At 55.7% G+C, this 57,671-nt stretch carries 43 protein-coding genes, 1 tRNA gene, 3 rRNA genes and 1 riboswitch (1 of these 48 running past the window's edge); of the genes, 33 read left to right on the forward strand and 14 right to left on the reverse strand.

Going from position 1 to position 57,671, the window contains the following annotated elements:
• Window positions 1-343: 343 nt before the first annotated feature.
• The 8 genes from ACXIZX_RS00690 to aceK all read left to right on the forward strand — a co-directional run bounded on the left by ACXIZX_RS00690 (window position 344) and on the right by aceK (window position 11,553).
• Window positions 344-1,883 (forward strand): 16S ribosomal RNA (locus tag ACXIZX_RS00690).
• Between the two features lie 89 nt (window positions 1,884-1,972).
• A tRNA-Glu gene (locus ACXIZX_RS00695) sits at window positions 1,973-2,047 on the forward strand.
• A 214-nt stretch (window positions 2,048-2,261) separates the two neighbouring features.
• A 23S ribosomal RNA gene (locus tag ACXIZX_RS00700) occupies window positions 2,262-5,168 on the forward strand.
• Between the two features lie 104 nt (window positions 5,169-5,272).
• Window positions 5,273-5,388 (forward strand): 5S ribosomal RNA (rrf, locus tag ACXIZX_RS00705).
• The 16S, 23S and 5S rRNA genes sit together here with 1 tRNA gene alongside, the layout of an rRNA operon.
• A gap of 265 nt (window positions 5,389-5,653) precedes the next feature.
• Window positions 5,654-6,583: a homoserine O-acetyltransferase MetA gene (gene metA / locus ACXIZX_RS00710; RefSeq protein ID WP_008109827.1), complete on the forward strand. Its 930-nt coding sequence runs from the start codon at window positions 5,654-5,656 to the stop codon at window positions 6,581-6,583.
• Between the two features lie 263 nt (window positions 6,584-6,846).
• Window positions 6,847-8,445, forward strand: a complete 1,599-nt coding sequence (aceB, locus tag ACXIZX_RS00715; protein ID WP_479403437.1) for a malate synthase A — start codon at window positions 6,847-6,849, stop codon at window positions 8,443-8,445.
• A gap of 16 nt (window positions 8,446-8,461) precedes the next feature.
• A complete protein-coding gene (gene aceA / locus ACXIZX_RS00720) occupies window positions 8,462-9,763 on the forward strand; it encodes an isocitrate lyase (protein WP_179451799.1) in 1,302 nt (433 codons plus the stop codon).
• Between the two features lie 56 nt (window positions 9,764-9,819).
• Window positions 9,820-11,553: a bifunctional isocitrate dehydrogenase kinase/phosphatase gene (gene aceK / locus ACXIZX_RS00725; protein WP_479403438.1), complete on the forward strand. Its 1,734-nt coding sequence runs from the start codon at window positions 9,820-9,822 to the stop codon at window positions 11,551-11,553.
• Here the strand turns inward: aceK and iclR are convergent.
• Window positions 11,550-12,383: a glyoxylate bypass operon transcriptional repressor IclR gene (gene iclR, locus ACXIZX_RS00730; protein ID WP_479403439.1), complete on the reverse strand. Its 834-nt coding sequence runs from the start codon at window positions 12,381-12,383 to the stop codon at window positions 11,550-11,552. The genes aceK and iclR overlap by 4 nt on opposite strands.
• A gap of 197 nt (window positions 12,384-12,580) precedes the next feature.
• On the opposite strand from iclR, the gene metH reads away from it, so the two are divergent.
• Window positions 12,581-16,264, forward strand: a complete 3,684-nt coding sequence (gene metH / locus ACXIZX_RS00735) for a methionine synthase (RefSeq protein ID WP_479403440.1) — start codon at window positions 12,581-12,583, stop codon at window positions 16,262-16,264.
• Window positions 16,265-16,409: 145 nt separating this feature from the next.
• Here metH and ACXIZX_RS00740 read toward each other — a convergent pair whose 3' ends face one another.
• From ACXIZX_RS00740 to pgi, 5 genes are all read right to left on the reverse strand, one after another.
• Window positions 16,410-18,506 (reverse strand): YjbH domain-containing protein, encoded by a 2,097-nt coding sequence (locus ACXIZX_RS00740; RefSeq protein ID WP_479403441.1) that lies wholly within the window; start codon window positions 18,504-18,506, stop codon window positions 16,410-16,412.
• Window positions 18,506-19,243: a capsule biosynthesis GfcC family protein gene (locus ACXIZX_RS00745; RefSeq protein ID WP_179451803.1), complete on the reverse strand. Its 738-nt coding sequence runs from the start codon at window positions 19,241-19,243 to the stop codon at window positions 18,506-18,508. Before ACXIZX_RS00745 ends, ACXIZX_RS00740 begins: the two co-directional genes overlap by 1 nt.
• Entirely contained in the window at window positions 19,240-19,887 is a 648-nt protein-coding gene (locus tag ACXIZX_RS00750) for a YjbF family lipoprotein (protein ID WP_008109845.1), read from the reverse strand. The genes ACXIZX_RS00745 and ACXIZX_RS00750 overlap by 4 nt, the downstream gene beginning before the upstream one ends.
• A 73-nt stretch (window positions 19,888-19,960) precedes the next feature.
• A complete protein-coding gene (yjbE, locus tag ACXIZX_RS00755; protein ID WP_008109848.1) occupies window positions 19,961-20,209 on the reverse strand; it encodes an exopolysaccharide production protein YjbE in 249 nt (82 codons plus the stop codon).
• Between the two features lie 523 nt (window positions 20,210-20,732).
• Complete coding sequence (gene pgi / locus ACXIZX_RS00760) at window positions 20,733-22,379, reverse strand: glucose-6-phosphate isomerase (protein ID WP_479403442.1); 1,647 nt, start codon at window positions 22,377-22,379, stop codon at window positions 20,733-20,735.
• An 89-nt stretch (window positions 22,380-22,468) separates the two neighbouring features.
• On the opposite strand from pgi, the gene ACXIZX_RS00765 reads away from it, so the two are divergent.
• From ACXIZX_RS00765 to panS, 4 genes are all read left to right on the forward strand, one after another.
• Window positions 22,469-22,603, forward strand: coding sequence for a hypothetical protein (locus ACXIZX_RS00765; protein WP_256698111.1), 135 nt, complete (start codon window positions 22,469-22,471; stop codon window positions 22,601-22,603).
• Between the two features lie 149 nt (window positions 22,604-22,752).
• Window positions 22,753-22,947: riboswitch (Lysine riboswitch) on the forward strand.
• A 112-nt stretch (window positions 22,948-23,059) separates the two neighbouring features.
• Complete coding sequence (lysC, locus tag ACXIZX_RS00770) at window positions 23,060-24,415, forward strand: lysine-sensitive aspartokinase 3 (RefSeq protein WP_008109853.1); 1,356 nt, start codon at window positions 23,060-23,062, stop codon at window positions 24,413-24,415.
• Between the two features lie 264 nt (window positions 24,416-24,679).
• Complete coding sequence (aqpZ, locus tag ACXIZX_RS00775; RefSeq protein ID WP_008109855.1) at window positions 24,680-25,372, forward strand: aquaporin Z; 693 nt, start codon at window positions 24,680-24,682, stop codon at window positions 25,370-25,372.
• Window positions 25,373-25,546: 174 nt separating this feature from the next.
• Complete coding sequence (panS, locus tag ACXIZX_RS00780; protein WP_008109856.1) at window positions 25,547-26,470, forward strand: ketopantoate/pantoate/pantothenate transporter PanS; 924 nt, start codon at window positions 25,547-25,549, stop codon at window positions 26,468-26,470.
• A 63-nt stretch (window positions 26,471-26,533) separates the two neighbouring features.
• Here the strand turns inward: panS and ACXIZX_RS00785 are convergent, their stop codons facing one another.
• Window positions 26,534-27,127, reverse strand: coding sequence for a YhgN family NAAT transporter (locus tag ACXIZX_RS00785; RefSeq protein ID WP_008109858.1), 594 nt, complete (start codon window positions 27,125-27,127; stop codon window positions 26,534-26,536).
• Window positions 27,128-27,323: 196 nt separating this feature from the next.
• On the opposite strand from ACXIZX_RS00785, the gene asd reads away from it, so the two are divergent.
• The 6 genes from asd to glgP all read left to right on the forward strand — a co-directional run bounded on the left by asd (window position 27,324) and on the right by glgP (window position 38,230).
• On the forward strand, window positions 27,324-28,433 hold the full coding sequence (gene asd, locus ACXIZX_RS00790) for an aspartate-semialdehyde dehydrogenase (RefSeq protein WP_008109860.1): 1,110 nt from the start codon (window positions 27,324-27,326) through the stop codon (window positions 28,431-28,433).
• Window positions 28,434-28,790: 357 nt separating this feature from the next.
• Complete coding sequence (glgB, locus tag ACXIZX_RS00795) at window positions 28,791-30,977, forward strand: 1,4-alpha-glucan branching enzyme (RefSeq protein WP_479403443.1); 2,187 nt, start codon at window positions 28,791-28,793, stop codon at window positions 30,975-30,977.
• Complete coding sequence (gene glgX / locus ACXIZX_RS00800) at window positions 30,977-32,956, forward strand: glycogen debranching protein GlgX (RefSeq protein WP_479403444.1); 1,980 nt, start codon at window positions 30,977-30,979, stop codon at window positions 32,954-32,956. Before glgB ends, glgX begins: the two co-directional genes overlap by 1 nt.
• Before the next feature lie 10 nt (window positions 32,957-32,966).
• Window positions 32,967-34,262: a glucose-1-phosphate adenylyltransferase gene (gene glgC, locus ACXIZX_RS00805; RefSeq protein WP_008109866.1), complete on the forward strand. Its 1,296-nt coding sequence runs from the start codon at window positions 32,967-32,969 to the stop codon at window positions 34,260-34,262.
• 65 nt (window positions 34,263-34,327) lie between these two features.
• A complete protein-coding gene (gene glgA, locus ACXIZX_RS00810) occupies window positions 34,328-35,761 on the forward strand; it encodes a glycogen synthase GlgA (protein WP_008109867.1) in 1,434 nt (477 codons plus the stop codon).
• 21 nt (window positions 35,762-35,782) lie between these two features.
• A complete protein-coding gene (gene glgP / locus ACXIZX_RS00815) occupies window positions 35,783-38,230 on the forward strand; it encodes a glycogen phosphorylase (protein WP_061718409.1) in 2,448 nt (815 codons plus the stop codon).
• Between the two features lie 49 nt (window positions 38,231-38,279).
• On the opposite strand, the gene ACXIZX_RS00820 is transcribed toward glgP, so the two are convergent.
• On the reverse strand, window positions 38,280-38,837 hold the full coding sequence (locus tag ACXIZX_RS00820) for a DcrB family lipoprotein (RefSeq protein WP_061718408.1): 558 nt from the start codon (window positions 38,835-38,837) through the stop codon (window positions 38,280-38,282).
• Window positions 38,838-38,953: 116 nt separating this feature from the next.
• Window positions 38,954-39,619 carry a 7-cyano-7-deazaguanine/7-aminomethyl-7-deazaguanine transporter gene (locus ACXIZX_RS00825; protein WP_008109874.1) on the reverse strand — a complete coding sequence of 222 codons (666 nt, stop codon included), beginning with the start codon at window positions 39,617-39,619 and terminating at the stop codon, window positions 38,954-38,956.
• A gap of 193 nt (window positions 39,620-39,812) precedes the next feature.
• Here ACXIZX_RS00825 and tusA point away from each other — a divergent pair, with 193 nt between their 5' ends.
• Window positions 39,813-40,058, forward strand: coding sequence for a sulfurtransferase TusA (tusA, locus tag ACXIZX_RS00830; protein ID WP_036649974.1), 246 nt, complete (start codon window positions 39,813-39,815; stop codon window positions 40,056-40,058).
• Here the strand turns inward: tusA and ACXIZX_RS00835 are convergent.
• Both ACXIZX_RS00835 and ACXIZX_RS00840 read right to left on the reverse strand, forming a co-directional pair.
• Complete coding sequence (locus tag ACXIZX_RS00835) at window positions 40,055-42,331, reverse strand: zinc/cadmium/mercury/lead-transporting ATPase (RefSeq protein ID WP_479403445.1); 2,277 nt, start codon at window positions 42,329-42,331, stop codon at window positions 40,055-40,057. The two genes, tusA and ACXIZX_RS00835, sit on opposite strands and share 4 nt — an antisense overlap.
• A 92-nt stretch (window positions 42,332-42,423) precedes the next feature.
• Complete coding sequence (locus ACXIZX_RS00840) at window positions 42,424-43,053, reverse strand: lysoplasmalogenase (RefSeq protein WP_008109879.1); 630 nt, start codon at window positions 43,051-43,053, stop codon at window positions 42,424-42,426.
• A 164-nt stretch (window positions 43,054-43,217) separates the two neighbouring features.
• On the opposite strand from ACXIZX_RS00840, the gene ACXIZX_RS00845 reads away from it, so the two are divergent.
• On the forward strand, window positions 43,218-43,574 hold the full coding sequence (locus tag ACXIZX_RS00845; protein WP_008109881.1) for a DUF2500 domain-containing protein: 357 nt from the start codon (window positions 43,218-43,220) through the stop codon (window positions 43,572-43,574).
• A gap of 69 nt (window positions 43,575-43,643) precedes the next feature.
• Here the strand turns inward: ACXIZX_RS00845 and ACXIZX_RS00850 are convergent, their stop codons facing one another.
• Together ACXIZX_RS00850 and rsmD are read right to left on the reverse strand one after the other, a co-directional pair.
• On the reverse strand, window positions 43,644-43,913 hold the full coding sequence (locus tag ACXIZX_RS00850) for a DUF1145 family protein (protein WP_008109883.1): 270 nt from the start codon (window positions 43,911-43,913) through the stop codon (window positions 43,644-43,646).
• On the reverse strand, window positions 43,903-44,499 hold the full coding sequence (gene rsmD, locus ACXIZX_RS00855) for a 16S rRNA (guanine(966)-N(2))-methyltransferase (protein WP_179451808.1): 597 nt from the start codon (window positions 44,497-44,499) through the stop codon (window positions 43,903-43,905). The genes ACXIZX_RS00850 and rsmD overlap by 11 nt, the downstream gene beginning before the upstream one ends.
• 232 nt (window positions 44,500-44,731) lie before the next feature.
• On the opposite strand from rsmD, the gene ftsY reads away from it, so the two are divergent.
• The 4 genes from ftsY (at window position 44,732) to rpoH (ending at window position 48,918) form a co-directional block, all read left to right on the forward strand.
• The gene (gene ftsY, locus ACXIZX_RS00860; RefSeq protein ID WP_179451809.1) at window positions 44,732-46,174 is read left to right on the forward strand and encodes a signal recognition particle-docking protein FtsY; all 1,443 of its coding nucleotides are present in this window, start codon (window positions 44,732-44,734) and stop codon (window positions 46,172-46,174) included.
• A 5-nt stretch (window positions 46,175-46,179) separates the two neighbouring features.
• Complete coding sequence (gene ftsE / locus ACXIZX_RS00865; protein ID WP_008109888.1) at window positions 46,180-46,848, forward strand: cell division ATP-binding protein FtsE; 669 nt, start codon at window positions 46,180-46,182, stop codon at window positions 46,846-46,848.
• Window positions 46,838-47,821, forward strand: coding sequence for a permease-like cell division protein FtsX (gene ftsX, locus ACXIZX_RS00870; protein ID WP_008109891.1), 984 nt, complete (start codon window positions 46,838-46,840; stop codon window positions 47,819-47,821). Before ftsE ends, ftsX begins: the two co-directional genes overlap by 11 nt.
• 239 nt (window positions 47,822-48,060) lie before the next feature.
• Window positions 48,061-48,918, forward strand: a complete 858-nt coding sequence (gene rpoH / locus ACXIZX_RS00875; RefSeq protein WP_008109892.1) for an RNA polymerase sigma factor RpoH — start codon at window positions 48,061-48,063, stop codon at window positions 48,916-48,918.
• 234 nt (window positions 48,919-49,152) lie between these two features.
• Here rpoH and panM read toward each other — a convergent pair whose 3' ends face one another.
• The gene (gene panM, locus ACXIZX_RS00880) at window positions 49,153-49,539 is read right to left on the reverse strand and encodes an aspartate 1-decarboxylase autocleavage activator PanM (RefSeq protein WP_479403446.1); all 387 of its coding nucleotides are present in this window, start codon (window positions 49,537-49,539) and stop codon (window positions 49,153-49,155) included.
• A gap of 402 nt (window positions 49,540-49,941) precedes the next feature.
• Here panM and ACXIZX_RS00885 point away from each other — a divergent pair, with 402 nt between their 5' ends.
• The 8 genes from ACXIZX_RS00885 to ugpE all read left to right on the forward strand — a co-directional run.
• Complete coding sequence (locus ACXIZX_RS00885) at window positions 49,942-51,069, forward strand: branched-chain amino acid ABC transporter substrate-binding protein (RefSeq protein WP_479403447.1); 1,128 nt, start codon at window positions 49,942-49,944, stop codon at window positions 51,067-51,069.
• A 66-nt stretch (window positions 51,070-51,135) separates the two neighbouring features.
• On the forward strand, window positions 51,136-52,062 hold the full coding sequence (gene livH, locus ACXIZX_RS00890; RefSeq protein ID WP_008109897.1) for a high-affinity branched-chain amino acid ABC transporter permease LivH: 927 nt from the start codon (window positions 51,136-51,138) through the stop codon (window positions 52,060-52,062).
• Entirely contained in the window at window positions 52,059-53,330 is a 1,272-nt protein-coding gene (locus ACXIZX_RS00895) for a high-affinity branched-chain amino acid ABC transporter permease LivM (protein ID WP_061718402.1), read from the forward strand. The genes livH and ACXIZX_RS00895 overlap by 4 nt, the downstream gene beginning before the upstream one ends.
• A complete protein-coding gene (gene livG, locus ACXIZX_RS00900) occupies window positions 53,327-54,094 on the forward strand; it encodes a high-affinity branched-chain amino acid ABC transporter ATP-binding protein LivG (RefSeq protein ID WP_008109900.1) in 768 nt (255 codons plus the stop codon). The genes ACXIZX_RS00895 and livG overlap by 4 nt, the downstream gene beginning before the upstream one ends.
• 1 nt (window position 54,095) lies before the next feature.
• Complete coding sequence (livF, locus tag ACXIZX_RS00905; RefSeq protein WP_008109901.1) at window positions 54,096-54,809, forward strand: high-affinity branched-chain amino acid ABC transporter ATP-binding protein LivF; 714 nt, start codon at window positions 54,096-54,098, stop codon at window positions 54,807-54,809.
• A gap of 230 nt (window positions 54,810-55,039) precedes the next feature.
• The gene (gene ugpB / locus ACXIZX_RS00910; RefSeq protein ID WP_154154769.1) at window positions 55,040-56,356 is read left to right on the forward strand and encodes a sn-glycerol-3-phosphate ABC transporter substrate-binding protein UgpB; all 1,317 of its coding nucleotides are present in this window, start codon (window positions 55,040-55,042) and stop codon (window positions 56,354-56,356) included.
• Window positions 56,357-56,419: 63 nt separating this feature from the next.
• Window positions 56,420-57,307: a sn-glycerol-3-phosphate ABC transporter permease UgpA gene (gene ugpA / locus ACXIZX_RS00915; RefSeq protein WP_008109906.1), complete on the forward strand. Its 888-nt coding sequence runs from the start codon at window positions 56,420-56,422 to the stop codon at window positions 57,305-57,307.
• Window positions 57,304-57,671, forward strand: partial view of a sn-glycerol-3-phosphate ABC transporter permease UgpE gene (gene ugpE, locus ACXIZX_RS00920; protein WP_008109907.1) — the beginning only. Its footprint extends 478 nt past the window's final position; only the first 368 of its 846 coding nucleotides appear in the window; the start codon lies at window positions 57,304-57,306; its stop codon lies off the right edge, out of view. Before ugpA ends, ugpE begins: the two co-directional genes overlap by 4 nt.

A 57,671-nucleotide genomic window follows, 5' to 3' on the forward strand; every position in this document is an offset into this window, starting at 1 on the left:
AACTCCCTATAATGCGCATCCATCAACACGGCACAACGGTTTACGAAATGTGGTGTTGGTGAGGAAGATTCGATAAGAACTTCCGCCGGATGAAAACGCTGAAAAAAGTGTTTGACTCCGAAAGAGGAAAGCGTAATATACGCCACCTCGCGACAGACGGTTCAGCCGCTGTTCGCAACGCTCTTTAACAATTTATCAGACAATCTGTGTGGGCACTCGCAGGATTGATATCAGCGTCTCCGGACGTAAAAAATATCAAAGCCTCACGAGTGAACACATAATGAAATTCATTATGACGTTTTACAGATGAGCACCGCTGAACTTGTTTCAGCAAATCAAACTTAAATTGAAGAGTTTGATCATGGCTCAGATTGAACGCTGGCGGCAGGCCTAACACATGCAAGTCGAACGGTAGCACAGAGAGCTTGCTCTCGGGTGACGAGTGGCGGACGGGTGAGTAATGTCTGGGAAACTGCCCGATGGAGGGGGATAACTACTGGAAACGGTAGCTAATACCGCATAACGTCGCAAGACCAAAGTGGGGGACCTTCGGGCCTCACACCATCGGATGTGCCCAGATGGGATTAGCTAGTAGGTGGGGTAATGGCTCACCTAGGCGACGATCCCTAGCTGGTCTGAGAGGATGACCAGCCACACTGGAACTGAGACACGGTCCAGACTCCTACGGGAGGCAGCAGTGGGGAATATTGCACAATGGGCGCAAGCCTGATGCAGCCATGCCGCGTGTATGAAGAAGGCCTTCGGGTTGTAAAGTACTTTCAGCGGGGAGGAAGGCGGTGGAGTTAATAGCTTCACCGATTGACGTTACCCGCAGAAGAAGCACCGGCTAACTCCGTGCCAGCAGCCGCGGTAATACGGAGGGTGCAAGCGTTAATCGGAATTACTGGGCGTAAAGCGCACGCAGGCGGTCTGTCAAGTCGGATGTGAAATCCCCGGGCTTAACCTGGGAACTGCATTCGAAACTGGCAGGCTAGAGTCTTGTAGAGGGGGGTAGAATTCCAGGTGTAGCGGTGAAATGCGTAGAGATCTGGAGGAATACCGGTGGCGAAGGCGGCCCCCTGGACAAAGACTGACGCTCAGGTGCGAAAGCGTGGGGAGCAAACAGGATTAGATACCCTGGTAGTCCACGCCGTAAACGATGTCGACTTGGAGGTTGTTCCCTTGAGGAGTGGCTTCCGGAGCTAACGCGTTAAGTCGACCGCCTGGGGAGTACGGCCGCAAGGTTAAAACTCAAATGAATTGACGGGGGCCCGCACAAGCGGTGGAGCATGTGGTTTAATTCGATGCAACGCGAAGAACCTTACCTACTCTTGACATCCAGAGAACTTAGCAGAGATGCTTTGGTGCCTTCGGGAACTCTGAGACAGGTGCTGCATGGCTGTCGTCAGCTCGTGTTGTGAAATGTTGGGTTAAGTCCCGCAACGAGCGCAACCCTTATCCTTTGTTGCCAGCGGTTCGGCCGGGAACTCAAAGGAGACTGCCAGTGATAAACTGGAGGAAGGTGGGGATGACGTCAAGTCATCATGGCCCTTACGAGTAGGGCTACACACGTGCTACAATGGCGCATACAAAGAGAAGCGACCTCGCGAGAGCAAGCGGACCTCATAAAGTGCGTCGTAGTCCGGATCGGAGTCTGCAACTCGACTCCGTGAAGTCGGAATCGCTAGTAATCGTAGATCAGAATGCTACGGTGAATACGTTCCCGGGCCTTGTACACACCGCCCGTCACACCATGGGAGTGGGTTGCAAAAGAAGTAGGTAGCTTAACCTTCGGGAGGGCGCTTACCACTTTGTGATTCATGACTGGGGTGAAGTCGTAACAAGGTAACCGTAGGGGAACCTGCGGTTGGATCACCTCCTTACCTGAAGATACCTTCCCGCGCAGTGCTCACACAGATTGTCTGATAAAAAGTAATGAGCAAGACGGCTGCGAAGTCGTGACACTACTCGTGTCCCCTTCGTCTAGCGGTTAGGACTCCGCCCTTTCACGGCGGCAACAGGGGTTCGAATCCCCTAGGGGACGCCACTTGCTTGGTGACAGGTGAAAGGTGTCTCCACGAAGTATCTCAAAACTGACTTAACCGTCATGTTTGAGATATTGCTCTTTAACAATCCGGAACAAGCTGAAAATTGAAACGACGTATCGTACTCATTCTCCGTAATAAGAATGAAGCTGCGATATGTTCGAGTCTCTCAAATGCTTGCAGTCTGCAGCGTTGCAAAACGCCTGTGGGTTGTGAGGTTAAGCGACTAAGCGTACACGGTGGATGCCCTGGCAGTCAGAGGCGATGAAGGACGTGCTAATCTGCGTAAAGCGTCGGTAAGGTGATATGAACCGCTACAGCCGACGATGTCCGAATGGGGAAACCCGGTGCACTCAGTGCATCATCGCAACATGAATACATAGTGTTGCGAGGCGAACCTGGGGAACTGAAACATCTAAGTACCCAGAGGAAAAGAAATCAACCGAGATTCCCCCAGTAGCGGCGAGCGAACGGGGAACAGCCCAGAACCTGAATCAGTTTGTGCGTTAGTGGAAGCGTCTGGAAAGTCGCGCGATACCGGGTGATAGCCCCGTACACGAAAGTGCACATACTGTGAGTTCGAAGAGTAGGGCGGGACACGTGGTATCCTGTCTGAATATGGGGGGACCATCCTCCAAGGCTAAATACTCCTGACTGACCGATAGTGAACCAGTACCGTGAGGGAAAGGCGAAAAGAACCCCGGCGAGGGGAGTGAAACAGAACCTGAAACCGTGTACGTACAAGCAGTGGGAGCCTCATTTATGGGGTGACTGCGTACCTTTTGTATAATGGGTCAGCGACTTATATTCTGTAGCAAGGTTAACCGTATAGGGGAGCCGCAGGGAAACCGAGTCTTAACTGGGCGTTAAGTTGCAGGGTATAGACCCGAAACCCGGTGATCTAGCCATGGGCAGGTTGAAGGTTGGGTAACACTAACTGGAGGACCGAACCGACTAATGTTGAAAAATTAGCGGATGACTTGTGGCTGGGGGTGAAAGGCCAATCAAACCGGGAGATAGCTGGTTCTCCCCGAAAGCTATTTAGGTAGCGCCTCGTGAACTCATCTTCGGGGGTAGAGCACTGTTTCGGCTAGGGGGCCATCCCGGCTTACCAACCCGATGCAAACTGCGAATACCGAAGAATGTTATCACGGGAGACACACGGCGGGTGCTAACGTCCGTCGTGAAGAGGGAAACAACCCAGACCGCCAGCTAAGGTCCCAAAGTCATGGTTAAGTGGGAAACGATGTGGGAAGGCACAGACAGCCAGGATGTTGGCTTAGAAGCAGCCATCATTTAAAGAAAGCGTAATAGCTCACTGGTCGAGTCGGCCTGCGCGGAAGATGTAACGGGGCTAAACCATGCACCGAAGCTGCGGCAGCGACGCTTAGGCGTTGTTGGGTAGGGGAGCGTTCTGTAAGCCGTTGAAGGTGTCCTGTGAGGGGTGCTGGAGGTATCAGAAGTGCGAATGCTGACATAAGTAACGATAAAGCGGGTGAAAAGCCCGCTCGCCGGAAGACCAAGGGTTCCTGTTCAACGTTAATCGGAGCAGGGTGAGTCGACCCCTAAGGCGAGGCTGAAAAGCGTAGTCGATGGGAAGCAGGTTAATATTCCTGCACTTGGTGTTACTGCGAAGGGGGGACGGAGAAGGCTAGGTTATCCGGGCGACGGTTGTCCCGGTTTAAGCGTGTAGGCTGATATCTTTGGTAAATCCGGGATATCTTAAGGCTGAGGCGTGATGACGAGCCACCACGGTGGTGAAGTAACTGATGCCCTGCTTCCAGGAAAAGCCTCTAAGCTCCAGGTAACACGAAATCGTACCCCAAACCGACACAGGTGGTCAGGTAGAGAATACCAAGGCGCTTGAGAGAACTCGGGTGAAGGAACTAGGCAAAATGGTGCCGTAACTTCGGGAGAAGGCACGCTGGCGCGTAGGTAGAGGGACTTGCTCCCCGAGCCGAAGCCAGTCGAAGATACCAGCTGGCTGCAACTGTTTATTAAAAACACAGCACTGTGCAAACACGAAAGTGGACGTATACGGTGTGACGCCTGCCCGGTGCCGGAAGGTTAATTGATGGGGTTATCCGCAAGGAGAAGCTCTTGATCGAAGCCCCGGTAAACGGCGGCCGTAACTATAACGGTCCTAAGGTAGCGAAATTCCTTGTCGGGTAAGTTCCGACCTGCACGAATGGCGTAATGATGGCCAGGCTGTCTCCACCCGAGACTCAGTGAAATTGAAATCGCTGTGAAGATGCAGTGTACCCGCGGCAAGACGGAAAGACCCCGTGAACCTTTACTATAGCTTGACACTGAACATTGAGCCTTGATGTGTAGGATAGGTGGGAGGCTTTGAAGCGTGGACGCCAGTCTGCGTGGAGCCAACCTTGAAATACCACCCTTTAATGTTTGATGTTCTAACGTAGGCCCGTAATCCGGGCTGCGGACAGTGTCTGGTGGGTAGTTTGACTGGGGCGGTCTCCTCCCAAAGAGTAACGGAGGAGCACGAAGGTTGGCTAATCCTGGTCGGACATCAGGAGGTTAGTGCAATGGCATAAGCCAGCTTGACTGCGAGAGTGACGGCTCGAGCAGGTGCGAAAGCAGGTCATAGTGATCCGGTGGTTCTGAATGGAAGGGCCATCGCTCAACGGATAAAAGGTACTCCGGGGATAACAGGCTGATACCGCCCAAGAGTTCATATCGACGGCGGTGTTTGGCACCTCGATGTCGGCTCATCACATCCTGGGGCTGAAGTAGGTCCCAAGGGTACGGCTGTTCGCCGTTTAAAGTGGTACGCGAGCTGGGTTTAGAACGTCGTGAGACAGTTCGGTCCCTATCTGCCGTGGGCGCTGGAGAATTGAGGGGGGTTGCTCCTAGTACGAGAGGACCGGAGTGAACGCACCACTGGTGTTCGGGTTGTCATGCCAATGGCATTGCCCGGTAGCTAAGTGCGGAAAAGATAAGTGCTGAAAGCATCTAAGCACGAAACTTGCCCCGAGATGAGTTCTCCCTGACTCCTTGAGAGTCCTGAAGGGACGTTGAAGACTACGACGTTGATAGGCCGGATGTGTAAGCGCAGCGATGCGTTGAGCTAACCGGTACTAATGACCCGTGAGGCTTAACCTTACAACGCCAGAGGCGTTTTGGTCTGAGAGACCGGATTTTCAGCTTGTTTACGGATTAAAGAATCAGCGGAAGCGAATGACATTCGTTTTTGCACAAAGAATTTGCCTGGCGGCTTTAGCGCGGTGGTCCCACCTGACCCCATGCCGAACTCAGAAGTGAAACGCCGTAGCGCCGATGGTAGTGTGGGGTCTCCCCATGCGAGAGTAGGGAACTGCCAGGCATTAAATAAGTGAAGAAGCCCCGAACGAAAGTTCGGGGCTTTTTTACGTCTGAAATTTAGAAAACTGCTTAAGGTTTAGTACCATCCTGAGGCTAAAATTCGCATATGAAATACTCATCTCCCTAACGATTTTCCCAAATCCCACCTAAAGCTGAAACATTTTCATAAACCGCATGAAGACTCGACATTCTCGACATAACACGCTAATGTCGGGCATCTGGATGTCTAAACGTTTATACGGTTATTAGTAAGAGGTGAGCAGGTTATGCCAATCAGGATTCCCGACGAATTACCGGCAGTGAATTTTTTGCGTGATGAAAACGTCTTTGTTATGACGTCGTCGCGCGCCAGTGTTCAGGAGATCCGTCCGCTAAAAGTGCTGATTCTTAACCTGATGCCAAAGAAGATTGAGACAGAAAACCAGTTCCTGCGCCTGCTCTCAAACTCACCGTTGCAGATTGATGTGCAGCTGCTGCGCATTGATAGCCGCGAGTCGCGCAACACGCCGACAGAGCATTTGAACAACTTCTACTGCAACTTTGAAGACATCCAAAACGATAATTTCGATGGATTGATTGTGACCGGCGCGCCGCTGGGATTGGTCGATTTCAATGATGTCGCGTATTGGCCACAGATCCAGCGCGTGCTGCACTGGGCGAATGAACACGTCACCTCCACGCTGTTTGTCTGTTGGGCGGTTCAGGCGGCACTCAACATTCTGTATGGCATTCCTAAGCAGACGCGGCAGAACAAATTGTCCGGGGTTTATGAACATCAAATCCTGCATCCGCACGCGTTACTTACGCGTGGCTTTGACGACAATTTCCTGGCCCCGCATTCACGCTATGCCGATTTTCCCAGCCAGCTGATCCGTGATTACACCGATCTCGAGCTATTTGCCGAATCGGAATCCACCGGCGCGTATCTGATGGCAAGCAAAGACAAGCGCCTGGCGTTTGTCACCGGCCACCCTGAGTATGACGCTTTGACGCTTTCAGGTGAATATCATCGCGATTACGATGCGGGCCTGCAGCCGGAAGTGCCATTCAACTACTTCCCACAAGACAACCCAGAACTGCCACCGCGCGCCACATGGCGCAGCCACGGCAACCTGCTGTTCTCCAACTGGCTGAACTACTACGTTTATCAGATCACGCCGTTCGATCTGCGTCGGATGAACCCAACGCTCGAATAACTCCACATCTCGTTTGATCCTGCCGCGCTAGCCGAAAGCTAACGCGGCTTTTTTTGCCTTCTATTCAGGGGTGGAAGTTATTGCCTTTAATTCGATAGATTAAATTACATAAATATCAATCTGATAAATAACTATAAACTTAAAAATGGAAATAGTTTTTGAAAATAAAATAAAAATCATTATGCTCTGATCTTGCAGGTTATAAAACACCCTACATCCGGATCCGATCGTTAAACGATGGATCAACCCAGGAGGCAGCCCGCATGACAGACTCGGTTATCAGCAATACGCTAACCTTCAGCCAGCCCTTTACCCACGCGGAAAAGCAGCTGCTTACCCCAGAAGCGATCGACTTTGTACACGCATTGGTAGTGCGTTTCGCACCAGAGCGCGAACGCCTGCTGAAAGCACGCCAGCAACGGCAGAAGCGTTACGATCAAGGTGAGTTACCGGCATTTGATTCGGAAACCACTTCCATTCGTGAAAATGCGTGGCAGGTTCGTCCTATTCCGCAACTGTTACAAGATCGCCGCGTGGAGATCACCGGGCCGCCGGATCGCAAAATGGTGATCAACGCGCTCAACGCCAACGTCAACGTCTTCATGGCTGATTTTGAAGATTCACTGGCGCCAACCTGGCAGAAGCTGGTCGATGGACAATTAACCTTGCGCGATGCGGTTAATGGCACACTGAGCTTCACCAGTGAAACCGGCAAGATCTACCAGCTGCGAGCCAATCCGGCGCTGCTGATGTGCCGGGTGCGCGGTCTGCATCTGAATGAAAAGCATGTGGAGTGGCGCGATCGGGCTATTCCCGGCGGATTGTTCGACTTTGCGCTCTACTTTTTCCATAACGTTGAAGCGCTGCTGGAGAAGGGGCATGCGCCGTGGTTCTACCTGCCGAAAACCGAGCATGCCGCTGAAGTGGCGTGGTGGCGTGAGATCTTCCGCTTCAGTGAAGATCGCTTCGATCTGCCGCGCGGCACCATCAAAGCCACGGTATTGATCGAAACGCTGCCAGCGGTGTTCCAGATGGATGAGATCCTGTGGGAACTGCGCGATCACGTGGTGGGCCTGAACTGTGGCCGCTGGGATTACATCTTCAGCTACATCAAAACGCTGGGCCAGCATCCCGATCGCATCCTGCCGGATCGCCAGCAGATCAGCATGGATCAGCCGTTTCTCGATGCCTATTCACGCCTGCTGATCAGAACCTGTCATCGCCGTGGCGCGCTGGCAATGGGCGGTATGTCGGCGCTGATTCCGAGCAAAGACGCGGAACGCAATATATGGGTTACGCAAAAGGTGCAGGAAGATAAAGCGCGCGAAGCGGGCAACGGTCACGACGGAACCTGGGTGGCGCATCCCGGCCTGGCGGACATCGCGATGGAGGAGTTTGACCGTCGACTGGGCGATCAACCTAATCAACTGCACATCACGCGTGAGCAGGATGCGCCAATCACCGCCGAGCGTCTGCTGGCACCGTGTCGCGGTAAGCGTACCGAAGCCGGCATGCGCGCCAACATCCGCGTAGCACTGCAATATCTGGAAGCCTGGATCAGCGGTAACGGCTGCGTACCGATTGACGGATTGATGGAAGACGCCGCCACCGCTGAAATCGCCCGCACCTCCATTTGGCAATGGATTCATCACAAGCAAATTCTCAGCGATGGCCAACCGGTGACGGTGGCGCTGTTTGAACGGCTACTGGCGGAAGAGCTAGCTGCCTTGCAGCAAACCGTTGGCGCAGAGCGTTTCCAGAATGGACGCTTCGACGATGCCGCCGCGCTGATGGCGCAAATCACCACCGATGACGAACTGGTTTCCTTCCTCACTCTGCCGGGCTACCGCCTGCTGCCTTGAACCTGGAGATATGACGATGAATCGTACGCAACAGATCAAACAACTGGAATCGAGCTGGAATGATGCGCGCTGGCAGGGAATTACTCGTCCGTACAGTGCGGAGGATGTGGTCAACTTGCGCGGTTCGGTCAATCCCGCCTGTACGCTGGCGGAGCGCGGTGCCACTAAACTCTGGTCGCTGCTGAATGGTGAATCAAGCAAAGGCTACATCAACAGCCTTGGCGCACTGACCGGCGGACAAGCGGTGCAGCAGGCGAAAGCCGGTATAGAAGCGATTTACCTCTCCGGCTGGCAGGTGGCGGCGGATGCCAACCTGGCCGGGCAGATGTATCCGGACCAATCGTTGTATCCGGTGAATTCAGTGCCGAATGTGGTAGAGCGGATTAACCAGAGCTTCCAGCGTGCCGATCAGATTCAGTGGGCCAGCGGCTTATCCCCAGAAGACAATGATTTTATTGATTACTTCCTGCCGATTGTCGCCGATGCGGAAGCGGGCTTTGGCGGCGTACTCAATGCGTTCGAGCTGATGAAATCGATGATTCAGGCCGGTGCAGGCGCGGTGCATTTTGAAGATCAGCTGGCGGCGGTGAAGAAGTGCGGTCACATGGGCGGCAAGGTATTAGTCCCGACGCAGGAAGCGATTCAGAAACTGGTGGCGGCACGTCTGGCCGCAGACGTAATGAACGTGCCGACGGTATTACTGGCGCGCACCGATGCGGATGCCGCCGACCTGATCACCTCAGATTGCGACCCGCGCGATGCGGCATTTATCACCGGCGAGCGCACCTCGGAAGGCTTCTTCCGCACGCATGCCGGGATTGAACAGGCGATCAGTCGCGGGCTGGCGTATGCACCTTATGCCGACGTGTTGTGGTGCGAAACCTCGACGCCGGATCTGGAGATGGCACAGCGTTTTGCCGACGCGATCCACGCGCAGTATCCCGGCAAACTGCTGGCCTATAACTGCTCGCCATCGTTCAACTGGAAGAAGAACCTCGACGATCGCACCATCGCGCGTTTCCAGCAGGCGCTGAGCGAAATGGGCTATCGCTTCCAGTTCATCACGCTGGCCGGAATTCACAGCATGTGGTTCAACATGTTCGACCTGGCGCACGCCTATGCGCAGGGCGAAGGCATGCGTCATTACGTGGAAAAAGTGCAGCAGCCAGAGTTTGCGGCGCGCGATAAGGGTTACACCTTCTCGTCGCATCAGCAGGAAGTCGGCACCGGCTATTTTGATCGCGTCACCAATGTCATTCAGGGCGGACAATCCTCAGTGACCGCGTTGACCGGTTCCACCGAAGCCGCGCAATTCTAAAGCCGTCGTAGGGTCGCCATTCATGGCGACCGCTTACCGCTAAAGGAGCGTTGCCGATGACATCGAGAGAATCGCTGATCGCCCACACCATCCTGCAAGGTTTTGACGCGCAGTATGGCCGCTTTCTGGATATCACTGCCGGCGCACAACAGCGCTTCGAGCACGCCGACTGGCACGCGGTGCAGCAGGCCATGAAAGCGCGTATCCATCTTTACGATCACCACGTTGGCCTCGTCACCAACCAGCTGCGCATTCTCAATGACACTTCGGATTGGGACGACGCGTTCTGGCTGCGAGTGAAAAGCCATTACGAAACCTTACTACCCGGCTATCCGCGCCATGAAATCGCCGAAAGCTTCTTCAACTCGGTCTATTGCCGTTTGCAGGGCCACAGCCATCTGTCGCCCGAACGTCTGTTTATCTTGCCGTCACAGCCGTATGCGCCTGCGCCGGTTGCCCAGCGCCCGTTGTCGCGTCTTTATCGCCCGCAACACAATTGGCAGGAAACGCTGCGTCAGGTGCTGAATGACATTCCGCTGCGCTTAACGTGGCAGGATCAAACGCGCGATATCGGCTGGATTGTGCGCCATCTGCACGAGCAGTTTGGTGCCGCTCAACTGGCAACGGCGACGCTGGATGTCGCCAGCGAACTGTTTTACCGCAACAAAACCGCGTGGATCGTGGCGCGCCTGCAGCTAAGCAATGGCATGGTGCCCTGTTTGCTGCCGATTCAGCGCGATGATGCAGGACGATTGTGGATCGATACCTGTCTCACCGATAGCGATGATGCGAGCATCGTGTTTGGCTTCGCCCGCGCCTATTTTATGGTCTACGCGCCGGTGCCCGCCGCGCTGGTGGCGTGGCTGCAACCGATACTGCCGGGCAAAACCGTGGCTGAACGCTACATGGCGATTGGCTGTCAGAAGCACGGCAAAACCGAATGCTATCGCGAATATCTGCACTATCTGGCGCACAGCCAGGAAGATTTTACCGTCGCGCCCGGCATTCGCGGCATGGTGATGATGGTGTTCACGCTGCCGGGTTTTGATCGCGTATTTAAGGTGATCAAAGACCGCTTCGCGCCGCAAAAAGAGGTAACTGATGCGCAGGTGCGCGACTGCTATCGCATGGTTAAAGAGCATGATCGTGTCGGCCGCATGGCGGATACCCAGGAGTTTGAGCACTTTGCGTTACCGCGCGCGCGTATTCCGGCTGAACTGATGGCGGAGTTTGAGCGCGACATCCCGGAAAAAATCGAGCTGCGCGACGACGTGGTGATCATCCGTCATCTGTGGCTGGAACGGCGCATGGAGCCGCTTAATCTGTGGCTGGCTCAGGCCTCGCCGGAACAGCGGCAGCACGCGATTGGCGAATACGGTGATGCGATTCGTCAGCTGGCGGCGGCGAACATTTTCCCCGGCGACATGCTGTACAAAAACTTTGGCATGACGCGTCACGGCCGCGTGGTGTTTTACGATTACGACGAAATCCGCCCGATGACCGAACTGGTGTTCCGCGATGTACCGCCGGCGCGTTATGAGGAAGATGAGCTGCAGGCCGAGCCGTGGTACAGCGTAGGGCCGGATGATGTATTCCCGGAAACCTTCCGCTATGCGCTGTGCAGCGAACCGTCGACCGGCAAGCTGCTACAGGCGCTGCATCCGCAGCTGTTTGATCCCAGCTGGTGGCGCGCGCTGCAAACGCGCATCCGCGAAGGGCATATTGAAGAGGTGATTGCGTGGCGCGCCAGCCAGCGTTTCAGCGCGCGCTATGCTTCGGTGGCCGCTTAGCGGCCAGAGTAGGTTTGGGTCACCTGTTTGGCGGCGCGGATCACCAGCGCACCGAGCTCGGTGATGCGGTCGTCGGTCATGCGCGCAATCGGGCCGGAGATCGAGATGGCGGCGAAGGGTTCGCCATGTTCGTCATAAATCGGCGCCGCGACGCAGCGCAGACCCAGCGCGTGCTCTTCATCATCATGCGAAAAGCCCATCTTACGAATCAGCGCCAGATTCTCCTTCAGGCTGTGCGGCGACATCAGTGTCTTCGGCGTGTAGTGATGCAATCCTTTTTGATGCAGCAGCGCGGTAACTTGCTCATCGCTAAGATGCGCCAGAAACGCTTTACCGGCGCCGGATGCATGCATCGGCAGCTTGCCGCCAATCGGCGCGGACATGCGCATCAGTTGCGTACACTGCACCTGATCGATAATCACCGCCTGATAATCACTGAGATCCAGCACCGCCAGATTCACCGTCTCACCGGCATCTTCCATCAGCTTGCGCAGCAGCGGATGCACAATCGCCAGCAGATTACGGCTCTGCAGGAAGCTGCTGCCCACCACAAAGGCGTGAGAACCAATGGTCCATAAACCCAAGTCGCCCACCTGATGCACAAAACCTTGCTGCTGCATGGTGGAGAGCAGGCGATGGGTGGTGGAGTTGGGTAAACCGGCCTGTTGCGCCAGTTCGGTCAGCGCCACGCTGCCGTGGGATTCGGCAATCAGCTCTAGCAGGCGCAGGCCGCGCGTCAGAGATTGTACTTGCCCGCCGACAGGCGCGCTGGTGGGTGTCGTTGTAGCACGGGGTTTCTTGCCGCGTTTAACGGGCACAGGGGTTGCCATAACGTCTCCAATTCGCATCAATGCTGGAAACCATTTTCGTTTTTAACTGCATTAATGCAAACGCTGACTTTCTGGTCAGACCTGTGATGGGTAAAAGCTGAAAATGTCTCATCTGAGCTGACTTTTGATCACCTGCAAGTTGTGCCAGTATGTCTGGCTGGCATATTAGCCAACGCAATGACGTGGACGGGGCGAGAGTGAGCAACAAAACAGAAATGCTGCAGCAGCAGCTGGCACAACGCATTATGATTCTGGACGGTGGCATGGGCACCATGATCCAGAGTTATAAACTGAGTGAGCAGGATTTCCGTGGCAGCCGCTTTGCCGACTGGCCATCTGATTTGAAGGGCAACAACGATCTGTTGGTGCTGACCAAACCGGACGTCATCCGCGAAATCCACGATGCCTATCTCGCCGCTGGCGCGGATATTCTGGAAACCAACACCTTCAACTCCACCACCATTGCGATGGCCGATTACGCGATGGAAGCGCAGTCGGCGGAGATCAACTTCGAAGCCGCTAAACTGGCGCGCGCCAGCGCCGATGAATGGACGGCGAAAACGCCGCATCGTCCGCGCTACGTGGCGGGCGTATTGGGCCCCACCAACCGCACCTGTTCGATCTCGCCGGACGTTAACGATCCCGCTTATCGAAACGTAACCTTCAATCAGCTGGTGGAAGCTTACCGTGAATCCACGCATGCGCTGATTGCTGGTGGTTCCGACCTGATCATGATCGAAACGGTGTTCGATACCCTGAACGCCAAAGCGGCGATCTACGCGGTGCAGGCCGAGATGGAAGCGATGGGCGTGAAGCTGCCGCTGATGATCTCCGGCACTATCACTGATGCTTCCGGTCGTACGCTCTCCGGCCAAACCACTGAAGGCTTCTATAACTCGCTGCGTCACGCCGAACCGCTGTCGTTCGGCCTCAACTGTGCGCTGGGCCCGGATGAACTGCGCCAGTATGTGGCGGAGCTGTCGCGTATTGCTGAAGGCTACGTCACCGCGCACCCGAACGCCGGCTTGCCCAACGCCTTTGGTGAATACGATCTCGATGCGGCGATTATGGCCGAGCAAATTGGCGAATGGGCGCGCGCCGGTTTCCTCAATATTATCGGCGGCTGCTGCGGCACCACGCCGGAACACATCGCGGCGATGGCGGCCGCAGTAGACGGCGTTGCACCGCGCCAGCTGCCTGAGATTCCGGTTGCCTGCCGCTTAGCTGGTCTTGAACCGCTGAATATTCAGGCTGATTCGCTGTTCGTCAACGTCGGCGAACGCACCAACGTTACCGGCTCGGCCAAGTTCAAACGCCTGATTAAAGAAGAGAAATACAACGAAGCGCTGGATGTGGCGCGTCAGCAGGTTGAGAGCGGTGCGCAAATCATCGATATCAACATGGATGAAGGGATGCTGGATGCGGAAGCGGCGATGGTGCGCTTCCTCAATCTGATCGCTGGCGAACCCGATATCGCACGCGTGCCGATTATGATCGACTCCTCGAAATGGGAAGTGATCGAGAAAGGGCTGCAGTGCATTCAGGGCAAAGGCATTGTGAACTCCATCTCGATGAAAGAGGGCGTTGAACCGTTCATCGAGCACGCGCGTAAAGTGCGTCGCTACGGCGCAGCGATGGTGGTGATGGCGTTTGATGAAGTGGGCCAGGCGGATACGCGCGCGCGCAAAATCGAGATCTGTCGTCGCGCCTACAAGATCCTGACCGAAGAGGTCGGTTTCCCGCCTGAAGACATCATCTTCGATCCGAATATTTTTGCCGTGGCGACCGGCATCGAAGAACACAATAACTACGCGATGGATTTCATCGGCGCTTGTGAAGACATTAAACGCGAACTGCCGCACGCGATGATCTCCGGCGGCGTCTCCAACGTGTCGTTCTCGTTCCGTGGCAACGAACCGGTGCGCGAAGCCATTCACGCGGTGTTCCTCTATTACGCCATCCGCAACGGCATGGATATGGGCATCGTCAACGCCGGTCAGCTGGCGATTTATGACGATCTGCCTGCCGAGCTGCGCGATGCGGTGGAAGATGTGGTGTTGAACCGACGTGACGACGGCACCGAGCGCTTGCTGGAGCTGGCGGAGAAGTATCGCGGCAGCAAAAGCGATGGCGAGCAGGAGAAACAGCAAGCCGAATGGCGCAGCTGGGACGTGGTAAAGCGTCTGGAATATTCGCTGGTCAAAGGCATCACCGAATTCATCGAGCTGGATACTGAAGAGGCGCGTCAGGGCTATGAACGTCCGATTCAGGTAATCGAAGGGCCGCTGATGTCCGGCATGAACGTGGTCGGCGATCTGTTCGGTGAGGGCAAAATGTTCCTGCCGCAGGTAGTGAAATCGGCACGCGTAATGAAGCAAGCGGTGGCGTATCTCGAACCCTATATCGAGGCGAGTAAAGAAGCCGGACGCAGCAACGGCAAGATCGTGCTGGCGACGGTAAAAGGCGACGTGCATGACATCGGCAAAAACATCGTCGGCGTGGTGCTGCAGTGTAACAACTACGAAATTATCGACCTCGGCGTCATGGTGCCGAGCGACAAAATCCTTAAAACCGCGATCGCCGAGAACGCCGATATTATCGGGCTTTCCGGCCTGATCACGCCGTCGCTGGATGAAATGGTCAACGTAGCGAAAGAGATGGAGCGTCAGGGCTTCACCATTCCGCTGCTGATTGGCGGCGCGACCACCTCGAAAGCACATACCGCCGTGAAGATCGAACAGAACTACAGCGGCCCAACTGTCTACGTACAGAACGCCTCGCGCACCGTCGGCGTGGTGTCATCGCTGCTGTCGGATACGTTGAAAGAGGATTTCGTGGCGCGCACGCGCAAAGAGTACGACACGGTGCGCATTCAGCATGGGCGTAAAAAGCCGCGCACCCCGCCGGTGAGCCTGCAAACCGCGCGCGATAATGATTACGCCATCGACTGGGAAAGTTACACGCCGCCGGTGGCGCACCGACTTGGCGTGAGCCCGGTTGAAGCCAGCATTGAAACGCTGCGCAATTACATCGACTGGACGCCGTTCTTTATGACCTGGTCATTGGCCGGCAAATATCCGCGCATTCTGGAGGATGAAGTGGTGGGCGAAGAGGCTAAGCGCCTGTTTGCCGATGCCAACGCCATGCTCGATATGCTGAGTGAGGCTGGCACGCTCAATCCACGCGGCGTGGTGGGGATTTTCCCGGCTAACCGTGTCGGCGATGACATTGAAATCTACAGCAATGAGAACCGCAATCAGGTGCTGTGCGTCAGTCATCACTTGCGTCAGCAGACCGAAAAAACCGACTTCGCCAACTACTGTTTAGCCGACTTCGTGGCACCAAAATCCAGCGGCAAAGCCGATTATCTCGGTGCGTTTGCGGTTACCGCCGGGATTGAGGAAGATGCGCTGGCCGAGGCGTACGACAAGCAGCACGATGATTACAACAAAATCATGGTGAAAGCGGTGTCGGATCGTCTGGCCGAAGCCTTTGCCGAGTATCTGCACGAGCGTGTGCGTAAGGTGATTTGGGGCTTTGCCGCCCATGAAAACCTCAGCAACGAAGAGTTGATTCGCGAGAATTATCAGGGCATTCGTCCTGCGCCGGGTTATCCGGCTTGTCCGGAACACACTGAGAAAGCACCGATCTGGCAGTTACTGGATGTGGAAAAGCACACCGGCATGAAGCTCACCGAATCTTTCGCCATGTGGCCAGGTGCAGCGGTTTCCGGCTGGTACTTCAGCCATCCCGACAGCAAGTACTTCGCCGTGGCGCAGATTCAGCGTGATCAGGTAGAAGATTACGCGGCGCGTAAAGGCATGAGCGTCACCGAAGTCGAACGCTGGTTGGCGCCGAACCTGGGTTACGACGCGGATTAACACATGCTGGTGGCGGTCGCCATAAATGGCGACCCTACAAAACCTGCTCCGTAGGGTCGCCATTTATGGCGACCTTCTTATATGTCCGCACAAATGAAAAAGGTCGGCATAAATGCCGACCCTAAGGTTAATGCATATGAATCAATTAATTAAACCGCGCATCCCGATCTGACGTCAGGTCATACAGCTGATATTTACGACCCAGCATCTGCCCGCCATCACGCGTCAACGGCACCCAGTTCACCTGCGCACGGCCACGCGTTGGCGTCACGGTAAACAGGTCCATTGGCACCGAAATGTAGAAGCCTTTGGTGAAGGTGCCTTCGCCATACTGTTCGGCGGAGACGTTGGTTTTAGTGGCATAGAAACCAACCATCACGCCGCTGTCAAAGCGCTTCGACACATCCAGCGTCACGCCTTTATCCTTCGCCAGATACTGCCCGACGCTGGCCTTCACCAACACATCCTGCATAAACCATGGACGCCAATACGCCGTCAGATTTCCGGTTGTCGCTTTGTAATCGGTGAACTGCATCATGTTGTCCCAATCACGCTGCTTCACGTAGTTGGCATCAACACCGAATGCCCAGTTGCTATCAATTGGACGATACAGCACTTCGCCGCCGACGCCGCCGTACATGGTTTCCAGATAACCGCCGTAAACCTGGCCGTAGAAACCGTTACCCAGCGCATGCATGTAGTTGGCTTGCAGATCGTTAACGTAAACGTTGTTCTCAACGTAATCACGAATGTGCGTGCGCACGCGCGGCAGCGTGGAATCCGCCGGAGCGCCGTTGTAGTTGAACTTGTCGTAGTTATTGGCGATGTTGCCAAACAGACTGCCGCCGACCAACAGGTGATCGGTAAGCCAGTAATCGGCATTGGCCATCACGCCAACCTGATACATGTAGAAGCTTTCTGGTCCACCAACCGACTGATTCAGCACCGGCGACAGGCTGTAGTTCAGACGATCTTTGCGGATAAAGAAACCTTGCTCGGTGGTGCCGGGATCAACCGGATCTTCACGCGTCTGCTGCAGCGGCTGTTCATGGCCCAGCGGATAACCCGTCAGCTCGTTGTGCAGGCTGGCAACGTTGGTGCGCGTGCTGACCTGCGGCATATTAAAGCGCGACTCGGTGACGTCGATGGTATCGATGCCGGCCGGCAGGTTGTTCATGATGATGCGATTGGCGCGATCGACACCTTCGCGCGTGTCGCGATATTTGGTCTGCTCGCCTGAGACATACAGCGTGCTGCCTTTGGTCTGAATATGTGGGCCGTTCAGTCCCGCGTTGTACTTCAGATCGGTCAGCTGGTTCGCCACCACCGTTGGCTGCAACAAGTCGCCCTGCGGCTGCGGCTGCGGGTTGTAGGCTGGCTTCTGGCTATCGATGTGCGATTGATGCAGATCGTTGAAGTTGGTGCGCAGAGTAAAGCCGAACATAAAGGTGTTGCCGCGTTCGTAGCTGGCGTTGATGTCCGCCCAGTCGGTGATGCGATAAATCGCACCGACGTTAACCTTGCTGCGCTGCTCCAGGCGACCGGCGAAATCATCCTGATAATCGTTGCCTTCGTACTCCAGCTTGAGACGCAGTGGCTGCCACGGCGTTTGGTATTCCACGCCGCCAAACAGTGCTGCCGGGCCGTGGAACATCTGTGAACCGTTGATGGTGCCGGTTTCGCCGCCGCCGCTGCGGCTGCAATAGCTGTCGCTGTACGAGCAGAATGGGTTTTTGAGGGTGCCGCTGTTGCCGAGATAACCCCAGCCAATACCGAGACTGAAATCGAATGGCCCCCACGCCTTGCTCGCCACCAGATATTCACTGTCGAACAAGCCAGTGCCGCCTAAATCGCGCGAGCCAACCGCCACTTCCGGCAGCCAATAGCTCTCTTGCCACAAACGCAGCTTCACATCGAAGGCTTTATCTTTATAGCTTTGGTTGCCGCTGAATCCTTCCACCGCGCTGTAACGGCGGGTACGCACATCGGTATAGCGCACGGTGGTTTCCAGCCACGGGAACAGCTGCAATGAGGCGGAATAGTAGCGATATTGATCGTTATCGCGGAAGTTGACGCTAAACTCGCCCTCTTTCGCCATACGCGCGGTCGGCGTCTGCATCAGGCCAACGCCACCAAAATCCGATTGCGAAGGACCGACCGGTTCAGGCCAGGTTTCCGCGTGCACCTGGCAAGCGGCGGAAACAGAAGCAGCCAACAGGCTGAGAAGTAATTGTTTTTTCATCAGTCTGGTATCCGGTGAGTCAGAACGGAAAGCATGCGCTCATTCAAATCGCTTTGGCCCCATGGCAAGCTCCATGAGGTGAAACCGAGCCAGATGATGCTGCCGGGCTCCACTTCGATATGGCGATGATTCCAGTAAGCGACCGGAACTTGCTGAGTGCTGCCGGACGGCGCAATCACCGTGGCATAGCTACGTTCCGCGCCGGAAAGACGATCGTGGCCGTCGAGGTAATCACGCACTTCGCGGCCCGGCTGCCAGCTCTCTTTACCCGGATTGCTCAACGCCCCCAGCACTAACACCTGCGTCGGTTGTGCCAGCGTGTAGAGGTCATAGCTGCCTTGCAGCGTGCGGTTATCCTGTGGATGCAGGCGCACGGCGTCGGGATCGAGCGAGGTGAACTGGCGACCCGTTACCTGCACCGCGCCAAGCTGGTGGATAACCGAGCCGATGGTTGCGGCTAACGACTCGCCGCTGTCGGTTTGCCAGGCGCGAAGATCGGCCAGCAGCTGTTTCTGCTGTTGCTGTGCTACCGCAGTCGCGCCACGCTCGGCAATCACTGTGCCCGGCCACCAACTGCGCAGTTCAGGATGGGTGAGTAATTGACTGAGATTCTGCGCATCGTTGATTTGCAGAGTGTTTTTTCCCTGTAAAGCGTGCACGGTGACTTGCGCCGCCGCCAGCGCGTGGCCAGCCGTGAGCAGCGTTAACGCTGCCAGCATTGGAGTTATTTTTTTCATGATTTCGCCGGCTTCAGAATAGTGGTTTCAACTGGGAAGGCATCAGCGGCCAGCATCTGATTGGCCTGCAGCACCGTGCCATCGCGGTTATCGATCCAGAAGGTGTTCTGCCACTCCGCGCCCACGCTCTCCATGCGCACGGTTTCATGCCAGACGCGACACGGCACGCGTTCACCGGCGATATCCAGCACCGTATCGTCACCGCGCTCGAAACGTGAAACGGCGGTGGCGGCACGCACTTTGTCTTGCTCGCGCCACTGCACCACGCGCGTCCAGCTGGCACCGTTTTGCAGATGCAGCGCATCGGCGAGTGGATCCTGCGCCAGGTTACTGACGTCAGCGAGGTTGCTCGGTAAACCCAGGGTTTTGATTAGGCGGCCATGCTGCATCACCAGCATCGCCTTATCCTGGGTGATCCACTTCTGTTGGCCGTTCTCGTTGTAACCGAGCACCACGAAGATGCGCGGACCTTCATTGATACGGGCATAGAGGCTGGCGTAGGGCAGGTTAGCAACCTGTTCGTCGGTGACCGTGACATCATCCGGGCCGTTGACGGCCAGCATCACGGTTTGTTCGAGGCCTTTTTGCGTTTGTGTGCAGGCCTGCAACAACAGGCAAAGAAGTAGCAAAGAGAGTCGGCGCACTGTGTATCCCTGTCTAAATAAGCCAAGCAAAAAATAACCACACGGGTGTGTGGTTATGCTTAAAGGTGCTACATCAACGAGTGGTGCTCGTTGTGGTGGTTGTTGTTGTACCGGTATTTGCACCGTCACCGCCGCCAGAAGCAGCAATGCCGAGACCCACTAACGCACCGAGCGCGCCGATACCCACAGCGGTAGACGCGCCAGTTGAGATTGCTCCCGCCTGTGCGCCTGCTGCAGCACCAGCTTCTTCCGGTGCGGCAATCGCAGCGGAGGAAACGGCAACGTAAAGTAAGGCTGCACCGGCAACCATCAGTTTTTTCATAACAACGTTTCCTGCATTTATATGAATCAATGAATGTAGGATTTACCCAGATTTCGGGCGCGTTCAGTATAGGGCAACAAATTACCAGAGTTCAGCATGAGTAAAAGAGGGCACAAACCAGGGACGTTTCTGGTGATAAATAAGGCGAATTGGCGTTAGCTGCTTTTTTTAAATGCCTTTTTTTGGGCTAATAGAATAAGTGAATGCCTGGGCATTTCACGGCAGAATTTTTCACTTTTGCACTAAATATTGGTACGGAATGAGAATAATCGGAATTTGCTCAGAAGGGTTAAATAAAAATCATATATCTATCAGATGGATAAATTATCAAGGGTGTTGGATTAGGTCCATTTTAAAGCGGAGTAAGCTGCAGTAGATTGAAGTGAATTGCGAATTTCCTTACTCCATTTTAAGAATTTTCTAACCCTGTTTAATGCGGTAAATAATAATATTGCGAGTGAGATGTCCTGGTTGTCATAAAAAAGGCGGCAATTACGCCGCCTTCTGCAAATTAGCCGGGAAATTAACGCCAGGATTTATAGCGATTAATTAAGCCATTGGTGGAGCTATCGTGGCTGCTAATTTTAGCGTCATTTTCCAGCTCTGGCAGAATACGGTTTGCCAGCTGTTTACCCAACTCAACGCCCCATTGGTCAAAGGTGAAGATGTTGAGAATCGCGCCCTGAGTGAAGATCTTGTGCTCATACAGCGCAATCAATGAACCGAGGCTGAACGGGGTGATTTCACGCAGCAGGATGGAGTTGGTTGGGCGGTTACCTTCAAACACCTTGAACGGCACGATGTGCGCGACAGATTCAGCAGATTTACCGGCATCGGTAAACTCTTTCTCTACCACGTCGCGTGACTTACCAAACGCCAGCGCTTCGGTCTGCGCGAAGAAGTTCGACAGCAGCTTCGGATGGTGATCGGTCAGCACGTTGTGGCTCAGCGCCGGTGCGATGAAGTCGCATGGAATCAGTTTGGTACCCTGATGAATCAGCTGGTAAAACGCGTGTTGGCCGTTGGTGCCAGGCTCGCCCCAGATGATTGGGCCAGTCTGGTAATCCACCGGATTGCCTTCGCGGTCAACGTATTTACCGTTGGATTCCATGTTGCCCTGCTGGAAGTAAGCAGCAAAGCGATGCATGTACTGGTCGTACGGCAGAATCGCTTCGGTTTCGGCACCAAAGAAGTTGTTGTACCAGATACCGATCAGCGCCAGCAGCACCGGCAGGTTCTGCTCGGCAGGCGTGTTGGCGAAGTGCTTATCCATGGCATGCGCACCGCTCAGCAGCTGCTCGAAGTTCTCAAAGCCGATGGAGAGAATGATCGACAAGCCGATCGCTGACCACAGTGAATAGCGGCCGCCAACCCAATCCCAGAACTCGAACATGTTGTCGGTATCGATACCGAACTCACCCACCGCTTTACCGTTGGTCGACAGCGCTGCGAAGTGCTTCGCCACGTGCTGCTGATCGCCGGCGGTTTTCAGGAACCAGTCACGCGCGCTGTGGGCGTTGGTCATGGTCTCTTGGGTGGTGAAGGTTTTTGATGCCACGAGGAACAGCGTGGTTTCCGGGCTGAGATCTTTCAGCGTTTCGGCGATGTGCGTGCCATCGACGTTAGAAACAAAGTGCATGTTGAGGTGATTTTTGTACGGACGCAGCGCTTCGGTCACCATGAATGGGCCAAGGTCTGAACCACCAATACCGATGTTCACCACGTCGGTGATGGCTTTACCGGTATAGCCTTTCCAGTCTCCGCTGATGATGCGCTCGGAGAAGCCTTTCATCTTCGCCAGCACCGCGTTGACTTCCGGCATCACATCTTTGCCGTCCACCACAATTGGCGTGTTGCTGCGGTTACGCAGCGCAACGTGCAGTACTGCGCGCTCTTCGGTGCGGTTGATCTTCTCGCCAGAGAACATCGATTTGATGGCGCCTGCCAGATCGGTCTCTTTAGCCAGCGCCTGTAATTTTTCGAGGGTTTCCTCGGTGATGCGGTTTTTGGAGAAATCCACCAGCATCTGGTCATCGAAAGTGGCAGAGAATTTCGCAAAACGATCGGCATCTTGCGCAAACAGGTCGGCGATTTGCACCGATTTCATCTGGTCAAAATGCTGCTGCAGCGCTTTCCAGGCAGCGGTTTGTGTCGGATTGATATTTTTCATGGCAACACTCTAGTTGAAATAAGAACCGTCATTCCATCCGGGGCATCCTGCTGGCCCGGCATCCATAGCACTCTTGCACGGGGAAGAGTATGACCACAGTTACCAATGAAGGGAAAAAATTTGTGACCGTGGCCGCACTGTTTCAGGTAAATCCGGCAGCGATTGTCGGTGCTGCGCCAGGAGAATTCCCTGTGCCGCATCAGAAAAAAGCCGCTTTTGTCTGATTCGGACACTACTTTAGGCCGCGGTTGGCGGGCGCGTTTGTTCAACGATGCGTTTACCGAAGTGTAAAAGTGAGAAATCCTCAAAGTGCAGGGATGGACAGGGGGGAAAATAATCAGTAATTTATGCGCGCTACTTACACCTCCGGGTGTAAGCCAGAAGAGGCGCGTCGCCCAGGCAGTGTGTTTGAGGATCCGTATCCGCAGATAACACATCAGGGGGTGTGACGCCGAGGTGGGGCAACACGCGGGGTGTTGCACTGTCGGCTGCAGGGGCTGAATCCTCTGGGTTGTCACCAGAATCGTCCACAGTCGGACGGTTCGCAAGGTGAAGCGCTTTTGGTGACTTGTCTACTACTGATCTTGTCTGCCCAATTCTGCTCTTCTCTTGTGCCTAGGCTGCTACTATGTCTTCCGCCCCAAAACGGAAGAAAGATAACCTGACACGGGGTTCGTAATATGTCCCAAACTCTTATCGTGGCTAAATTTGGCGGCACCAGCGTTGCCGATTTTGATGCTATGAACCGCAGCGCAGATGTTGTGCTGTCGGACGCTAATACTCGCTTAGTGGTGCTCTCTGCCTCCGCTGGCGTCACCAATCTGCTGGTTTCCCTTGCTGAAGGCCAGGAACAAGCGCAGCGCGCTTACCTGCTGGATGAAATCCGCCGTATTCAATACGCCATCATCGATCGTCTGCAATCGCCGGATGTGATCCGCGAAGAGATTGATCGCATGCTGGAAAACATCACCATGCTGTCTGAAGCCACTTCGCTGGCGACCTCACATGCGCTGACCGATGAGCTGGTGAGCCACGGTGAGCTGATGTCGACGCTGCTGTTCGTGGAGATTCTGCGCGAGCGTCAGGTCAACAGTGAATGGTTTGACGTGCGTAAAGTAATGCGCACCAGCGATCGATTCGGTCGTGCAGAACCAGAAGTCGCCACGCTGAAAGAGCTGGCCGCAACACAACTTCAGCCGCGCATTGCGGAAGCGCTGGTGGTGACGCAGGGCTTTATCGGTAGCGAAATTAAAGGCCGCACCACCACGCTCGGTCGTGGCGGTAGCGATTATACCGCTGCGCTGCTGGGCGAAGCGCTGCAGGCTGCACGTATCGATATCTGGACCGATGTGGCCGGTATCTACACCACCGATCCGCGCGTGGTGTCCACCGCTAAACGCATCGAAGAAATTACCTTCGAAGAAGCGGCGGAAATGGCGATCTTTGGTGCCAAAGTGCTGCATCCAGCAACTCTGCTGCCAGCCGTGCGCAGCGATATCCCGGTATTTGTCGGTTCGAGCAAAGATCCGGCTGCGGGCGGTACGCGCGTCTGCAATGAAACCAAAAATCCACCGCTGTTCCGTGCGCTGGCGCTGCGTCGTAAGCAGACGCTGGTAACGTTGCATAGCCTGAATATGCTGCATGCACACGGCTTCCTTGCTGAGGTGTTTAACATCCTGGCGCGCCACAGCATCTCCGTCGATCTGGTAACCACCTCCGAAGTGAGCGTGGCGCTGACGCTGGACAGCACCGGTTCAACCACCACCGGCGACAGCTTGCTGACCCAGGCGCTGCTGACCGAACTCTCTTCACTATGCCGTGTGGAAGTGGAAGAGAACCTCGCGCTGGTGGCGATCATCGGCAACAATCTGTCAAAAGCTTGTGGCGTCGGCAAAGAAGTATTCGGAGCACTAGAACCCTTCAACCTGCGCATGATTTGCTACGGTGCCAGCAGCTATAACCTTTGCTTCCTGGTTCCAACCCCAGACGCGGAAGAAGTGGTGCGTGCGCTGCACAAGAATCTTTTTGGTTCTTAAGGCAAATTTTTAGCGATATAAATCAAGCCGGACATGGTCCGGCTTTTTTATTGGTTAATTTTTTTAAACAATAATTTAAGCCCAGCGGCAGCTAAACTTTCGGTCCAGACATTTCTGAGAAACCCCATTATAACTAGCGAGAACCGTCTTGTTTTCGCTGGAATTGCCTAAGAATCACACTAATCTCTCATTCAGCGGTTGCGCTTTAATCGCCAAAAACGATAATCCCGCCGCGAAAACATTAAATTATTTGAGGGAATAGATATGAAAAGATTAGTGGCTGAAACACTCGGCACCTTTGTGCTGGTTTTAGGCGGTTGTGGCAGTGCGGTATTGGCCGCGGCGTTTCCACAGTTAGGTATTGGTTTTGCTGGTGTCGCGCTGGCATTTGGTTTGACGGTGTTGGTGATGGCATTTGCCGTCGGCCACATTTCAGGTGGCCATTTTAATCCGGCGGTCACCATTGGCCTGACAGTTGGCGGACGTTTCCCGGCAGCGCAGGTTGTGCCTTACATCATCGCGCAGCTGGTCGGTGCGATTGCGGCGGCTGGCGTGCTGTATCTGATCGCCAGCGGCAAAGCCGGTTTCGATGCAGCGGCCAGCGGCTTCGCGTCGAACGGTTACGGTGAACACTCGCCGGGTGGCTTTAGCCTGCAAGCGGGCATGATCTCTGAGCTGGTGCTGACCGCTGTGTTCCTGATTGTGATCATGGGCGCGACCGATAAACGTGCTCCGGCAGGTTTCGCACCGATTGCTATCGGCCTGGCGCTGACGCTGATCCACCTGGTGAGCATTCCTGTGACCAACACCTCGGTTAACCCGGCGCGTAGTACCGGTGTAGCGATCTTCCAGGGCGGCTGGGCATTGGAACAGCTGTGGATGTTCTGGTTGTTACCGATTATCGGTGCCGCGATTGGTGGTGCGATCTACCGCTTTGTACTGGAAAAAGCAGAGTAACTTCGCCGTATTTCTGCGGATCGGCAGCAGCCGATCCGCATTTTCCCCCGCAAGCGACTTCCCGCCTTACGTCAAGATAATGAAATGTTATGATCCCGCGTCCGTCGCTGTGGTCGTTCCCTGCGCGACATTTCATCTGTGGCAATATAAAAAAATTCCTAAGGAAGTCTGGTTATGCTCGGCAAACTTACCCGCCTGTTCCCACTCTGGGCCGTGCTGCTCTCGGTCGCTGCTTATTATTCACCTACCACCTTTCTCGGCATTGGGCCGTGGGTGACTTATCTGCTGATGCTGATTATGTTCGGCATGGGCGTAACGCTAAATATCGATGATTTTAAACGCGTGCTGGTGCGTCCGGCGCCGGTGATCGCCGGTACTTTCCTGCACTATCTGGTGATGCCGCTGGCCGCGTGGGGCCTGGCAAAGCTATTCCAGATGCCACCTGATCTGGCGGCAGGCATGATTCTGGTCGGCAGCGTGGCCAGCGGTACCGCTTCTAACGTGATGATTTATCTGGCGAAGGGCGATGTGGCGCTGTCGGTGACCATCTCATCCGTGTCGGCGCTGGTGGGGGTTTTCGCCACGCCGCTGCTGACTCGCTTCTATGTTGATACGCACATTCAGGTGGATGTGGTCGGCATGCTGCTCAGCATCGTGAAAATCGTGGTGATTCCGATTAGCCTCGGCCTGATTATCCATCACTCCATGAACAGCGTGGTGCGCCGCGTTGAGCCGTATCTGCCGGCGTTTTCGATGGTGTGTATTCTGCTGATCATTAGCGCGGTGGTGGCAGGCAGTCAGGGCTTTATCGGTTCCGTCGGCTTGATGGTGATTGTGGCGGTGATCCTGCATAACGCGATTGGTCTGCTGGGCGGTTATTGGGGTGGTAAGCTGTTTGGCTTCGATGAATCGACCTGCCGCACGCTGGCGCTGGAAGTGGGCATGCAGAACTCAGGTCTGGCGGCCACGCTGGGCAAACTCTACTTCTCGCCGTTAGCTGCACTGCCGGGCGCGCTGTTCTCGGTATGGCACAACCTGTCAGGTTCGCTGCTGGCCGGTTACTGGTCGGGTAAACCGATCGACAAGAAGCAGAAATAATCGCGGTTTCCGTAAATAGCGGTCGCCATGAATGGCGACCCTACAAAACGCACCTATCTGCTGTTACAACTTCAGATACGTACGAATCCCATCCAGAAACATCTGCGTCGCCAGCATAATCAAAATCAATCCCATCAGGCGCTCCAGCGCGTTAACGCCTTTGTCGCCCAGCAGGCGTAAAAACAGCCCCGACATCAGCAAAATCACCACCGTCACGCCCCACGCGATCAGCAGCGCGCCGACCAGATGCGTCATTTGGTTGGGATATTGATGCGACAACAGCATCAGCGTCGCCAGCAGCGACGGACCGGCCACCAGCGGGATCGCCAGCGGCACGAGGAACGGCTCTTCTCCGGCGGGTAAGCCGCTGGAGCTGCTCTCCTCCGAAGGGAAAATCATGCGAATGGCGATCAGGAACAGAATGATGCCGCCGGAGATCGACACGGTTTCGGTGCGCAGATTGAGAAACGCCAGAATGCGTTCACCGGCGAATAAAAACAGCAGCATCAGGATCAGCGCGATCAGCATTTCACGCATCAGCACCACGCGGCGGCGTTTGGGTTCCAGATGCTTCAATACCGACATAAAGATCGGCAGGTTGCCCAGCGGGTCCATAATCAACAGCAGCAATATGGTCGCGGATATCATTTCAGTCATGTTGGGTTAGCCATTATTAGTTGTACTGCTGAAAAAGTTAACGCAATCGAATTAATTCACTTGCCAGAAGTGCTGCATTTTGTAGAGTTGACGGTCATAGGTAAACCTGATTATTACGCAGACTGGCACGATTATCCGGCCAGTCTTTTCCTCGCACCACACGGCCTCTTTCGAGAGCACCCGAGACGGACAGAAAATGAAGAATGTAGGTTTTATTGGTTGGCGTGGCATGGTCGGCTCAGTGCTGATGTCACGCATGAGCGAAGAACGTGATTTTGATGTTATCAATCCGGTCTTCTTCTCCACGTCACAGCTTGGTCAGGCGGCACCAACATTCGGCGGTAAGTCGACCGGTGCGCTGCAGGATGCTTTTGATATCGAGGCGCTGAAGGCGCTGGATATTATTATCACCTGCCAGGGCGGTGATTACACCAGTGAAGTCTATCCTAAGCTGCGTGAAAGCGGCTGGCAGGGTTACTGGATTGATGCGGCTTCCACGCTGCGCATGAAAGATGACGCCATCATCATTCTCGATCCGGTTAACCATAACGTGATTCGTCAGGGCCTCGACAATGGCATCAAAACCTTTGTTGGCGGTAACTGCACCGTCAGTCTGATGCTGATGTCGCTGGGCGGCCTGTTTGCCAACGATCTGGTTGAGTGGGCGTCGGTTGCCACTTATCAGGCGGCATCGGGCGGCGGCGCACGTCACATGCGTGAACTGCTGACACAAATGGGCATGCTGCACGATCACGTGGCGAAATCGCTGCAGGATCCGGCTTCGGCGATTCTGGATATCGAACGTAGCGTGACCGATTTCACCCGCTCTGGCACCTTACCAACCGACAACTTCGGCGTGCCGCTGGCGGGCAGCCTGATTCCGTGGATCGACAAGCAGCTGGATAACGGCCAAAGCCGCGAAGAGTGGAAAGGCCAGGCGGAAACCAACAAAATTCTGCGCACCAGCAATGTGATTCCGGTTGATGGCCTCTGCGTGCGCGTTGGCGCATTGCGCTGCCACAGCCAGGCATTCACCCTGAAGCTGAAAAAAGATTTGCCGCTGAGCGAAATCGAACAGCTGCTGGCTTCACATAACGAGTGGGTGAAAGTGGTGCCAAACGATCGCGAAATTACCATGCGCGAACTGACGCCAGCCGCCGTCACTGGTACCTTAACTACGCCAGTGGGCCGCCTGCGCAAACTGAACATGGGACCGGAATACCTTTCCGCCTTCACCGTGGGCGATCAGTTACTGTGGGGTGCAGCTGAACCGCTGCGTCGCATGCTGCGTCTGCTGATCGACTAAGCGCAGCGGCAAACCAGACAGGCCGGGGTTTCCCGGCCTTTTTTTAGTTATCCAGGCTGCAAAAATTCATGCAAATTGCGCCTGACAAGTGATCCGCTTCCCCTTTTTGCTCGCCCGATAAGAATTTTTCACGATCCTCCCTGGCTTCTGCCAGCCTCAAGCTATGATTTAACAGAGATGTGCCGGTTGTTAACTGTTTTCGTTTTTTCGAACTAAATGGTTGTTGTACACGGTGATGATCTTTCCCACGGACGGTTGTGTCCTCGCGGTGTACCTATGGCTCAATGAAAAGCAGCGCACCCGAGGCGATAATCCTGCCGACTCTGGTCGCCTGCGCAAAATCATAGGAAGAAAGTCATGTCAGAGCTTCCCGATCGCCAGGCGATCAATGCCCTTTTTGCCGGGAATTATGCCGATCCCTTTTCACTACTGGGAATGCACCAAACTGCCCAAGGCCTTGAAGTGCGTGCGCTACTGCCCGATGCCTCCGATGTTTGGGTAATTGAAACCAATACTGGACGCAAATGCGCCCAGCTAACCTGCCTCGACTCACGCGGTTTCTTCTGTGGCGTGATTCCGCGCCGTAAAAACCTGTTTGGCTATCAGCTGGCGGTGAACTGGCACGGCCAGCAAAACCTGATTGACGATGCCTATCGCTTCGGCCCTCTGCTGGAGGAGATGGATGCATGGTTATTGGGTGAAGGCACGCATCTGCGCCCTTACGAAACCCTTGGCGCACATGGCACCACCATTGATGGCGTGCACGGCACGCGCTTCGCCGTTTGGGCACCTAACGCGCGTCGCGTATCGGTAGTGGGCGAGTTCAACTTCTGGGATGGCCGACGTCATCCGATGCGTTTCCGCCGTGAACTCGGCGTCTGGGAACTGTTCGTGCCGAGCGCGGTGAATGGCCAGCTGTATAAGTTTGAAATCGTGGATAATTCCGGTCAGATGCGCATCAAAGCCGATCCCTTCGCCTTTGAAGCGCAAATGCGTCCACAAACCGCCTCGATGATCTGCGGGCTGCCACCAAAAACCGAGATGCAGCCACGGCGCAAAGCCGCCAATGGATTTGACCAGCCGATTTCAATTTATGAAGTGCACCTCGGTTCATGGCGACGTCATACCGATAATAACTTCTGGCTCAGCTACAAAGAGCTGGCGGAGCAGCTCATTCCCTACGTCAAAGAAATGGGCTTCACCCACATTGAACTGATGCCGATTAACGAACATCCGTTTGACGGCAGCTGGGGCTATCAGCCGCTCGGTATGTATGCGCCTACACGCCGTTTCGGGACGCGCGATGAATTCCGCCACTTTATTGCCGCCGCGCATGATGCCGGCATTAACGTGCTGCTCGATTGGGTGCCAGGCCACTTCCCAAGTGATGATTTCGGCCTGGCGAAGTTCGATGGCACTGAACTCTACGAACACAGCGATCCGCGCGAAGGTTTTCATCAGGACTGGAACACGCTGATCTACAACTTTGGTCGCCGTGAAGTCAGCAATTATCTCTCCGGCAACGCCTTGTACTGGATGGAGCGCTTTGGCATTGATGGGCTGCGCGTCGATGCGGTGGCGTCAATGATCTACCGTGACTACAGCCGCGCCGAAGGCGAATGGGTGCCAAACCACTTTGGTGGACGCGAAAACCTCGAAGCGATTTCCTTCCTGCGTCATACCAACCGCATTCTGGGCCGCGCCGCGCCTGGCAGTGTCACGGTAGCCGAAGAGTCCACCGATTATCCTGGCGTCACGCGTCCTTCGGAAGATGGCGGCCTCGGTTTCTGGTTCAAATGGAATCTGGGCTGGATGCACGACACGCTGGATTACATGAAACTCGATCCGGTACATCGTCGCTACCATCACCAGCTGATGACCTTCGGCATGCTCTACAACTACACCGAAAACTTTGTGCTGCCGCTGTCGCACGACGAAGTGGTGCACGGCAAACGTTCGATCCTCGATCGCATGCCCGGCGATGCCTGGCAGAAGTTCGCCAACCTGCGCGCCTATTACGGCTGGATGTGGGGCTTCCCCGGCAAGAAGCTGCAATTTATGGGCAACGAGTTTGCCCAGGGGCGCGAGTGGAACCACGATGCGAGCCTCGACTGGCATTTGCTTGAAGGTGAGGATAACTGGCACAACGGCGTGCATCGTCTGGTGCGCGATCTCAACCACACCTATCGCCATTTTGCGCCGCTGCATCAGCTTGATTTTGATGGGCAAGGTTTTGAGTGGCTGGTGGTCGATGACCATGAAAATTCGGTATTTGTGTTTGTGCGCCGCGATCGCGAGGGCAATGAAATCATCGTGGTCAGCAACTTTACGCCGGTAGCGCGTCCGCACTATCGCTTTGGCGTCAATCAGCGTGGCGGCTGGCGCGAGATCATGAATACCGACCAGCACGATTATCATGGCAGCGACACGCGCAACCACGGCGTGGTGCATACCGATGAGATTGAAAGCCACGGTCGGCCGCAGTCGCTGAGTTTGACCTTACCGCCGCTGGCAACCCTTTGGCTGGTGCGGGAGAGCGACTGATGCTGGAGCAGGGGCAGCCGGAACCGTTAGGTGCGCACTATGATGGGCACGGCGTTAATTTCACGCTGTTCTCCCAGCATGCCGAACGCGTCGAACTCTGCCTGTTCGACGCGCACGGTGCTGAGCGCCGTTTCGCGCTGCCCGCGCGCAGCGGTGATATCTGGCACGGCTATTTCCCTGCGCTGAAGCCCGGCCAGCGTTATGGCTATCGCGTACATGGTCCGTGGGCACCGCAGCAGGGACATCGCTTCAATCCCGCCAAGCTTTTGGTCGATCCCTGTGCCAAAGCGGTAACGGATGAAGTGGCGGACGACGCGCGTTTCAACGGCGGCGAACGTGAACCGGACGGTGTGAATAACGCTGCCATCGCGCCTAAATCGCTGGTGATCGCCGAAGATTTTGACTGGGAAGGCGATCGTGCGCCGCGTACGCCGTGGGGCAATACGGTGATTTATGAAGCGCATGTGCGCGGCTTAACGCAGCAGCATCCGGAAATTCCGGAAAGGCTGCGCGGCACTTATGCGGCGCTGGGTCATCCTGCTATGGTGAAGTACCTGCGCCATCTCGGCATCACCGCGCTTGAGCTGTTGCCGATTGCCCAATTCACCAGCGAGCCGCGCCTGCGCCGTTTAGGCTTGAGTAATTACTGGGGCTACAATCCGTTTGCCTTATGGGCGGTGGATGCGCGTTACGCTTCGGGCGAAAACGGTTTATCGCCGCTACAGGAGTTTCAGCAGGCGGTCAAAGCGCTGCACGCGGCGGGCATCGAAGTGATTCTCGATGTGGTGTTCAACCACACCGCCGAGCTGGAAGAGATCGGGCCAACGATTTCGCTGCGCGGCGTGGATAACGCCAGCTATTACTGGCTGGATGGCAACGGCGAATACCAAAACTGGACCGGCTGCGGCAACACGCTGAACCTCAGTCATCCGCAGGTGATGGCGTGGGCGCTGGAAGCACTGCGCTACTGGGTGCGCGTTTGCCATGTTGATGGTTTCCGCTTTGACCTCGCCAGCGTGTTGGGTCGCACGCCGGAATTTCATCAGGATGCGCCGCTGTTTGCCGCCATCAAAGCCTGTCCGTTGCTCTCTAAGGTGAAGCTGATTGCCGAGCCGTGGGACATCGGTCCCGGCGGTTATCAGGTCGGCAACTTTCCGCCGGACTTCGCCGAGTGGAACGACCATTTTCGCGATGCGGCGCGCCGTTACTGGCTGCATGGTCAACTGAATAATGGCGATTTTGCCCGTCGTTTTGCCGCATCCAGCGACGTTTTCCAGCGTGAGGCGCGTCTGCCGCACGCCAGCATCAATCTGATCACCGCTCACGACGGCTTCACGCTGCGCGATGTGGTGAGCTTCAACAATAAACACAATCAGGCCAACGGCGAAGACAATCGCGACGGCAGCAGCAGCAACTTCAGCCATAACCACGGCAAAGAGGGACTGCAGGTCAATTTCGATATTGTTGAACGGCGGCGGCGTAGTGTTCATGGATTGCTGACCACGCTGCTGCTGGCGCAGGGCACGCCAATGCTGCTGGCGGGTGACGAACGCGGTCACAGCCAGCACGGTAACAACAACGCCTATTGCCAGGACAATCCGCTGACCTGGCTCAACTGGCAACAGGATGATTTTGGCCTGGTCGACTTCACTGCTGCGTTAATCCGCCTGCGCCAGCGCATTCCCGCGTTGACGCAGGATCGCTGGTGGCAGGAGGGCGATGGCAGCGTGCAGTGGTGCAATGCCAGCGGCACACCACTGGAAGCCGAGCAGTGGGAACAGGGGACGCACAGAATGCAGATCCTGCTCTCCGGCCGCTGGTTAATAACAATAAACGCCACGGAATCGGTGAGTGATATCGCCTTACCAGACGGAGAGTGGCGTGCCATTCCTCCTTTCGCCGGGGAAGATAACCCCATCCTGACAACTGTCTGGCACGGTCCCGCACACGGTGTGTGTGTGTTCCTAAAGCAATCATAAGGAGTCAGACATGGTGAAATTAGATAGAACAGATCATCTGATGCTGGCGCGCCAGCTCCCTACACAAACGGTTGCCCTGATCCTTGCTGGCGGGCGCGGTACGCGCCTGAAAGATCTCACCGCGAAACGCGCCAAACCTGCCGTGCACTTCGGTGGCAAGTTCCGCATCATCGACTTTGCGCTGTCCAACTGCATCAACTCGGGCATTCGGCGCATCGGCGTGATCACCCAATATCAGTCACATACGCTGGTGCAGCACATCCAGCGCGGCTGGTCACTGTTCAACGAAGAGATGAACGAGTTTGTCGATCTGCTGCCGGCGCAGCAGCGTGCCGCTACCGAACACTGGTATCGCGGGACTGCCGATGCGGTGACACAGAACCTCGACATTATTCGCCGCTACAACGCGCAGTACATTGTGATTCTCGCCGGGGATCACATCTACAAAATGGACTACTCGCGCATGCTGCTCGACCATGTCGATCGCGGCGCGAAATGCACCATCGCCTGCTTGCCGGTGCCGTTGGCCGAAGCCACGGCGTTTGGGGTGATGGCGGTGGATGCGGAAAACAACGTGGTCGATTTTGTCGAAAAACCGCCGAAGCCGCCGTCAATGCCGGGTGATGACAGCCGAGCGCTGGCCAGTATGGGCATTTACGTGTTCAACGCCGATTACTTATATCAGCTGCTGGAAGAGGACCTGCAAGTGGCCGATTCCAGCCACGATTTCGGCAAAGATCTGCTGCCGAAAATCGTCGCCAGCGGCGAGGCGTATGCGCACTCCTTCACACTCTCTTGCGTGCAGGTTGACGAAAACGCCGAGCCGTACTGGCGCGACGTCGGGACGCTGGAAGCTTACTGGCGCGCCAATCTCGATTTGGCGTCAGTCACGCCCGAGCTGGATATGTACGATCACAGCTGGCCGATTCGCACCCACATGGAGCCGCTGCCGCCGGCGAAATTTGTTCAGGATCGATCTGGCAGCCACGGCATGACGATGAATTCGCTGGTGTCGGGCGGCTGCATCATCTCCGGTTCGGTGGTGGTGAATTCGGTGCTGTTCCCACGCATTCGCATCAACTCGTTTTGCAATATTGATTCCGCAGTGCTGCTGCCTGATGTGGTGGTTGGCCGATCGTGTCGTCTGCGTCGCTGCGTGATCGATCGCGCCTGCGAGCTGCCAGAAGGCATGGTCATTGGCGAAAACCCCGATGAAGACAGCCGTCGTTTCTACCGTTCAGAAGAGGGCATCGTACTGGTGACGCGCGCCATGCTGGCCAAATTGGCTGGCGCAGCAGGGAACTAGGTCACGAACAAGCACACAGGCAATCGCCGCGGGGAACGCGAGCGGTCACATAATAGGGGTTCAGGATGCAGGTTTTACATGTCTGTTCAGAGCTTTTCCCGCTGTTGAAAACCGGCGGACTGGCTGATGTCGTCGGTGCATTACCACAGGCGCAAATAGCCGATGGTACGGATGCGCGGGTGTTGATTCCCGCCTATCCGGATCTGCGTAAAGGAATTCCTGATACTGAGGTCCTGGCGGAGTTGCAAACTTTTGCTGGGCCGGTACGCTTACTTTTTGGACATTTTAACGGCGTTGGTATTTATTTAATCGATGCGCCGGGATTGTATGAACGTCCCGGCAGCCCGTATCACGATACCTCGCAGTTTGCTTACGTGGATAACTATCTGCGTTTTGCGCTGCTGGGCTGGATGGGTGCCGAGATTGCCAGCGGGCTTGATACGGATTGGCAGCCAGACATCGTGCACGCGCATGACTGGCATGCAGGCTTAACCTGCGCCTATATCGCCGCGCGCGGTCGTCCGGCGAAAACGGTATTTACCGTGCATAACCTGGCGTATCAAGGGCTGTTTTCTGCACGTCATCTGGATGAGATCCAGATTCCGCGCGCCTTCTTCGACATGCATGGGCTGGAGTTCTTCGGGCAAATTTCTTACCTCAAGGCGGGCCTGTTTTATGCCGATCATATAACGGCGGTCAGCCCGACTTACGCGCTGGAGATCACCCGACCGGAATTTGGTTACGGCATGGAAGCGCTGCTCGAGCAGCGACTGCGTGAAGGGCGGCTGAGCGGGATTTTGAACGGCGTCGATCCGGGCATTTGGGACCCGGCACACGATCTGCTGCTCACCGCGCGCTACGACAGCGAAACGCTGGAGAGCAAAGCGGAGAACAAGCGCCAGCTACAAATTGCCATGGGCCTGAAGGTGGATGATAAAGCGCCGGTGTTCTGCGTTATCAGCCGTCTGACCAAACAGAAAGGGTTGGATCTGGTGCTGGAAGCGCTGCCGGGTTTGCTGGCGCAGGGCGGACAGCTGGTGCTGCTCGGCCAGGGCGATGCCGAGCTGCAGCAAGGTTTCCTTGCGGCGGCGGCGGAGCATCCGGGCCGCGTTGGTGTGCAGATTGGTTATCACGAAGCCTTCTCGCACCGCATTGTCGGCGGCGCGGATGTGATTATGGTGCCGAGCCGTTTTGAGCCGTGCGGCTTAACCCAGTTGTACGGTTTGAAATATGGCACGCTGCCGCTGGTGCGTCGCACCGGCGGACTGGCGGATACGGTACAAGACAGCTCCCTTGAGAACCTGGCGGATGGCGTCGCCAGCGGTTTCACTTTCGAAGACAGTAATGCCTGGTCGCTGCTGCGGGCGATTCGGCGCGCATTTGTTCTGTGGTCTCGTCCTGCACTCTGGCGCTACGTTCAGCGGCAGGCGATGGGGATGGATTTTAGTTGGCAGGTGGCAGCACAAGCCTACCGCGATCTTTATCAACGTTTGCTGTAATGAGAGATTGGGATACTTGATATGAATGCACCTTTCACCTATGCCTCACCCACGCTGACGGTTGATGCGCTGAAGCACTCAATCGCCTATAAGCTGATGTTTACTATTGGTAAAGATCCATCGATTGCGAATAAGCATGAGTGGCTCAACGCCGCGCTGCTGGCGGTGCGTGATCGCATGGTGGAACGTTGGCTGCGCTCCAGCCGCGCGCAGCTCTCGCAGGATGTGCGACAGGTTTATTATCTGTCGATGGAGTTCCTGATGGGGCGCACGCTCGGCAACGCGTTGCTGGCGATGGGCATTTATGAGGATCTCAATCAGGCGCTGGAGGAGATGGGACTCGACCTCAGCGAGCTGATGGAAGAGGAGAACGATCCTGGCCTCGGCAACGGCGGTTTGGGACGTTTAGCGGCCTGCTTCCTCGATTCGCTCGCCACGCTCGGTTTGCCGGGGCGCGGCTACGGCATCCGTTACGATTACGGCATGTTTAAGCAGAACATCGTTGATGGGCAACAGCGCGAATCGCCGGATTACTGGCTGGAATACGGCAATCCGTGGGAGTTTCAACGCTTTAACACGCGCTACAAAGTGCGCTTCGGTGGCCGCTTGCAGCACGAAGGCGCGCGGGTACGCTGGGTGGAAACCGAGGAGATCGTGGCGATGGCTTACGATCAAATCATTCCCGGTTTTGATACCGATGCCACCAACACGCTGCGTCTGTGGGGCGCGCAGGCCAGTAACGAAATCAACCTCGGTAAGTTCAATCAGGGCGATTACTTTGCCGCAGTAGAAGATAAAAACCACTCGGAAAACGTGTCACGCGTGCTCTATCCCGATGACTCCACCTATTCGGGGCGCGAGCTGCGTCTTCGTCAGGAGTATTTCCTCGTCTCCTCGACGGTGCAGGATATTCTCAATCGTCACTGGCAGATGCATGAAACCTGGGACAATCTGCCAGACAAAATTGCCATCCACCTCAATGATACGCATCCGGTGCTGGCAATTCCGGAACTGATGCGTCTGCTGATCGATGAGCAGAAATTCAGCTGGGACGATGCCTTTGAAGTGACCTGTCAGGTGTTCTCCTACACCAACCACACGCTGATGACCGAAGCGCTGGAAACCTGGCCGGTGGATATGATCGGCAAGATCCTGCCGCGTCATCTCAGCATCATCTTTGAAATCAACGACTACTTCCTGAAAACTATCCAGGAATACTATCCGGATGATTGGGACTTGATGTCGCGTATCTCAATCATCGACGAAAACGACGGCCGCCGCATTCGTATGGCGTGGCTGGCGGTGGTGGTGAGTCACAAGGTAAACGGCGTGTCGGAGCTGCATTCCAACTTGATGGTGCAATCGCTGTTCGCTGACTTCGCGCGTCTGTTCCCTGGCCGTTTCTGCAATAAAACCAACGGCGTGACGCCACGTCGCTGGCTGGCGCTGGCCAATCCGGCGCTCTCCGACGTGCTGGATGAGGCGATTGGCCGCAACTGGCGAACCGATCTCGGCCAGCTCAATGAACTGTCCACGCAGGTCGATTATCCGGCCTTTATCGAACAGATCGCCGACGCCAAGTTCGCCAACAAGAAACGTCTGGCGGATTGGGTGGCGAAGAACATGGATATCGTGCTTGATCCGCATGCGCTGTTCGATGTGCAGATTAAGCGCATCCACGAATATAAACGTCAGCTGCTGAACGTGCTGCATGTGATTACGCGCTACAACCGCATCAAGGCCGATCCCAGCGCAGAATGGGTGCCGCGCGTTAATATCTTCGCCGGTAAAGCGGCCTCGGCCTATTACGTGGCGAAGCACATCATTCACCTGATCAACGATGTCGCCAATGTGATCAACAACGATCCGCAGGTGAAGAACAAGCTGAAGGTGGTGTTCATTCCGAACTATGGCGTGAGCCTGGCGCAGATCATCATTCCGGCGGCGGATCTCTCCGAGCAGATTTCAACGGCGGGAACTGAAGCGTCGGGTACCAGTAACATGAAGTTTGCGCTGAACGGCGCGTTAACGATCGGCACGCTGGATGGCGCAAACGTTGAGATGCTGGAGCATGTCGGCAAGGAGAATATCTTTATCTTCGGCAACACCACGCCGCAGGTCGAGAAGCTGCGCACCGACGGTTACAACCCGCGTAAGTATTACGAGGACGATCCCGAGCTGCATCAAGCGCTGACGCAAATCGCCAGCGGCGTGTTCAGCCCGCAGGAGCCAGGGCGCTACCGTAATCTGTTTGATGCGCTGGTGAACTTCGGCGATCACTATCAGCTGCTGGCGGATTATCGCAGCTATGTGGATACGCAGGACAAGGTGGACAAGCTTTATCGTCAGCCGGATAAGTGGCAACGCAGCGCGGCGTTGAATATCGCCAATATGGGTTATTTCTCGTCGGACCGCACCATTCAGGAGTATGCGGATGAGATCTGGCACATTTCGCCAGTGAGATTGTAAGGCGGGGATTGCAGAACCAGGTCGCCATTCATGGCGACCGTTTTAAGGCTTATTTCAACGTGATGCTTTTCACAATGCCATCAGCATCGCTCTGTGCTTGCTGTTGGTTATCCGCTGGTAAGGTAATCTGCAGCGTTAGCAGTTTGCCGTCCACTTTTGCCAGAATCACCGAAGACCATGAGGTCTGATTGTTGGCAGAAATCACTGTATCCAGCTGCTGTGCCGGCTGGTCTTTCAGCGTCACCGCTTTGTTAGACACCACCTGCAGCTGTGGATCACGACCGCGCTGCTGCTGTTCCAGACGCTGTGCCAGCGCATCAAGCGCTTCGTTGGTTGGATCGCCGGCAATCACGATAATCGCGCGCTGACCGGTTTCGTCGGCATAGACGTGCATGTTGGTGGATTCAGAGCCGAGCTTGCCGCTCTTGTCAGACATGCCCGCAGGCAGTGAGAAGCTCAGTTTGCCGTCCATCAGGTTAACCGTCTGGGCCGACTGGCTGGCGCTCGCACCGTTGCTGTTCGCTGCCGCATCATCTTTCTTCTGGTCACATGCCGCCAGGCCGATAACCAACAGGCCAATACCCACATATTTCACTACGTTACGCATTCTTTTCCCTTTTACATGATTCCAGTCAGGCGTTATCAAAACGGAATCGGCGGTTAAAAGCAACCGCCGGAGTGTCAGGAAATCTTAGCGTGCCCTAGCGTTTCGTCTATGTGCAATTAGCCGAAATTGATCTGCTGCTGCGCAGAACGTTCGGCTAGGCGCTTCAGCATGGCATTCAGCAGCACGCCGTAAGCAGGCAGGAAGAAAATCATGCAGATCAGCACTTTGAAGCTGTAATCCACCAGTGCGATTTCGACCCAATGTGCCGCCATAAACGGGTCTGGACTCTTGTAGAAAGCGATGAAAAAGAAGGCCAGCGTATCGCTGATATTACCGAGGAACATCGCTGCCGCTGGGGCAATCCACCACTGCGATAAACGGCGCAAACGGTTAAAAACGTGGACGTCGAGAATCTGTCCCAGCGCATAAGCCATAAAGCTGGCGCAGGCGATACGTGCAACAAACAGATTCACCTCTTCCAGTGATGCCCAACCTTGCCATTCGCCCTGATAGAACACGCAGGAAACGATGTAGGAGATCACCAGCGCAGGAATCATCACCGCCAGAATAATGCGACGAGCCAGCGGCGCGCCAAAGATGCGCACGGTCAGATCGGTAGCGAGGAAAATAAACGGAAAGCTAAACGCGCCCCATGTGGTGTGGAAGCCGAAGATGGAAACCGGCAGCTGTACCAGATAGTTACTGGACGTGATCACCAGCAGATGGAAAAGCGATAGCCAAAACAGCGCATGCATGCGCTGACGTGCAGAGAAGTTGATCATTGTAAGCCTTTTTAGTGATGGGGTGAGGGAACCCAGGTTCGCGCGTTGGCACGATGGTAAATAAAAAATCGGCGGCATCTTAACGCGTTGCGCAATTTATGCAATGGTTAATTTTAACGCAATCGTTATCGCCTTGCGTTGGCTCATTCGCGCGCTAGAATGAGCGCCCATCACTAACAACTGACAGAGAATCATGAGCGATCCCTTTTCTGCGCCAGACCATCAGCTTGATGCCCTTGGCCTGCGCTGCCCGGAGCCGGTAATGATGGTGCGTAAAACCGTGCGCAGCATGCAGGCCGGTGAAACCTTGCTGATCATTGCTGACGATCCCGCCACCACGCGCGATATTCCCGGTTTCTGCCGCTTTATGGAGCATGAGTTGCTGGCACAGCAGACCGAAAGCCTGCCGTACCAGTTTCTGATTAAAAAAGGCGCCTAACGCTGACGCAGCAAGCGCAGCGCGTTGGCTGTCACCAGTGCGGTGGCACCAGAATCCGCTAAGACCGCCAGCCACAAACCGGTGAAGCCGAGCAGCGTGGTGACCAGAAAAATCGCCTTTAATCCCAACGCCAGCGCCACGTTCTGACGAATGATGGCGCGCGTACGCCGTGCCAGCACAATGGTGCGCGGCAGAATCGCCAGCTGGTTTTGCGTTAATGCCACATCCGCCGCTTCCAGCGCCACATCGGTGCCGCTGCCCATCGCAATGCCAATGGTGGCGGCCTTCATGGCGGGCGCATCGTTAATACCATCACCAACCATCGCCAGTGATTGCTGTGCGCCCAGCGTTCTTATTGCTTCAACTTTATCAGCGGGCAGCAAACCCGCGCGATAATCGATGTTGAGTTCAGCCGCAATGGCGGCGGCCGCGCGTGGATTGTCGCCGGTGAGCATCACGCTATTCACGCCAAGCTTCTGCAGCTCAGCCAGCGCGTTGAGTGCTTCGCTGCGCAACTGATCCTGCAACGCTAACGCGCCCAGCACCTGCTGTTCTTGTAACAGCAGCACCACGGTTTGGCCCTGCGCTTCCAATTCAGCAATCTGCTGTTGCTGTGCACCATCGAGATGGCCGACTTCGCGCGGCGTCAGCAGCTGATAGGTTACGCCTGCGATCGCGGCACGAATGCCGCTGCCGGCAAGGGTTTGCTGCTGTGCAGCTTGTGGAATGGTGAGCGCGCGACGCTCGGCTTCGCTGACAATCGCTCGCGCCAGCGGATGGGTAGAACCTTGTTCAACGGCGGCGGCGATACTCAGCAGATTGTCTTCCGCCATCGCGCCAAAGGGTTGGATGTGGCTGATCTGCGGTTTACCGGCGGTCAGCGTGCCGGTTTTGTCGAACGCCATCATACTCACGCGACTGAGACGCTCCAGCGCCGCGCCGCCTTTAATCAGCGCGCCCTGACGCGCGGCAGCGGCCAGGCCGGAGGTGATGGCGGCAGGCGTCGAGATTACCAGTGCACACGGGCAACCAATCAGCAGCAGCGTCAGCCCTTTATAAATCCACAGCAACCATTCGCCAAAGCCGAGCAGCGGCGGCAGCACCATCACCAGCAGCGCCAGCAGCATAATGGCGGGCGTATAAATGCGGCTAAAGCGATCGATAAAACGCTCAACCGGCGCACGGTGGGTTTCGGCTTCCTCAATCAGTTGCAGAATGCGGTCAATGGCACTTTGGCCGGGCTGGGAAATGACTTTCAGCGTCACCAAACGATCGAGGCTGGTGGCACCGGCCATAATCTGTTCGCCAGGCTCACGCGCCACCGGCAGCGATTCTCCAGTTAGCGCGCTTTCATCAAAGCTGGCGCTGGCCTGCAACAGTTCGCCATCGGCCGGTAAACGACCGCCGGCCGCCACTTCAATCACATCGCCGGGTTGCAGCGCCTCTAAGCGGACGTTTTCCCGCTGCGTGCCGTTGATGCGCGTGGCGGTATCAGGACGCAGCGCCATCAGCGCGGTGACACCACGGCGTGCGCGTGCGGCAGCGTAAGCTTCGAGGCGTTCACCCAGTTGAAACAGCAGCAGCACCATCGCGGCTTCGGCGTGCGCGCCAATCACCAGCGCACCGGCGGCGGCAATGGTCATCAGCATCTCAATGCTGAACGGCGAACCGCTGCGCAGCAGTTTCCAGGCGCTGCGCGCGATAGGTACAAGGCCAACCAAGGTGGTGGCGATAAACAGGCGATCGCCCCAAATCGGCGCAACCTGGCTCAGCAGCCAACTGGCGAGCATCAATCCGCCAAGCAGCAGCAAACCGGCATTTTCCTGCCAGCGGCTTTCAGGTTGTGGAGGCGATTGAGAGTCGCTGGCGCTCAGCGTGAAGCCGGCATTTTTCACCACCTGTTCGATGGTGGCGCGGATATCCTGGTCGGCATCGACCACCAGTTTTTCACTGGCAAAAATCACGCGAGCTTGCTGTACCTGCGGCACACGTTGCACGGCGGTTTCAATTTTGCGCGCGCAGCTGGGGCAATCCATGCCCGCAATCTGCCAGCGGAATTGATGTGAGGAGAGCGCGGGCCTGTCGCTTTCGGCGTCGCTTTCGCCGCCGGGCGATCCGCTGTCGCTGTCACAGCAGCCGCAATCGCTGTCTGGTGTAACGGGCTGCGCTGCGGAGATTTTTAAAGTTGCGGGTTTTATGCTGCGAATTGAGCACAGCGGCTGCGGCTGACGGTGAGATTTGCCACAACGGCAAGGGTGAGCATGTTGATGCATATAACCTCCGGAATCAGGGGCGGGCTGATGCCCGCGCCCTAATGCTACACTCTGGAGTGGACTCCAGAGTCAAGCGGAAGGTGACGTTATCTTCAGTAGAGCCACAGTGAACGCGCAATCATGAAGTGACCGGCGAAGTAGCAGGCGGCGACGATGGCGCTATCGGCGCTGAAACGGCGGCGATAATGCGAGATAAACCAGACAATATTAGCTAATAGCAGCAACGCGGCACCAACCAGCAGCGAGAAGCTGAAGTCAGTTGGACGGAAGAAGTAGTTCTCCGCCGCCATCCAGTTCATCACCAGCGTCATGCCGATTAAGGTGCAGATCGGCCAGCGCAGATCTTCCAGTTTGCTCCACAGAATCCCGATAACAATCACACCAATAATCAGGAAGGTGAGAGGAATCGGCCAGAAGAAACTCATGGTCATGTGCGCGGCAAAACTGATGGTGTACAGCAGATGCGACAGGAAGAACGCGCCCAGCGCATAGAGCATTTGCTGACGCGGCAACAGCATTAAGGCGTCACCCACCAGCGTGGCGACCAGACCGGCCAGAATCAAATAATCGGTGGTGTTGAAGGTTGGAGCTTGCCACGCCCAGGCAACGAGCAACAGCAAGGTGACAGGTTTAAATAGCCAGCGTTGCCATTGCGGACCGCGGTATGAAGCATCGACGTAGAGCCAGCCGGAAAAAAGTACGGCAAGGAAAGACCAAAGCATTTTTTCTCCCTTTTCTGGACGAAATGTCCGCCAGTTTGATGAATTTTCCCAAAATCACCCTCTCAGTGTAAGTTACCGCCGCCAAATGTGACAATCAGCCGACTCTGGTTGTATGCTTTGTCGTCTTTACCCGTTCCGAATTAACGCAAAGCACGAGATAAATCATGAGCAAACCACCGCTAATCTTTTTCATCGTACTGGCCATTATTGCCGTTTTGGCAACCCGTCAGTTTATTAAACAGCGCCGCGAAACGGCGGTGAACGATGCCTCGCCGGTGCGCTCGCTGAGCGTGGAAGTGAAAACCAAACGCGAATTTCCGTCGCCCAATCGCCGTTCACGTCAGCGCGAAGAGATTGTGGCGGAAGATATGAAGTATGAAGCCTGGTTCCATCCGCTGAACGGTGCCAGCGATATTAAAGTGACGGTGAACGCGAACGAGTATCACCAGATCGATAAGGGCGCGAAGGGCGAGTTGAAGATGAAGGGCACGCGTTTTGTGAGTTTTACCCCGGCTCCGTAGGGTCGCCATTCATGGCGACCTGGCCACAAACCGCACAATCATGGCGACCTGGTCACAAACCGCACGAACTTACATCTTCGGATAATGCTTTTTCTGCCATGCCAGCAGCTCAAACACGCCAAAGAAGAAGATCTTCGCCTGGGTTACGCCGCTCAGTTTCGGCGCGTCTTTCGGCTGGGTCGCGCGCAGCAACACCAGCTGCAGGCCGTGCATAATCACCATAAAGAACAGTGCCACGTGCACGAAATAGCGCAGCGGCGTTGGGAAAGGTTGCACCAGATTGAGCAGCAAAAAGGCCCAGACGCAAATCATCAGTAAACGTCCCAAATTAAGCCACATCGTGCGTCTCCTGTTGACGTTGATAAAGGCGATAAGCCACCTGACCGGCAATCTTCTCGCGATACAAATCCCAATTCGCGGGTGCTACGGGCGTGCCGTTTTCCACTTCGCTCTCGACATAAATCAGCGCTTCAGCCGCTAACCAGCCATTCTGCTCCAGCAGCGTCAACGTTTCCTGTAACAACCCTTTACGGAACGGCGGATCAACAAACACCACGTCAAACGGCTCGCCCGGCTGACTCAGCCACTGCAGCGTGTTGATTTGCACCACCTTGGCCTGGGTGGCGCGCAGCGTTTGCAGGTTCTGTGACAGCTGTTGCGCCACTGAACGCTCCAGCTCCAGCAGCGTGGCTGAAGCCGCATAACGAGACAGCGCTTCCAGCCCTAACGCGCCGCTGCCGGCGAAACAATCGAGGCAGCGCGCTTCCTGGATATCCGGTGCCAGCCAGTTGAACAGGGTTTCACGTACGCGATCGGTGGTGGGGCGCAGACCTGCGCTATCCGGCACCGGTAATTTACGGCCGCGCCACTGACCGCCAATGATGCGGATCTGGCCAGCGCTGCTGCTGCGGGGGGATTTACTCATTTCGCTCACAACTCGTCATAATTTGTTGCTTAGTTTAACGGGCGTAGCGGGCAGAAGAAACGTTAAAAAAGGGTGCTGTGGTGCGCTGGCTGGAAAGTGTTAGACTACTGAGTTGGTATAGTGCGCGTAATTACCTGATTTTTACGCCGCTCACCCGCTTAAAATTGAATATTTTATCCCCTGGGAACAAGCGTGCTACCGGGAATAAGCCATCGAGGAGTAGGGTCACACAATGGCAAAAGAGAAAAAACGCGGCTTTTTTTCCTGGTTAGGCTTTGGCAAAGAAGAAGAGACGCAACAACCTGCTGAAGAGCAGCAGCAAACCACCGAGGTGGTCGCTGAGCCTGCCGTTGAAGAGAGTGCGCTCGATCGCGCCGAAGCGCAGGCTGTCGAAACCGTCGCCGTCACCGAGCAGGTGGCGGAACAGCAGCAGGTTGAACCGGAACTGATTGAAGAGCCGGTTATCGAGCCGCATGAACCTGAGCCGGTTACCGCAATCGTTGAAGAAGTGCTGCCGGAAGAGATAACGCAGCCGGATGTGGCTCCAATCGAAGAAGAGCCGCAGCTGGAAGAGCTGGCGCTTGAGCCAGAACTGGATGAAGAAGCGCCTTTAAGCGATGAAGAACTGGAAGCGCTGGCGTTAGCGGAAACCTATGCGGAAGATGCCGAGCTAGCCGAAGCTACGCAGGATACCGTGAGCGATCTGCCTCTGGCTGCTGCGCCGATGATTGCGCAGGAGCAGGAGCGTCCTACCAAAGAGGGCTTTTTCGCCCGTCTGAAACGCAGCCTGGTTAAAACCCGTGAAAACCTCGGTTCGGGCTTTATCGGCCTGTTCCGCGGTAAGAAAATCGATGACGATCTGTTTGAAGAGCTGGAAGAGCAGCTGCTGATTGCCGACGTTGGCGTTGAAACCACGCGCCGCATCATCACCAATCTGACACAACAGGCTAACCGCAAGCAGCTGCGCGATGCCGAAGCGCTGTATGGCCTGCTGAAAGCTGAAATGTCCGGCATTCTGGAAAAAGTGGATCAGCCGCTGGAAGTGGGTGGCAAAACGCCCTTCGTCATCCTGATGGTGGGCGTCAACGGCGTGGGTAAAACCACCACCATCGGTAAGCTGGCGCGTCAGTATCAGGCGCAGGGCAAATCGGTGATGCTGGCAGCGGGTGATACCTTCCGTGCCGCCGCCGTTGAGCAGCTGCAGGTTTGGGGCCAGCGCAACAACATTCCTGTGGTGGCGCAGCATACCGGCGCAGATTCTGCCTCGGTGATTTTTGACGCTATTCAGGCCGCCAAGTCACGCAATGTGGATGTACTGATCGCTGATACCGCTGGTCGCCTGCAGAACAAATCGCATCTGATGGAAGAGCTGAAAAAAATTACCCGCGTGATGAAGAAGCTGGATGAAGATGCGCCGCATGAAGTGATGCTGACGCTCGACGCCAGCACCGGGCAAAACGCCATCAGCCAGGCCAAACTGTTCCATGAAGCGGTGGGCCTGACCGGCATCACCCTGACGAAACTGGATGGCACCGCGAAAGGCGGCGTGATCTTCTCGGTTGCCGATCAGTTCGGCATTCCGATTCGTTATATCGGTGTTGGGGAAGGCATCGAGGATTTACGGCCGTTTAAGGCCGCAGACTTTATTGAGGCACTGTTTGCCCGAGAGGAATGATTGGGATGATTCGCTTTGAAGAGGTCAGTAAAGCTTACCTGGGAGGACGTCAGGCGCTGCAGGGAGTGGATTTTCATCTGCGTCCCGGCGAAATGGCGTTCCTGACCGGCCATTCCGGCGCGGGGAAAAGTACCTTACTGAAGCTGATTTGTGGCATTGAGCGCCCGAGCGCCGGGCAGATCTGGTTCAGCGGCCACGATATTTCGCGTCTGCGTCACAGCGAAGTGCCTTTCCTGCGACGTCAGATCGGCATGATTTTCCAGGATCACCATTTGTTGATGGATCGTTCGGTCTACGACAACGTAGCGATCCCACTGATTATTTCCGGGGCCAGCGGCGAAGATATTCGTCGTCGCGTGTCGGCAGCGCTGGATAAAGTCGGCCTGCTCGACAAAGCGAAAAGCTATCCGATTCAGCTCTCTGGCGGTGAACAACAGCGCGTCGGCATTGCTCGCGCGGTGGTGAACAAGCCTGCGGTGCTGCTGGCGGATGAACCCACCGGTAACCTCGACAACGCGCTGTCGGAAGACATCCTGCGCCTGTTCGAAGAGTTCAACCGCGTTGGCGTCACGGTGTTAATGGCAACGCACGATGTCGGGCTGATTGCACGCCGGAATTACCGCGTGATGACGCTCAATCAGGGACGTCTGCACGGAGGCCACGATGGTCAATAAGCGCAACAAGCGCGCGCCTGCGCCGAAAGCGAAGCAGCCTTCCAAAAGCAAGGCGCTGAAAGGCGGCTGGCAGGAGCAGTGGCGCTATGCGCTGCGTGGCACGTTATCGGATATGTGGCGCCAACCGCTGGCAACGCTGCTGACGGTGATGGTGATCGCCATTTCCCTGACGCTGCCAAGCGTGTGCTACATGGTGTGGAAGAACGTCAGCCAGGCGGCGACGCAGTGGTATCCCGCGCCGCAGTTAACGGTGTATCTGGATAAAGCGCTGGATGATACCGCAGCGGAGAACGTCACCGCGCAACTCAAGCAACTCGATGGCGTGGATAACGTCAATTACTTGACCCGCGAAGAAGCGCTGAATGAGTTCCGCAACTGGTCTGGTTTTGGTGGTTCGATGGATATGCTGGAGCAGAATCCGCTGCCGGCGGTGGCTATCATCACGCCAAAACTCAATTTCCAGAATTCGGACACCATGGCGAATCTGCGCGATCGCGTTGCGAAAGTGCAGGGCGTTGATGAAGTGCGCATGGATGACAGCTGGTTCGCGCGTTTAGCGGCGTTAACCGGGCTGGTGGGGCAGATTGCCTCAATGATTGGCCTGCTGATGGTGGTCGCGGTGTTCCTGGTGATCGGTAACAGTGTGCGGCTCAGCATCTTTGCGCGGCGCGATACCATTAACGTGCAGAAGCTGATTGGTGCTACCGACGGCTTTATCCTGCGTCCCTTCCTGTACGGCGGTGCGCTGTTAGGCTTTGGTGGCGCGGTGCTGTCGCTGCTGCTCTCCGAAGTACTGGTGTTGCGTCTGCAATCGGTAGTGGCGCAAGTGGCAACGGTATTCGGTACCACTTTTGTGCTGGAAGGTTTTTCCTGGGACGAAGGGCTGCTGTTACTGCTGATCGCTGCCATCATCGGCTGGATTGCTGCCTGGCTGGCAACGGTACAACATTTACGCCGTTTTACGCCGCAGTAACCAAAAGCAACGTTTTTTGATATACTCTTCCTCTGCTGCCGACGACCTGGGAGCAGAGGAATTCTCCTATATCCCCCGCCGTCATCTGTGTGTAAAATATTCACTGCTATAATTGAACTTGTGGATAACTTTGTCGTCCAAGTAGCACAGATTGCTTCTGGTTTTCTCGTGACGTTGACATAATGTAGCGTCTGCGCAAAATACCGTGCAGCAAGTCCATTGAATTTGTGAGGGTTTGAATGACCAAAGAAATGCAAACTTTAGCGATTGCTCCTCTGGGTAACCTGGAATCTTACGTCCGGGCTGCTAACAACTGGCCGGTGCTGACGGCAGAAGAGGAAAAAGCATTGGCTGAGCGGCTGCATTACCAGGGCGATCTGGATGCAGCTAAGACGCTGATCCTGTCTCACCTGCGCTTTGTTGTTCATATTGCTCGTAACTACTCCGGTTACGGCTTGCCGCAGGCAGACCTGATTCAGGAAGGTAACATCGGCCTGATGAAGGCGGTGCGTCGCTTCAATCCTGAAGTCGGCGTGCGTCTGGTGTCGTTTGCCGTGCACTGGATTAAAGCAGAGATTCACGAATACGTGCTGCGTAACTGGCGTATTGTGAAAGTCGCGACCACCAAAGCTCAGCGTAAGCTGTTCTTTAACCTGCGTAAAAGCAAGCAGCGTCTCGGTTGGTTCAACCAGGACGAAGTGGAAATGGTCGCACGCGAGCTGGGCGTGAGCAGCAAAGACGTGCTGGAAATGGAATCGCGCATGGCCGCGCAGGATATGACTTTCGACATGTCGTCTGATGACGAAGCAGGCGAAGGCAAATCAATGGCGCCAGTGCTGTATCTGCAGGATAAAACCTCTGACTTTGCCGATGGCATTGAAGAGGATAACTGGGATGCACATGCAGCTGATAAGCTGAGCGATGCGATGCTGAGCCTCGACGAGCGTAGTCAGGATATTATCCGTGCCCGCTGGCTGGACGATGACAACAAAACCACGCTGCAGGAGCTGGCCGACAAATACGGCGTCTCTGCAGAGCGCGTGCGTCAGTTGGAAAAGAACGCCATGAAGAAACTGCGTGTGGCGATTGAAGCCTGATAGCGATCGGGTGGAAAAACGGGGCGACTTTTAAGTCGCCCTTTTTATTGGCTGGTTGCCCCATTTTTAGCCTGGTCGCCATGAATGGCGACCCTACGACAAACGTTGCGGATTCCCATGCGCGGTTTCGACGGTGCGGATTCCCGTGCGCGGTTTCGACGGTGCGGATTCCCATGCGCGGTTTCGTAGGGTGCGCATTTATGCGCACCGTTTCACCAACCGCACGAAATCCCTTCAGCGCACCCAACCATCAGCCTGCGCACGAAAACCACATGCCTGCATAAACGCCGCACGAACGCCTTGATCGGCGTCGCCGTCATCGGCAATCCACCAATCCGCTAACGCGCTGTTCTGCGCCATCGTCTCTTCCAGCAAGTATTGTCCCACGCCACGTCGACGTGTGACTTCACGCACGTTGAGATGGGTGATTTTCCCCTGCGTGCCGCTGATGGTCAGCTGCAGCGCCGCCAGCAATCTGTCGTTAAAACGCGCCGCATACAGACGCTGCGTGTCGCTGAGCCGCGCTTCCAGTTGCACAATATCGATTTCCGGCCAGACTTTAGCTAAATCGATACGATCCTGAGCGGTTAACGATGCTAAGCGCTGGATTGTCAGCTTCATACCTAATACCTGTACTAGTGCAAAGGCGATAGTGTAGCGAATTTAGACAGTCAGAGCGCTGTCACTTTTTTCTGGTAAAAATAGGTCAAATGCCAGCCAGTTTGCCATGATTGTGGAGTAAGCCATCAGCGATAGCCGAAAAAGCCAGCATAACGCGCTGGTATCCTGCTGAAAAATCGGCCATAACAACCAGACGATTCTGCTGATCCACTCAGCCAATTCTGAATATGTCAGTTGATTTACAGAAGAAAGTTCCTGTTTAATAACCTGAAAAATAAAGCCTTATTACCTATAAATGCCAGAAAAGCGTGCTAACCCATTATTGCAGAATGAGTTTTCCTCTTTGACTGGCAGAAAATAAACAATCACAACAAACACGACACAACAGATGGGGAAGTTCGCATGAAAATGAGTAAAGGACGCGCATTATTGGCGGGCTGCGTTGCCCTGGCGATGAGCCATGCGGCGCTGGCGAAAGACATTAAAATTGCCATCGTAGGCGCATCAACCGGTCCGGTCGCGCAGTACGGTGACATGCAGTTTACCGGTGCCGCGCAAGCGATTAAGGACATCAACGCCAAAGGCGGCGTTAACGGTGACAAACTGGTTGGCGTGGAATATGACGATGCCTGTGACCCGAAACAAGCGGTTGCGGTTGCCAACAAAGTGGTTAACGACGGCATTAAATACGTTATCGGCCACCTGTGCTCCTCCTCTACTCAGCCTGCTTCAGACATCTATAACGACGAAGGCGTGCTGATGATCACCCCAGCCGCGACCGCGCCAGAACTGACTGCGCGTGGCTATGCTGACGTGCTGCGTACTACCGGTCTGGATTCCGATCAGGGCCCAACGGCGGCGACCTACATTCTCGACCACATCAAACCAAAACGTATCGCTGTAGTGCATGACAAGCAGCAATATGGCCAGGGTCTGGCGGAATCCGTGCAGAAAACCCTGAAAGCCAAAGGCGGCAACGTAGTGCTGTTTGAAGGTATTACCGCCGGTGATAAAGACTTCTCCACGCTGATTGCGCGCCTGAAGAAAGAGAACGTCGATTTCGTTTACTACGGCGGTTACTACCCGGAGCTGGGCCAGATTCTGCGTCAGGCAAAATCCGCTGGCCTGAACGCGGGCTTCATGGGCCCGGAAGGCGTGGGCAACGCTTCTCTGTCTAACATCGCAGGTGATGCTTCTGAAGGCCTGTTCGTAACGCTGCCGAAGCGCTACGACCAACTGCCAGAAAACAAGGCAATTGTTGATGCGATCAAAGCCAACACCGCGTCGAACCGCAAAGATCCTACTGGTCCGTTCGTCTGGACAACCTACGCGGCAATTCAGTCGCTGGTGGCTGGTATCGAGCGCAGCAAGAGCGATGAGCCTGATGCAATTGCTAAGAACCTGAAAACAGGCGCTGCCGTTCCAACCGTGATGGGCAACCTGAACTGGGATGAGAAAGGCGATCTGAAAGGCTTCGAATTTGGTGTCTTCAAATGGCACAAAGACGGCTCTTCTACCGCAGTTAAGTAATCCCCCAAAATTCCCTCTCCCGCGCGCGGGAGAGGGAATTATTCAGCTCCAGAGCAGGTCCTCACTATGTCCGAGCAGTTTCTCTATTTCATTCAGCAGATGTTCAACGGGGTTACCCTCGGGAGCACCTACGCGCTGATCGCCATCGGTTACACCATGGTTTACGGCATTATCGGCATGATCAACTTCGCCCACGGCGAGGTGTACATGATCGGTAGCTATGTCTCCTTTATCGTGATTGCCGCCCTGATGATGATGGGCATTGATACCTCGTGGCTGATGATCGCCGCCGGTTTCGTGATGGCGGTGATCATCTCCAGCGCCTATGGCTGGAGCATCGAACGCGTGGCGTATAAGCCGGTGCGTTCGTCCAAGCGCCTGATCGCGCTGATCTCCGCGATCGGTATGTCGATCTTCCTGCAGAACTACGTCAGCCTGACGCAAGGCTCGCGCGATCTCGCGCTGCCAAGCCTGATCACCGGTCAGTGGACGCTGGGCGAGAGCAACGGCTTTGCTGCCACGCTCTCCACCATGCAATTGGTGATTTGGGTGGTGACCTTCTTGTCGATGCTGGCGCTGACGCTGTTTATCCGTTATTCGCGCATGGGCCGCGCCTGCCGCGCCTGCGCAGAAGACCTGAAAATGGCCAGCCTGCTGGGCATCAACACCGACCGCGTTATCTCTCTCACCTTCATTATTGGTGCGGCGATGGCGGCGGTAGCGGGCGTATTGCTCGGTCAATTCTACGGCTCCATCAACCCGTTCATCGGCTTTATGGCCGGGATGAAAGCCTTCACTGCTGCAGTCTTGGGCGGCATCGGCAGTATTCCAGGCGCGATGATTGGCGGCCTGGTGCTGGGCATTGCGGAAGCGCTGACCTCGGCGTATCTCTCGACAGAATATAAAGATGTGGTCTCCTTCGCGCTGCTGATTGTGGTGCTGCTGGTAATGCCAACCGGGATTCTTGGCCGTCCGGAGGTGGAGAAAGTATGAAACGCCTAGGTTTGGTCAACGCCGTGATCTCCACGGTGATGTTGCTGATTCTCGCGACCTTCTTTATGGGCGTGCGCCTCGATCTGGACGGCACCAAACTGGTGGTCGCCAACGCGGGCGCGGTGCGCTGGAACTGGATTTTCATTGGTTGTGCGGTGGTATTTGTCTTCCAGCTGCTGCGTCCGCTGGTGCAGGGTAAATTCAAACGCAGCGGCAAAGGTTTTGTCCTGCCGGGTTTTGATGGATCGACGCCAAAGCAGAAGCTGTTGATGGCGCTGGTGATTGCCGCCGCCGTAATTTGGCCGTTTCTGGTCTCGCGCGGCAGCGTGGATATTGCCACGCTGACGCTGATCTACGTGATGCTCGGTCTTGGGCTGAACGTGGTGGTGGGTTTATCCGGTTTGCTGGTGCTGGGCTACGGCGGTTTCTACGCCATCGGCGCGTACACCTTCGCCTTGCTGAATCACTATTACGGCTTTGGTTTCTGGGAAAGCCTGCCGCTGGCTGGTTTAGTCGCCGGGGCTTTTGGTTTGCTGCTCGGCTTCCCGGTGCTGCGCCTGCGCGGTGACTATCTGGCGATCGTCACGCTCGGTTTCGGTGAAATCGTGCGTATCCTGCTGCTGAACAACACCGCTATCACCGGCGGACCGAACGGCATTGCGCAGATTCCCAAGCCAAGCCTGTTTGGTCTGGAGTTTGGTCGTCGCGTCAGTGAAGGCGGCTGGAGCACTTTCCATGACTTCTTCGGCCTGAAATACGATCCCAGCGACCGCGTGATTTTCCTTTATCTGGTGGCGCTGCTGCTGGTGGTGCTGACGCTATTTGTTATCAACCGCTTGCTGCGTATGCCGTTAGGTCGTGCGTGGGAAGCGCTGCGTGAAGATGAGATCGCCTGCCGTTCGCTCGGCCTGAGCCCGACGCGCATCAAGCTGACTGCTTTCACCATCAGCGCCGTTTTCGCCGGCTTCGCTGGCACGCTGTTCGCGGCGCGTCAGGGCTTCGTCAGCCCGGAATCCTTCACCTTCGTCGAATCGGCCTTTGTGCTGGCGATTGTGGTGTTGGGCGGCATGGGCTCGCAGCTGGCGGTGATCCTCGCGGCGATTCTGCTGGTGGTATCGCGCGAGCTGATGCGTGATTTGAACGAGTACAGCATGCTGGTGCTCGGCGGTTTGATGGTGCTGATGATGATCTGGCGTCCACAAGGTCTGCTGCCGATGAAGCGTCCGCATCTGAAGTTGAAAAGCAGTAAACAAGGAGAGCAGGCATGAGTCAGCCTTTATTAGCCGTTGAAGGCCTGATGATGCGCTTCGGCGGCCTGTTAGCCGTCAACAATGTGGCGCTTGAGCTGCATCCACAGGAAATTGTTTCGCTGATCGGCCCGAACGGTGCCGGTAAAACCACGGTGTTCAACTGCCTGACCGGTTTCTACAAACCGACCGGCGGCACTATCAAACTGCGCGATCAGCAGCTGCAAGGTTTGCCAGGCCAGAAGATTGCGCGCATGGGCATCGTGCGGACTTTCCAGCACGTGCGTCTGTTCCGTGAAATGACGGTGATTGAAAACCTGCTGGTGGCTCAGCATCAGCATCTGAAAAGCGGCGTGTTCTCCGGCCTATTCAAAACCCCGGCTTTCCGTCGCGGTGAGAGCGAAGCTTTGGATCGCGCAGCAACCTGGCTGGACCGCATCGGCCTGCTGGATCTCGCTAACCGCCAGGCGGGCAACCTCGCATATGGTCAGCAGCGTCGTCTGGAGATTGCGCGCTGCATGGTGACGCGCCCGGAAATCCTGATGCTGGATGAACCGGCGGCCGGTCTTAACCCGCGAGAAACGCACGAACTCGATGAGCTGATCGCCGAACTGCGCGGTGAGCACAAGGTTTCCGTGCTGCTGATTGAACACGATATGAAGCTGGTGATGGGCATTTCTGACCGCATTTACGTGGTGAATCAGGGAACGCCGCTGGCTAACGGCACGCCGGAACAGGTGCGTAACAACCCGGATGTGATCCGTGCTTATTTAGGTGAGGCGTAACATGGCAAACCCGATTTTAACTTTGCAGAATGTCAGCGCTCATTACGGTCCTATTCAGGCGCTGCACAACATTAATCTGCACATCAATCAGGGTGAAATCGTCACGCTGATCGGTGCCAACGGCGCGGGTAAAACCACGCTGCTCGGCACCTTGTGCGGCGAACCGCGCGCCACCAGCGGTAACATCACCTTTGATGGTAAAGAGATCACTGACTGGCAAACCGCGAAAATCATGCGTGAAGCGATTGCGATTGTGCCGGAAGGCCGTCGCGTGTTTTCGCGCATGACGGTGGAAGAGAACCTGGCGATGGGCGGCTTCTTTGCAACGCGTCAGCAGTATCTGGAGCGTATCGATCGCGTGTATCAGCTGTTTTCTCGCCTGGCAGAACGTAAAGCGCAGCGCGCGGGCACTATGTCCGGCGGTGAGCAGCAGATGCTGGCGATTGGTCGCGCGTTGATGAGCCAGCCGCGTTTGCTGCTGCTGGATGAGCCGTCGCTGGGTTTGGCGCCGATTATCATTCAGCAGATCTTCGACACCATTGAGCAGTTGCGTAAAGAGGGCATGACCATCTTCCTCGTCGAGCAGAACGCCAACCAGGCGCTGAAGCTGGCGGATCGGGGTTATGTGCTCGAAAACGGTCATGTAGTGCTGGAGGATAGCGGCGAAGCGTTGCTATCCAATGAAGCCGTGCGGAGTGCTTACCTCGGCGCATAACCGGCGGTCGGCATGAATGCCGACCCTACAAAATCGCGTAGGGTCGCCATTTATGGCGACCTTTACCTTAGCAGCTCAATTGCCCCGTCCTAAACCCCAATCGAACAAAACCTATCTGTCACATCCTCGTCATAAACCTGTTATTAATCCGTCATTTCCCCGTGTCATGTTACGTCGCGAACTAAAAAATGCGCGAATTCGCGCGTACTTAACAGCACAGGAAAAACCTTATGTCCGCTTTTACGCTTCGTCCCCGCCTGATGAGTGTACTGCTCGGTCTGGCGCTCAGCGGTAATGCGCTGGCTGCAACTGAGATCCCTTTCTGGCACTCAATGGAAGGCGAGTTAGGCAAAGAAGTTGATTCTCTGGCACAACGTTTTAACCAGGCTCATCCCGATTACAAAATCGTTCCGACTTACAAAGGCAACTACGAGCAGAGCTTAGCGGCGGGTATCGCGGCGGTGCGCTCCGGTAAAGCGCCTGCGCTGCTGCAGGTGTATGAAGTCGGTACGGCGACCATGATGGCGTCAAAAGCTATCGTCCCGGTCAACCAGGTGTTTAAAGACGCTGGCGTGCAGATGGATCCGAAGCAGTTCGTGCCAGCCGTTGCCGGTTACTACAGCGACAGCAAAGGCCAGCTGATCTCTCAGCCGTTCAACAGCTCCACGCCGGTGCTGTACTACAACAAAGACGCGTTCAAAAAAGCCGGTCTGAACCCGGATCAGCCACCGAAAACCTGGCAGGAGCTGGCAAAAGATGCTGAAGCGCTGCGCAAAGCGGGCCTGACCTGCGGTTACGCCAGCGGCTGGCAGGGCTGGATTCAGATTGAAAACTTCAGCGCCTGGCATGCGCTGCCGGTCGCCACCAAAAACAACGGCTTTGACGGCACCGATGCGGTACTGGAGTTCAACAAGCCGGTGCAGGTGCGCCACATCGAAATGCTGGAAGCGATGAACAAGAAGGGTGATTTCACCTACTTCGGTCGCAAAGATGAATCTACCGCCAAGTTCTATAACGGCGATTGCGGCATCACCACCGCTTCTTCCGGTTCGCTGGCCGATATCAAACACTACGCCAAATTCAACTTCGGCGTTGGCATGATGCCGTACGATGAAACCGTACCGAACGCACCGCAGAACGCCATCATTGGCGGCGCGAGCCTGTGGGTGATGAAAGGCAAAGATGCCAACACCTACAAAGGCGCGGCGGAGTTCATGAAGTTCCTCGCCCAGCCGGAAATCGCTGCTGAATGGCACCAGAAAACCGGTTATCTGCCGATCACCACCGCCGCTTATGAGCTGACCAAGCAACAGGGCTTCTATGACAAGAACCCAGGCGCAGATATCGCTACGCGTCAGATGCTGAACAAAGATCCGCTGCCGTTCACTAAAGGCATGCGTCTGGGCAACATGCCGCAGATTCGTACCATCGTGGACGAAGAGCTGGAAGGCGTGTGGACCGGCAAACAGGCGCCGCAAGCCGCGCTGGATAACGCTGTGAAACGCGGTAACGAACTGCTGCGCCGTTTTGAGCAGCAAGTGAAGTAACGCTGTTATCTCGGGGCCGACGCCTGGCGTTCGCCCCGATTTTCTTCTTTGATTGAGTCTGCTATGTCCTCATCGCGCCCGGTATTTCGATCCCGTTTTCTGCCCTATTTGCTGCTGTTGCCGCAACTGGTGATAACGGCCATCTTCTTCTTGTGGCCAGCCGGTGAAGCCTTGTGGTATTCGCTGCAAAGCATTGATCCTTTTGGCATCTCCAGCACCTTCGTTGGGCTGGCAAACTTTAAACGCCTGTTCAGCGACGAATACTATCTGGCCTCCTTCTGGACCACCATTGAGTTCAGTGCGCTGGTGACGATTTGCGGCATGACCTTTTCCCTGCTGCTGGCGGCGCTGGTCGATTATGTGATTCGCCTGCGCAAGCTTTACCAAACCTTGCTGCTACTGCCGTACGCGGTGGCGCCGGTGGTGGCGGCAGTGCTATGGATGTTCCTGTTTAATCCGGGCCTCGGTTTGTTCAGCCATTTGCTGAACCAAATGGGCTACAACTGGAACTACGCGCAAAACAGCGGTCAGGCGATGTTCCTGATTGTATTGGCGTCGATCTGGCAGCAAATGAGCTACAACTTCCTGTTTTTCTTCGCTGCGCTGCAGTCGATTCCCAAATCGCTGGTGGAAGCAGCGGCGATCGATGGCGCCGGTCCGGTGCGTCGCTTCTTCAATTTGTCCCTGCCGCTGATCACGCCGGTGAGCTTTTTCCTGCTGGTGGTCAATCTGGTGTACGCCTTCTTCGATACCTTCCCGGTGATCGATGCCGCCACCGGCGGTGGTCCGGTTCAGGCCACCACCACGCTGATCTACAAAATTTATCGCGAAGGCTTCACCGGGCTGGATCTCTCTTCCTCCGCCGCGCAATCGGTGGTGCTGATGCTGCTGGTGATTGGCCTGACTATCCTGCAATTCCGCTTTGTCGAGCGTAAGGTGCAATACCAATGATTGAGAATCGACGCGGGCTGGATATCTTCAGCCATACCTTGCTGGTGCTGGGTGTGCTGACCATTCTGTTCCCGCTCTACATCGCTTTTGTCGCGGCAACGCTGGATAACGAAGCGGTGTATCAGGTGCCGATGACGCTGCTGCCGGGCACGCATTTGTGGGAGAACATCTCGCGCATCTGGACGCACGGCGTGAATGGCAGCGGCCCGGCATTTGGCATGATGATGCTCAACAGCCTGCTGATGGCGCTCGGCATCACCATCGGCAAAATCAGCGTCTCGATGCTCTCCGCCTTCGCGCTGGTGTGGTTCCGCTTCCCGCTGCGCTCGCTGTTTTTCTGGCTGATTTTCATCACCCTGATGCT

The sequence above is a fragment of the Candidatus Pantoea symbiotica genome (genome assembly GCF_056491525.1).

Coding starts and splice junctions, on each gene's coding strand:
- ftsY (WP_179451809.1), top strand. CDS start 44,732: ATGGCAAAAGAGAAAAAACGCGGCTTTTTTTCCTGGTTAGGCTTTGGC.
- livG (WP_008109900.1), top strand. CDS start 53,327: ATGAGTCAGCCTTTATTAGCCGTTGAAGGCCTGATGATGCGCTTCGGC.
- ACXIZX_RS00840 (WP_008109879.1), bottom strand. CDS start 43,053: ATGCTTTGGTCTTTCCTTGCCGTACTTTTTTCCGGCTGGCTCTACGTC.
- ftsX (WP_008109891.1), top strand. CDS start 46,838: ATGGTCAATAAGCGCAACAAGCGCGCGCCTGCGCCGAAAGCGAAGCAG.
- panS (WP_008109856.1), top strand. CDS start 25,547: ATGCTCGGCAAACTTACCCGCCTGTTCCCACTCTGGGCCGTGCTGCTC.
- metA (WP_008109827.1), top strand. CDS start 5,654: ATGCCAATCAGGATTCCCGACGAATTACCGGCAGTGAATTTTTTGCGT.
- ACXIZX_RS00845 (WP_008109881.1), top strand. CDS start 43,218: ATGAGCAAACCACCGCTAATCTTTTTCATCGTACTGGCCATTATTGCC.
- ACXIZX_RS00895 (WP_061718402.1), top strand. CDS start 52,059: ATGAAACGCCTAGGTTTGGTCAACGCCGTGATCTCCACGGTGATGTTG.
- aceK (WP_479403438.1), top strand. CDS start 9,820: ATGACATCGAGAGAATCGCTGATCGCCCACACCATCCTGCAAGGTTTT.
- tusA (WP_036649974.1), top strand. CDS start 39,813: ATGAGCGATCCCTTTTCTGCGCCAGACCATCAGCTTGATGCCCTTGGC.
- lysC (WP_008109853.1), top strand. CDS start 23,060: ATGTCCCAAACTCTTATCGTGGCTAAATTTGGCGGCACCAGCGTTGCC.
- livH (WP_008109897.1), top strand. CDS start 51,136: ATGTCCGAGCAGTTTCTCTATTTCATTCAGCAGATGTTCAACGGGGTT.
- aqpZ (WP_008109855.1), top strand. CDS start 24,680: ATGAAAAGATTAGTGGCTGAAACACTCGGCACCTTTGTGCTGGTTTTA.
- ugpB (WP_154154769.1), top strand. CDS start 55,040: ATGTCCGCTTTTACGCTTCGTCCCCGCCTGATGAGTGTACTGCTCGGT.
- ugpA (WP_008109906.1), top strand. CDS start 56,420: ATGTCCTCATCGCGCCCGGTATTTCGATCCCGTTTTCTGCCCTATTTG.
- iclR (WP_479403439.1), bottom strand. CDS start 12,383: ATGGCAACCCCTGTGCCCGTTAAACGCGGCAAGAAACCCCGTGCTACA.
- aceA (WP_179451799.1), top strand. CDS start 8,462: ATGAATCGTACGCAACAGATCAAACAACTGGAATCGAGCTGGAATGAT.
- rsmD (WP_179451808.1), bottom strand. CDS start 44,499: ATGAGTAAATCCCCCCGCAGCAGCAGCGCTGGCCAGATCCGCATCATT.
- ACXIZX_RS00745 (WP_179451803.1), bottom strand. CDS start 19,243: ATGAAAAAAATAACTCCAATGCTGGCAGCGTTAACGCTGCTCACGGCT.
- ACXIZX_RS00825 (WP_008109874.1), bottom strand. CDS start 39,619: ATGATCAACTTCTCTGCACGTCAGCGCATGCATGCGCTGTTTTGGCTA.
- rpoH (WP_008109892.1), top strand. CDS start 48,061: ATGACCAAAGAAATGCAAACTTTAGCGATTGCTCCTCTGGGTAACCTG.
- glgP (WP_061718409.1), top strand. CDS start 35,783: ATGAATGCACCTTTCACCTATGCCTCACCCACGCTGACGGTTGATGCG.
- glgX (WP_479403444.1), top strand. CDS start 30,977: ATGCTGGAGCAGGGGCAGCCGGAACCGTTAGGTGCGCACTATGATGGG.
- yjbE (WP_008109848.1), bottom strand. CDS start 20,209: ATGAAAAAACTGATGGTTGCCGGTGCAGCCTTACTTTACGTTGCCGTT.
- pgi (WP_479403442.1), bottom strand. CDS start 22,379: ATGAAAAATATCAATCCGACACAAACCGCTGCCTGGAAAGCGCTGCAG.
- glgC (WP_008109866.1), top strand. CDS start 32,967: ATGGTGAAATTAGATAGAACAGATCATCTGATGCTGGCGCGCCAGCTC.
- ACXIZX_RS00885 (WP_479403447.1), top strand. CDS start 49,942: ATGAAAATGAGTAAAGGACGCGCATTATTGGCGGGCTGCGTTGCCCTG.
- asd (WP_008109860.1), top strand. CDS start 27,324: ATGAAGAATGTAGGTTTTATTGGTTGGCGTGGCATGGTCGGCTCAGTG.
- glgB (WP_479403443.1), top strand. CDS start 28,791: ATGTCAGAGCTTCCCGATCGCCAGGCGATCAATGCCCTTTTTGCCGGG.
- aceB (WP_479403437.1), top strand. CDS start 6,847: ATGACAGACTCGGTTATCAGCAATACGCTAACCTTCAGCCAGCCCTTT.
- livF (WP_008109901.1), top strand. CDS start 54,096: ATGGCAAACCCGATTTTAACTTTGCAGAATGTCAGCGCTCATTACGGT.
- ACXIZX_RS00765 (WP_256698111.1), top strand. CDS start 22,469: ATGACCACAGTTACCAATGAAGGGAAAAAATTTGTGACCGTGGCCGCA.
- panM (WP_479403446.1), bottom strand. CDS start 49,539: ATGAAGCTGACAATCCAGCGCTTAGCATCGTTAACCGCTCAGGATCGT.
- glgA (WP_008109867.1), top strand. CDS start 34,328: ATGCAGGTTTTACATGTCTGTTCAGAGCTTTTCCCGCTGTTGAAAACC.
- ACXIZX_RS00835 (WP_479403445.1), bottom strand. CDS start 42,331: ATGCATCAACATGCTCACCCTTGCCGTTGTGGCAAATCTCACCGTCAG.
- ACXIZX_RS00850 (WP_008109883.1), bottom strand. CDS start 43,913: ATGTGGCTTAATTTGGGACGTTTACTGATGATTTGCGTCTGGGCCTTT.
- ACXIZX_RS00740 (WP_479403441.1), bottom strand. CDS start 18,506: ATGAAAAAACAATTACTTCTCAGCCTGTTGGCTGCTTCTGTTTCCGCC.
- ftsE (WP_008109888.1), top strand. CDS start 46,180: ATGATTCGCTTTGAAGAGGTCAGTAAAGCTTACCTGGGAGGACGTCAG.
- ACXIZX_RS00820 (WP_061718408.1), bottom strand. CDS start 38,837: ATGCGTAACGTAGTGAAATATGTGGGTATTGGCCTGTTGGTTATCGGC.
- ACXIZX_RS00785 (WP_008109858.1), bottom strand. CDS start 27,127: ATGACTGAAATGATATCCGCGACCATATTGCTGCTGTTGATTATGGAC.